Annotated in this window: 43 protein-coding genes and 3 tRNA genes; 26 read left to right on the top strand and 20 right to left on the bottom strand. The window is 55.6% G+C overall.

The genetic code is table 11. The annotated features are described in order from the left end of the window. Window positions 1–4,213, bottom strand: a 4,213-nt coding sequence (locus tag ACNKH6_RS11505; protein WP_417915701.1) for a beta strand repeat-containing protein, incomplete at its 3' end; no start/stop codon positions are given. 199 nt (window positions 4,214–4,412) lie between these two features. Here ACNKH6_RS11505 and ACNKH6_RS11500 point away from each other — a divergent pair. Then, window positions 4,413–5,675, top strand: a complete 1,263-nt coding sequence (locus tag ACNKH6_RS11500) for a (Fe-S)-binding protein (protein ID WP_417915700.1) — start codon at window positions 4,413–4,415, stop codon at window positions 5,673–5,675. Window positions 5,676–5,807: 132 nt separating this feature from the next. On the opposite strand, the gene ACNKH6_RS11495 is transcribed toward ACNKH6_RS11500, so the two are convergent. Continuing rightward, on the bottom strand, window positions 5,808–6,773 hold the full coding sequence (locus ACNKH6_RS11495; protein ID WP_417915699.1) for a sugar phosphate nucleotidyltransferase: 966 nt from the start codon (window positions 6,771–6,773) through the stop codon (window positions 5,808–5,810). 17 nt (window positions 6,774–6,790) lie between these two features. Between ACNKH6_RS11495 and ACNKH6_RS11490 the strand changes: the two genes are divergently transcribed. Beyond that, a complete protein-coding gene (locus ACNKH6_RS11490; protein WP_417915698.1) occupies window positions 6,791–7,546 on the top strand; it encodes a UPF0280 family protein in 756 nt (251 codons plus the stop codon). Window positions 7,547–7,548: 2 nt separating this feature from the next. On the opposite strand, the gene rfbD is transcribed toward ACNKH6_RS11490, so the two are convergent. Further along, window positions 7,549–8,415: a dTDP-4-dehydrorhamnose reductase gene (rfbD, locus tag ACNKH6_RS11485; RefSeq protein WP_417915697.1), complete on the bottom strand. Its 867-nt coding sequence runs from the start codon at window positions 8,413–8,415 to the stop codon at window positions 7,549–7,551. Further along, entirely contained in the window at window positions 8,412–9,296 is an 885-nt protein-coding gene (rfbA, locus tag ACNKH6_RS11480; RefSeq protein WP_417915696.1) for a glucose-1-phosphate thymidylyltransferase RfbA, read from the bottom strand. Before rfbA ends, rfbD begins: the two co-directional genes overlap by 4 nt. Window positions 9,297–9,335: 39 nt before the next feature. Between rfbA and ACNKH6_RS11475 the strand changes: the two genes are divergently transcribed. The 3 genes from ACNKH6_RS11475 (at window position 9,336) to ACNKH6_RS11465 (ending at window position 11,472) form a co-directional block, all read left to right on the top strand. After that, window positions 9,336–9,569, top strand: a complete 234-nt coding sequence (locus tag ACNKH6_RS11475) for a hypothetical protein (protein WP_417915695.1) — start codon at window positions 9,336–9,338, stop codon at window positions 9,567–9,569. A 769-nt stretch (window positions 9,570–10,338) separates the two neighbouring features. After that, entirely contained in the window at window positions 10,339–10,788 is a 450-nt protein-coding gene (locus tag ACNKH6_RS11470) for a hypothetical protein (protein ID WP_417915694.1), read from the top strand. A 183-nt stretch (window positions 10,789–10,971) separates the two neighbouring features. Continuing rightward, window positions 10,972–11,472 carry a hypothetical protein gene (locus ACNKH6_RS11465; protein WP_417915693.1) on the top strand — a complete coding sequence of 167 codons (501 nt, stop codon included), beginning with the start codon at window positions 10,972–10,974 and terminating at the stop codon, window positions 11,470–11,472. A gap of 68 nt (window positions 11,473–11,540) precedes the next feature. Here the strand turns inward: ACNKH6_RS11465 and ACNKH6_RS11460 are convergent, their stop codons facing one another. Beyond that, complete coding sequence (locus ACNKH6_RS11460) at window positions 11,541–13,145, bottom strand: SUMF1/EgtB/PvdO family nonheme iron enzyme (RefSeq protein WP_417915692.1); 1,605 nt, start codon at window positions 13,143–13,145, stop codon at window positions 11,541–11,543. Window positions 13,146–13,488: 343 nt separating this feature from the next. Between ACNKH6_RS11460 and ACNKH6_RS11455 the strand changes: the two genes are divergently transcribed. After that, window positions 13,489–13,959 carry a hypothetical protein gene (locus ACNKH6_RS11455; RefSeq protein ID WP_417915691.1) on the top strand — a complete coding sequence of 157 codons (471 nt, stop codon included), beginning with the start codon at window positions 13,489–13,491 and terminating at the stop codon, window positions 13,957–13,959. Between the two features lie 46 nt (window positions 13,960–14,005). Further along, a complete protein-coding gene (locus ACNKH6_RS11450; RefSeq protein WP_417915690.1) occupies window positions 14,006–14,341 on the top strand; it encodes a hypothetical protein in 336 nt (111 codons plus the stop codon). 56 nt (window positions 14,342–14,397) lie between these two features. On the opposite strand, the gene ACNKH6_RS11445 is transcribed toward ACNKH6_RS11450, so the two are convergent. Genes ACNKH6_RS11445 through ACNKH6_RS11430 form a run of 4 tightly spaced genes read right to left on the bottom strand, consistent with a single transcriptional unit; the run spans window position 14,398 to window position 18,106 of the window. Continuing rightward, window positions 14,398–15,105 carry an ABC transporter ATP-binding protein gene (locus ACNKH6_RS11445; protein ID WP_417915689.1) on the bottom strand — a complete coding sequence of 236 codons (708 nt, stop codon included), beginning with the start codon at window positions 15,103–15,105 and terminating at the stop codon, window positions 14,398–14,400. Beyond that, a complete protein-coding gene (locus ACNKH6_RS11440; RefSeq protein ID WP_417915688.1) occupies window positions 15,098–16,330 on the bottom strand; it encodes a lipoprotein-releasing ABC transporter permease subunit in 1,233 nt (410 codons plus the stop codon). The genes ACNKH6_RS11445 and ACNKH6_RS11440 overlap by 8 nt, the downstream gene beginning before the upstream one ends. A gap of 6 nt (window positions 16,331–16,336) precedes the next feature. Then, on the bottom strand, window positions 16,337–17,083 hold the full coding sequence (locus ACNKH6_RS11435) for an HAD family hydrolase (protein ID WP_417915687.1): 747 nt from the start codon (window positions 17,081–17,083) through the stop codon (window positions 16,337–16,339). Window positions 17,084–17,086: 3 nt separating this feature from the next. Continuing rightward, entirely contained in the window at window positions 17,087–18,106 is a 1,020-nt protein-coding gene (locus tag ACNKH6_RS11430) for an aminoglycoside phosphotransferase family protein (RefSeq protein WP_417915686.1), read from the bottom strand. Window positions 18,107–18,319: 213 nt separating this feature from the next. Between ACNKH6_RS11430 and cmoB the strand changes: the two genes are divergently transcribed. The 3 genes from cmoB (at window position 18,320) to ACNKH6_RS11415 (ending at window position 20,630) form a co-directional block, all read left to right on the top strand. Continuing rightward, window positions 18,320–19,366, top strand: coding sequence for a tRNA 5-methoxyuridine(34)/uridine 5-oxyacetic acid(34) synthase CmoB (gene cmoB / locus ACNKH6_RS11425; RefSeq protein WP_417915685.1), 1,047 nt, complete (start codon window positions 18,320–18,322; stop codon window positions 19,364–19,366). Between the two features lie 27 nt (window positions 19,367–19,393). Continuing rightward, window positions 19,394–19,945, top strand: coding sequence for a hypothetical protein (locus ACNKH6_RS11420; protein ID WP_417915684.1), 552 nt, complete (start codon window positions 19,394–19,396; stop codon window positions 19,943–19,945). 133 nt (window positions 19,946–20,078) lie between these two features. After that, on the top strand, window positions 20,079–20,630 hold the full coding sequence (locus tag ACNKH6_RS11415; protein ID WP_417915683.1) for a YqgE/AlgH family protein: 552 nt from the start codon (window positions 20,079–20,081) through the stop codon (window positions 20,628–20,630). 4 nt (window positions 20,631–20,634) lie between these two features. Here the strand turns inward: ACNKH6_RS11415 and mnmG are convergent, their stop codons facing one another. Continuing rightward, entirely contained in the window at window positions 20,635–22,530 is a 1,896-nt protein-coding gene (gene mnmG / locus ACNKH6_RS11410) for a tRNA uridine-5-carboxymethylaminomethyl(34) synthesis enzyme MnmG (protein WP_417915703.1), read from the bottom strand. 40 nt (window positions 22,531–22,570) lie between these two features. Then, complete coding sequence (locus tag ACNKH6_RS11405) at window positions 22,571–23,392, bottom strand: hypothetical protein (RefSeq protein ID WP_417915682.1); 822 nt, start codon at window positions 23,390–23,392, stop codon at window positions 22,571–22,573. A gap of 82 nt (window positions 23,393–23,474) precedes the next feature. On the opposite strand from ACNKH6_RS11405, the gene ACNKH6_RS11400 reads away from it, so the two are divergent. Then, window positions 23,475–25,097 (top strand): NAD+ synthase, encoded by a 1,623-nt coding sequence (locus ACNKH6_RS11400; RefSeq protein ID WP_417915681.1) that lies wholly within the window; start codon window positions 23,475–23,477, stop codon window positions 25,095–25,097. 9 nt (window positions 25,098–25,106) lie between these two features. Here the strand turns inward: ACNKH6_RS11400 and ACNKH6_RS11395 are convergent, their stop codons facing one another. Continuing rightward, window positions 25,107–25,547, bottom strand: a complete 441-nt coding sequence (locus ACNKH6_RS11395) for an MOSC domain-containing protein (protein ID WP_417915680.1) — start codon at window positions 25,545–25,547, stop codon at window positions 25,107–25,109. Between the two features lie 439 nt (window positions 25,548–25,986). On the opposite strand from ACNKH6_RS11395, the gene ACNKH6_RS11390 reads away from it, so the two are divergent. From ACNKH6_RS11390 to purM, 3 genes are all read left to right on the top strand, one after another. Beyond that, window positions 25,987–27,045 (top strand): type IV pilus twitching motility protein PilT, encoded by a 1,059-nt coding sequence (locus ACNKH6_RS11390; protein WP_417915679.1) that lies wholly within the window; start codon window positions 25,987–25,989, stop codon window positions 27,043–27,045. A gap of 2 nt (window positions 27,046–27,047) precedes the next feature. Next, the gene (locus ACNKH6_RS11385) at window positions 27,048–27,911 is read left to right on the top strand and encodes a DUF2279 domain-containing protein (protein WP_417915678.1); all 864 of its coding nucleotides are present in this window, start codon (window positions 27,048–27,050) and stop codon (window positions 27,909–27,911) included. A gap of 143 nt (window positions 27,912–28,054) precedes the next feature. Next, a complete protein-coding gene (gene purM, locus ACNKH6_RS11380; protein WP_417915677.1) occupies window positions 28,055–29,122 on the top strand; it encodes a phosphoribosylformylglycinamidine cyclo-ligase in 1,068 nt (355 codons plus the stop codon). Here purM and ACNKH6_RS11375 read toward each other — a convergent pair whose 3' ends face one another. Continuing rightward, on the bottom strand, window positions 29,123–29,275 hold the full coding sequence (locus tag ACNKH6_RS11375) for a hypothetical protein (protein WP_417915676.1): 153 nt from the start codon (window positions 29,273–29,275) through the stop codon (window positions 29,123–29,125). A gap of 65 nt (window positions 29,276–29,340) precedes the next feature. Between ACNKH6_RS11375 and ACNKH6_RS11370 the strand changes: the two genes are divergently transcribed. Together ACNKH6_RS11370 and ACNKH6_RS11365 are read left to right on the top strand one after the other, a co-directional pair. Then, complete coding sequence (locus ACNKH6_RS11370) at window positions 29,341–29,805, top strand: hypothetical protein (RefSeq protein WP_417915675.1); 465 nt, start codon at window positions 29,341–29,343, stop codon at window positions 29,803–29,805. A 2-nt stretch (window positions 29,806–29,807) separates the two neighbouring features. Beyond that, window positions 29,808–33,278 (top strand): tetratricopeptide repeat protein, encoded by a 3,471-nt coding sequence (locus ACNKH6_RS11365; protein WP_417915674.1) that lies wholly within the window; start codon window positions 29,808–29,810, stop codon window positions 33,276–33,278. A 297-nt stretch (window positions 33,279–33,575) separates the two neighbouring features. Here ACNKH6_RS11365 and mutS read toward each other — a convergent pair whose 3' ends face one another. From mutS to ACNKH6_RS11340, 5 genes are all read right to left on the bottom strand, one after another. Next, on the bottom strand, window positions 33,576–36,236 hold the full coding sequence (mutS, locus tag ACNKH6_RS11360) for a DNA mismatch repair protein MutS (RefSeq protein ID WP_417915702.1): 2,661 nt from the start codon (window positions 36,234–36,236) through the stop codon (window positions 33,576–33,578). 105 nt (window positions 36,237–36,341) lie between these two features. After that, a complete protein-coding gene (locus tag ACNKH6_RS11355; RefSeq protein ID WP_417915673.1) occupies window positions 36,342–36,545 on the bottom strand; it encodes a hypothetical protein in 204 nt (67 codons plus the stop codon). 44 nt (window positions 36,546–36,589) lie between these two features. Next, on the bottom strand, window positions 36,590–38,728 hold the full coding sequence (locus ACNKH6_RS11350; RefSeq protein WP_417915672.1) for a COR domain-containing protein: 2,139 nt from the start codon (window positions 38,726–38,728) through the stop codon (window positions 36,590–36,592). 229 nt (window positions 38,729–38,957) lie between these two features. Continuing rightward, window positions 38,958–40,430: an exodeoxyribonuclease III gene (locus ACNKH6_RS11345; protein ID WP_417915671.1), complete on the bottom strand. Its 1,473-nt coding sequence runs from the start codon at window positions 40,428–40,430 to the stop codon at window positions 38,958–38,960. A gap of 78 nt (window positions 40,431–40,508) precedes the next feature. Then, window positions 40,509–40,586, bottom strand: a tRNA-Pro gene (locus ACNKH6_RS11340). A 139-nt stretch (window positions 40,587–40,725) separates the two neighbouring features. Between ACNKH6_RS11340 and ACNKH6_RS11335 the strand changes: the two genes are divergently transcribed. From ACNKH6_RS11335 to ACNKH6_RS11295, 9 genes are all read left to right on the top strand, one after another. After that, a tRNA-Asn gene (locus ACNKH6_RS11335) sits at window positions 40,726–40,801 on the top strand. A gap of 133 nt (window positions 40,802–40,934) precedes the next feature. Next, window positions 40,935–41,642, top strand: a complete 708-nt coding sequence (locus ACNKH6_RS11330; RefSeq protein ID WP_417915670.1) for a tetratricopeptide repeat protein — start codon at window positions 40,935–40,937, stop codon at window positions 41,640–41,642. A 1-nt stretch (window position 41,643) separates the two neighbouring features. Continuing rightward, window positions 41,644–42,777 (top strand): DVU0298 family protein, encoded by a 1,134-nt coding sequence (locus tag ACNKH6_RS11325; protein ID WP_417915669.1) that lies wholly within the window; start codon window positions 41,644–41,646, stop codon window positions 42,775–42,777. Further along, a complete protein-coding gene (locus ACNKH6_RS11320; protein ID WP_417915668.1) occupies window positions 42,774–42,911 on the top strand; it encodes a hypothetical protein in 138 nt (45 codons plus the stop codon). The genes ACNKH6_RS11325 and ACNKH6_RS11320 overlap by 4 nt, the downstream gene beginning before the upstream one ends. Before the next feature lie 369 nt (window positions 42,912–43,280). Next, a complete protein-coding gene (locus ACNKH6_RS11315; RefSeq protein WP_417915667.1) occupies window positions 43,281–44,189 on the top strand; it encodes a hypothetical protein in 909 nt (302 codons plus the stop codon). Window positions 44,190–44,253: 64 nt separating this feature from the next. Continuing rightward, window positions 44,254–44,329: transfer RNA gene (locus ACNKH6_RS11310), tRNA-Phe, on the top strand. Between the two features lie 157 nt (window positions 44,330–44,486). Continuing rightward, window positions 44,487–45,608: a Fic family protein gene (locus tag ACNKH6_RS11305; RefSeq protein ID WP_417915666.1), complete on the top strand. Its 1,122-nt coding sequence runs from the start codon at window positions 44,487–44,489 to the stop codon at window positions 45,606–45,608. A 317-nt stretch (window positions 45,609–45,925) separates the two neighbouring features. Then, entirely contained in the window at window positions 45,926–46,210 is a 285-nt protein-coding gene (locus ACNKH6_RS11300) for a toxin (protein ID WP_417915665.1), read from the top strand. Beyond that, a complete protein-coding gene (locus ACNKH6_RS11295; RefSeq protein ID WP_417915664.1) occupies window positions 46,207–46,479 on the top strand; it encodes a hypothetical protein in 273 nt (90 codons plus the stop codon). Before ACNKH6_RS11300 ends, ACNKH6_RS11295 begins: the two co-directional genes overlap by 4 nt. 144 nt (window positions 46,480–46,623) lie before the next feature. Here the strand turns inward: ACNKH6_RS11295 and ACNKH6_RS11290 are convergent, their stop codons facing one another. Both ACNKH6_RS11290 and ACNKH6_RS11285 read right to left on the bottom strand, forming a co-directional pair. Further along, window positions 46,624–46,890, bottom strand: a complete 267-nt coding sequence (locus tag ACNKH6_RS11290; protein ID WP_417915663.1) for a nucleotidyltransferase domain-containing protein — start codon at window positions 46,888–46,890, stop codon at window positions 46,624–46,626. 39 nt (window positions 46,891–46,929) lie between these two features. Then, on the bottom strand, window positions 46,930–48,732 hold the full coding sequence (locus ACNKH6_RS11285; RefSeq protein WP_417915662.1) for a DUF4209 domain-containing protein: 1,803 nt from the start codon (window positions 48,730–48,732) through the stop codon (window positions 46,930–46,932). Between the two features lie 248 nt (window positions 48,733–48,980). On the opposite strand from ACNKH6_RS11285, the gene ACNKH6_RS11280 reads away from it, so the two are divergent. Continuing rightward, window positions 48,981–49,241, top strand: coding sequence for a hypothetical protein (locus ACNKH6_RS11280; protein ID WP_417915661.1), 261 nt, complete (start codon window positions 48,981–48,983; stop codon window positions 49,239–49,241). Window positions 49,242–49,364 lie beyond the last annotated feature (123 nt).

The raw sequence follows: 49,364 nt of genomic DNA, 5'->3' as shown, positions 1-49,364 counted from the left end.
TCGCGGGGTCAATGCTGCCGCCCACGTTCGTGTCGTTCGTGGTCACGGCCGTGGTCACCGGGGTGTTCGGCGGGGTCGCCGCCGTGTCATCCACCGCTGTGATTGTCGGCGGAACAGTCAGGGTGTCTGATCCGCTGTTGTTGCTTTCGACTATTTCAGCAACATTGTTATTTGGATCTACAACGGCGGTATTGGGCAGAGTACCTGCAGCGGTTGGTGTCACCACAAATGTCACGCTGAACGACGCATCCTTCGGAAATGTGACTGCTCCGCTGGCGAGGCATTGCAGCGTTGTTCCTGCGATTGAGCAGTTGATCGTGCCTGTGGGCGCAGTTGCGCCATTCGTCACGGTCAGTGCGCCTTGCGGATAATAGCCTGCTACACCGGGCAAAGCATCGCTCAGAATGGCTTGTCCATCAGCAAATGTTCCTGAACCCGTTGAAATATTGCTGACAGTGATTGTCCAGTTGAACGTTCCGTTTACGGGGACAGTTCCGCTCACATCATCGGTCTTTGCTACGGTGAAATCCGGGAGCCGAGGCACAGTCACGCTGTCCGTGTTGGAGCTGACACCGCTTGCAGAAGCAGTCGCGGTGTTGGTTACAGCACCAGCGGTCACATCGGCAGGCGTGACTATATATGTTGCGGTGCAGGTCAGTTGTTCGTTAGGATCAAGCCAGTCATCGCCATCGCCGACCGTACTTACAGCCGGACAAGTGACGGTTGTTTTATCATCGGCAACAGTCACAGGGCCGCGCAGAGAAGCATATCCTGTATTTTTGACAAGGTAATTATAAGAAAGTGTGTCTCCTGCTGCGGAGAATGAAGTCTGTGTCACGCTTTTGACAAGCGACAAGGCGGTGGTGGCATAGGTTGCTGTGGAGCTATCTGTATAACCTGTACCTCCATAGACACCACTGACGGTTGCCGTATTGTTATTGGTTCCTCCTGTTGCCCCAACCGGGCCGACAATGCAGTACGCGGAAGGATCCAAACCTGGCGCGGCAACTGGTAGCTGGATCGGTGCGGCAAGTGATGCTGTGCCAGTATAAAGATAATCGGGTGCGGAACCATATGTGTCATGCTTCCAAGTGCAGCCTGCCAGCAGCGGTCCGACGACTGTGCTGGGATCAGCAACCGTTGCCGGATTGAGCGGCACATCGCCGGTGTTTTCGATGTAGAACCGGTAGTAAACTGGGCCACTAATCGGCGTGGAAAGGTTGGAAGACCACGGCCCGGCGGGCGATGACGCAACCTGTTTCAGCAGTGCGATACTTGGGCTTGGTGCCTTCACCGTCAATGTGGCTGGGTCTGCTGCTTTGCCCGTTCCACCGTTTGCAGACGAAGCAGAACCGACATTGTTGACATAACTGCCAATACCTGACGCAGTCACCTTCACTGTGACTGTGCATGTGCCGCCACCAGCAATCGTTGCGCCTGTCAGCTTGATGCCAGCGTCTCCCTCTGCGAGCACACCGCCGCCATTATCTTGCAATGAGCCGCTGCCGCAGCCGGACAACGATGTTGCCAACGGGGAGGCGACAGTCATTCCTAACGGGAAGGCATCTATAAAAGTTACACCCGTCAGCGGGTCATTTTGATTGGGGTTGCTGATTGTGAGCAGCAGGTTGGACGTGCCGCCGGGGACTATCGAATCCGGTGAAAACAGCTTGTCAATGCTTGGCGGCGCAATGATGGTCAGCGAAGCCGATGCAGTTCCGGTTGCGCCGATGTTGGTGCCGCCATTGATTGACGAGATGAAGCCGCTGACGTTCTGATATGCTCTGGCGGCAGTGCCGGTGACATTGACGCTCACAGTGCATGAACCGTTGGCAGGAATAGTTGCCCCGGTCGGAGAGCCGAATGTCAAGGATGTATCATCTGCCGCAGGTGTCCAAGTAGGAGTGCCACCGCAGGTCGTTGTTGCAGTGGGTGTCGCCGCAACCTTCAGGCCATTTGGCAAAGCATCAGTAAAATTAACCCCATTCAATGCAACTGGATTTGAGTTCGACAGCGTGAACGTCAGGGTCGAAACACCGTTGACTGGAATGGGATTCGATAAAAAATTCTTCTCGATGGCAGGAGGAGTTGGAATAATGCAACCGGTGATTCTAATATCATCAAAATTTAATTTTGCACCAATAGAATTGGCTCCCATCGCGCTAATTCTAAAGTAAGTAGTCTCTCCTGTAACAGCGGCAGTATGAGGACTAGACCTTGCCCATGTTGATTTAATTACTGGCTCTGTTCCAGCTGATATAGGTGTCCACGTTGTTCCGTCTGTGCTGGACCAAATATACAAATAATTGTTAGTGACCCAATTGTTCGACGCGTAACTATCGACCTGAATAGTTACATTGCTGTAACTATTTGAAGTAACATTAAACTGAAGTGATGAATCTGTGTTCAGAACAGGGGGGGTATTTTTGGGATAACCCTCAGTTTCCCATGAGCCAGTACCACTGCTTACAGGAGGCCCGGCAAGATTACTTGGATTTGTAACAACCCTTGAACTTATTGCTCCGGTGGCACCAATAAATTGGGCAGCGGCAGAAGTGACATTTCCTCCCAGTACAGCCGTTGGATTGGGCGGAACTGTAGCTGCTGTCGTTCCCATATCCCAATACGCCATAGTCACACCACAAATGGGCGAAGCTGGTGTTGGACTTGTATTCACATCCAACGTTGCCGATGCTGTCTTTGTCGTATTGACGGAATCAATATACAGCGGAGCGGTCGTATTGTTGAATGTCCCTGTAGAGTCGGGTGTCACATTCACTTTTATGGTGCAGCTGCCGTTGGCGGCAACCGTTCCATTTGCGAACGAAATGGAAGTTGCGTCAGCAATTGGCGCAAACGTCGGCGTGCCGCAGCTTGTTGTTGATGCGTTTGGCGGATTCGCCACTTTCATTCCTGAAGGCAGCGGATCAGTAAAGTTGAAGCCGCTGATTGCGCCTGAATTAGAATTGGTCAGCGTGATTGTCAACGCGGAAATACCGTTGACATTGGTCGGGTTGGGGCTGAAACTTTTTGCAATGCCAACCTTTGACGAATCAACAATATTCGCATACCGCACCGCCGCGCTGAAATCTCCGTTGTAATGATAGCTGCTGCCGGAAAAGTCATAAATCAGCGAATGCAGCGGCACAGGATTAGCAATTCCGCCACTCGGCATTCCAAGAATTTTGACCTGATACGTGACTGTAACATCTCCGCCTGCTTTGCCCGTGCTTAAACAGGAACGGTAATTAGGGCTGTTTGGATCAGCTTCCCAAGTGCAGGCATTGCCGTACAGTTTATCGGATGGCGAGGTTACGCCGCCGGTAGCTGCGCTGTACGTTGTCTTCGCCGACAACACCTGAAAGACCGTATTCGGGATGTTCAGAAAGCTCTCAATTTGCTCATATCCCTGCGTGGCAGTTTTTCCCACCAATTGAATGTAATAAGTGTTGCCAACCATCAAGGTCATGGTTCCACCGGGGGCGACTGAGGCCAGCCCGGCCTCGGTCGTGGCAACCTTCACATCTGGAATGTAATTGCGGAACTGCGAGACAAGATGTTCTACATAAATAGTGCGAGGAGTAGGAGTGCTGATTGTAGCTGCATTGTCAGCCGATGCAGTGATATGATAATTTCTGGTTTTGTCATAAGCAGCGGGATCGCGTTTGACTTCTGCTTCATAATAAAAATCATAGCAATATGGCGGCAACGGTGCTGGTGGTGCTGGCGCAAGATTGATGCCATTGCTTGTATATGAGGAAAAAGTGCCGGGACGCAAGTTGATATAAACATCCCCTGCATATGGATCTGTACTGACAGAACCATTATCAAAAACAAACCCAGATTTTACATTATTTGCTGTTTCGGTTGTTGAGGTGTTGCAGACTCTTACGCCAACTGGAAAATCGTTCGGCCCGACAGTGACATTGTTGCTGTCCAAGCCAATTACACCCCATGTGATCGGCGTGACAGTCAAATTTGCTGCAGCCAGCGCGGACGAATACAGCGGCGCAAGCAGCGCAGCTAAGAGCACTGCCGCAGCACTGGCACTGCGGCTGAATGTGTTTTTCAGCAAGGTCTTCATGACGCTCTCCTTATATTTTCGGCGGAATTTCTTTGAGAAACGCGCCGGGCATGTCCCACATTGTTCTTTTTCGACATTTTTGTTATGATTGCTAAACGAATTCAATTTTTTATACTTAATAGATAACAACGATTCTCATATAAGATTATATATTCAGCACAAAGAAATCTCAAGGGAAACGTGACACCTTTTGTCACCCCCCCCCGTACATTTTATTATAGTGAAAACAATACCTTTCACAGATAATCGGCTGCAAGCGAACAAGAGCGTCGACAGAAGATTAAGAATAGTTCTCGACAGTGATGGGGCTTTTGGTTATTCAAATGGCATGGAAACAGGAAACAGCAAGGAGACAGGCTGCGCCAAATGCGGGGCCTGCGTGCCGGTCTGCCCGGTTTTTGCTGCGGAAGGAAAAGAATCGCTTGCTGCCAGAGGCCGACTTCACCTGCTTGCCGCAGGCTGCGTCAGTCACCCTTCAGATAGGCTGGCGGAGCTGTTCGCCTGCTGCCTGCTCTGCGGAGCCTGTGAACAGGTCTGTCCGCGTCGTCTGCCGATAACCCAGCTCGTTGCTGAGGCCCGCAGTCATTTTCCTCTGCTGCTCGGCCCGGCCTGCTTGCAAAAGACGGCGGCCTGCGCGGCACTTGCCCGCCCTGTCTTGCTGGAGATGTTGGTGAAGGCTGGACTCAGGCTGAAACATCTTCTGATGTTGCCCAAAAATTCCGGCCTGCGGCTGAAGCTGGCTTTGGCGGAGGAGCGACCACCAGTTCTGCCGCTGCCGGAAAACCTGCCGCAAGCAGACGGAAGGCTTGCGTATTTTGTCGGCTGTTTCGCCCGGCATGTGCAGCCGTCCATTGCGGCGGCCACAGAACGGCTGCTGCGCCGCTGCGGACTGACGGCCCTGCTGCCTGCGGAGCAATGCTGCTGCGGGCTGGCTGCTTGGAGCAGCGGCAAGCTGGAACTGGCCCGTGAGCTGGCGCAACGGAACATCACCGCTTTTACTGGAGATGGGCCAGTGCTCGCCTCCTGCGCGTCCTGCTCCAGCCATCTGCGCAGTTATCCGCGCTTATTTGCGGAAGACGACCCGTGGCACAAACGGGCGCGGGCATTTGCGGCCCGCGTCCAAGAATTTTGTTCTTTTTTCAAGGAACTGCTGCCGCCTGCGTCAAACTTCAACGGCCTGCGGCTTTTTTATCATGATCCGTGCCATCTCCGCTTTGAGCCGAACGGCTTGACTGCGCCGCGCATCCTGCTCAAGCAATGTGGCTTCAACATCATTCAGCCGGAGAATGGCCCAGCGTGCTGCGGCCAGGGCGGGCTGTTTCATATAGCCTGCCCGGAGACCTCGGCGAAAATTTTTTCTCGGTGTAGTCGTCAGGCACTTGCCGGACAACCTGCCTGCATCACGTCAACCTGCTCCGGCTGTCTGATGCAGTATCAGCTCGGCCTGGCGCAGCAGAACATGAAAATCAGGGTTGCGCATCTGGCGGTTTTGCTGGAGGAGGCTATCGGAGGGGGTGCTGCTTGTGAACCGCCGATGGAGCAATCCGCAACCCACAAAAAATATAGCAAAGTTTGTGCCACATTTTTCTGATTTGCAGAAAATCAACGTATTTCTCTTTTATGTCAATATGGTGAGGATGCAATTTTGGTGAAAATGATAATGATTGTTGTTACGATGTTGTTGGATATTTTTTATCCGTTTGCAAACGATAGCGAGTAAAAATTAATCAGGCTTTGCCGGGCAGATGATCTGCTCCTTCACGTGCAGCCCAGCAGGAATTGCCGCATTTTCCCATACAACACAACGCGATAGCTGCGCTCCAGCACCGATTTCAGCATGAGGGCCGACAGCTCCCCAATCTGCGAAGACCGCACCTGCGCCGATCCGTGCCTGGCTACTTATTGCCCAAGCAGGATGCTTGCCCTCAAGCAGGCGGCGGTGCAGCTCAAGGTAATCCGCCGGGGTGCCAATATCCTGCCAGAAACAGCCGTCCACGCGGACAAGGCCGATCTGTCCGGCCTGCGCCAGCTTTTCGTACAGGTCTATGATATGAAAAAAGCCCTGCGCCGGAATCTGGGCCAGCACGTCCCGCTCGACCACATGGATGCCAGTGAAGGCGAGGAGCTGCTCGCCCGGTTCCGCCGTGCCGAAACCACAGACTTTGCCGCCGCGCACTCGCACCGTGTTGAAGCGCAGCAGATCGTGCAATGCCAGCGTCACCGCGCAGCCGCCTGCTTTATGGGCCTCCAGCAGGCCGATTAAATCAAGATCATGATAAATATCGCCGTTCATCACTAACACCGGCCCGCTGCGAAAATGCGGCAGAGCCTTGCGCAGGCCGCCGCCCGTGCCGAGCACCTCCGCCTCATGTTGCAGAATGACTTCTGGCCGGTCCGCGACAGCAGCGGCAATCTGTTCGGCTAAATGATGGCTGTTGACCACAGTGTTCCGGCAGCCCAGCGCGGTCAATTTGTCTAACAAAATGTGCAGCAGCGGCACGTTGCAGACAGGAAAAAGCGGCTTGGGCCGAATCAATGTGTAGGGGCGCAGCCGGGTGCCGAACCCGGCTGCAAGGATCATCGCCTGCATGATGTTGCACCTGAAAGAAAAAATCAGCCGCTTTCTGCTTTCCTTGGCTGCGGAGATCGGATAAAAAACGGACAGCGGCAGATTGTGCCGGAATTTCATTTTTTCTGCAAGTGATCATGGCAGGAGCAAAAAAAACACCGCTTTCCTACCAAGAGCGGGCGTACCGCAGCATTCAGGACTCTGGCTTGATTGCCTCAGAAGTGAAAATGGCGGAAACGGATTTGCATATTCTGGCGGACGGGCCGGTCACGGAGCAGGCCTTGCTGGCCGTGGCCAAGGTGCGGGCCGAGATTGAAGGTTATATCCGCCAGCATCCGCTCTTCCTCAGCAGCCTTGTGCCGCTGCCGCTGGATACCGCCGCCCCGCCGCCAGTGCGCGAAATGCTGGCCGCCGGGCTGGCCGCCGGGGTTGGACCAATGGCGGCAGTGGCCGGGGTGATTGCGGAAGCGGTAGGGCGGGCGCTGCTCAAGCAAGGGCTGACAGAGGTGATTGTGGAGAACGGCGGCGATATTTTCGTCGCCCGCAGGCAGCCGAGCGTTGCTGCGATTTATGCCGGTGAATCACGCCTGAGCGGTAAATTCGGCATCCAGCTTCGGCCTGAGCAGATGCCCTGCGGAGTCTGCTGCTCCTCCGGCACCATCGGCCATTCCCTCAGCTTTGGGGTTGCTGATGCCGCCGCTGTGGTCGCCCCTTCTGCCGCCTTAGCGGATGCCGCCGCCACCTGCCTTGGCAACGCGGTCAAAAGCCGGGACAAAAAAAGCGTCAGCCAAGCGATTGAAGCGGTCAGAAGCATTGCAGGCATTATCGGCGTGATCGTTATTGCTGGCGAGCACCTCGGTGCTTGGGGAGACATTGAATTGGCCCGGCTGTAGCCTCATGCTCCAGCCAGCAGCTCCTCGCGGTGCAGGCGGACAAACTCATCCACGTCCTCCCGCCAGCCGCGCATGACATTCAGGCCGTGCTCCTTCAGACGGCGGTTTTCCAAAATGGAATTGGCGGGCCGCCGGGCCGGAGTTGGATAATCCGCCGTGGTGCAGGGCGTGATGTCGCAGTCAATCTGCATGGCCTCCAAGAAATATTTGGCCCCTTCAAACCAGGTGCAATGCCCTTCTGCTGTGGCATGGGCGATGCTGGTCAGGCCGCAGTCCAGCACCTGCTCGATTTGCTGCGCCAGCGTCATCGTCCACGTCAGCGAGCCATACTGATCATTCACCACCTTGAGCGGGCGTTTGGCCTGCGCCAGCCGGAGCATGGTCTTGAGGAAATTTTTGCCGCCGATGCCGTACAGCCAGGCCGTGCGCAGAATAAGATAATTTCCCAGCCGCTCGGCAATGGCCTGCTCACCGACCAGCTTGCTTCTGCCGTAGGCGGAGACTGGGCCGACTGGATCGCTTTCCAGATACGGTTCCGGCGCAGGCTTTGCGCCATCAAAAACGTAGTCGGTGGAGACGTGAATCAGGCGGCAACCGGACTCAGCGCAGGCAGCAGCGAGATGGGCTGGCCCGTGCGCGTTGACCGCCATGCAGTAGGCAGTTTCGCTCTCGCAGGCATCCACGGCGGTGTAGGCCGCGCAATTGATTAGCACATCAGGCCGGACACAGGCAACCGCCTGCCGCACCGCCTCTGCGTCGGCGATGTTGAGCTGCTTGGAGGTCAGGGCGCAGATTTCGTGCCGGTCGAGCAGCCGCCGCACGCAGTCTTGGCCGAGCTGCCCGCCCGCGCCGGTGATCAGCAGTTTCATAGCAGCGCACCCTCCTTGAGGATGGACATCAGGTACTGGCCGTACTGATTTTTCAGCATCGGCGCGGCGATGCGCTCCACCTGCCCAGCATCAATCCAGCCCAGCCGCCAAGCTATCTCTTCGACGCAGGCAATTTTCAATCCCTGCCTCTCCTGCACCGCCTGCACGTAGCTGGCCGCCTGCTGCAAGGACTCGTGCGTGCCGGTGTCCAACCAGCAGAAGCCGCGCCCCAACAGCTCGACCTTCAGCCGTTCCTGCTGCAAATACGCGCTGTTGACATCGGTGATCTCCAGCTCGCCCCGCGCTGAGGGCTTGATCGCCGAGGCGATTTCAACCACGCTGTTGTCATAAAAATAGAGGCCAGGCACGGCGTAGCGCGACTTCGGCTGGACGGGCTTCTCCTCAATGCCGATCACCCGCTGCTGCGCGTCAAACTCGACCACGCCGTAGCGCTCCGGGTCTTTGACCAAATAGCCGAAGATGATGCCGCCCTCGCCGTTCTTCAGGCGGCTGCACCGCTTGACGATTTCCTGAAAACCGGGGCCGAAGAAGATGTTGTCGCCCAGCACCAGCGCGACCGATGACCTGCCGATGAACTTTTTGCCGATCAAAAAAGCCTGCGCCAGCCCCTCCGGCTTGGGCTGTTCGGCGTAGGAGATGTTCAGGCCGAGCTGGCTGCCGTCGCCAAAAAGCTGCTGAAAGCGGGGCAGATCCTCCGGCGTGGAAATAAGCAGGATGTCCCGGATTCCGGCCAGCATCAGCACGGAAAGCGGATAATAAATCATCGGCTTGTCATAGACCGGGATGAGCTGCTTGCTGATCACCTTGGTCAGCGGATACAAACGGGTGCCGGAGCCGCCCGCGAGGATGATGCCTTTCATGAGCTGGATATTCCTTAATTACCTGTCAGCAGAAAGCCCATGCCGTCGCCGATCAGGAAGATGACATTGAAAATTTTTAATTCTCCTGCTTGGAAAAAAGCGCGGAACCGGGTATTTTTTCCGTCATCTTACCGCGAAGGAGGAAAAAATGCTACTGAAAGCCTTGCTGGCATTCTCCGCGATGCTGCAAAAACCAACTTAGCAAGAGCATTCATATCAAGGAGATTTTGTGTGATATCCTGCGCAGCGGTCTCCTGCTTTTTCCAGTTTTGACATTCATAAGCATGAATATATTTGCTGTAATCATACAGTTAGGAGAACTAACTATAGGTTCTTTTGACCATATTATCGAGGTGAATGTCTTTTGTTTGGTCTTGTTTGGGACAGCAGCAAGCAGCTTTTTATTCCTCAGCATCAATGAGATGCTGAGGAGTTTTCTGCTGCGCCTTTGTCTGCGCTGAGAAGGACAACTACCCCTGCGCCTTGTTCCTTGGCTGGATGCCATGCAGCAGCGCAAGGTTTTGCAAAGGTCTGGCGGCAGTTATCGTTTCCTGCACAAGCATCTACAAGAATATCTGGCGAAGCAGGAGGAAAAAAACCTGCGTATATAAGCGATTCAGTTTTTTAGATCGTTTGCAACGACAATATCTGATATAAAAATCAAAATGCGCCTTTATTTCCGTCCAACGTCAGTCAGCACTTGGAGAAAAATTGTTCAACTGTCTTGTGAAAGAATCATGAGCCGCGCAATTTTGTTCATCAAATTGAAAATGCTCGGCTTCCGTATAGCTGCAGACCTTTCGCGTTTCTATCAAAAAAATATTTAATAACATCCTGTTGCTTCAGATTTATTCATGCCGCTCTCTGGCTAGATTTTTGGCAACCGCGTAAGTTCTACGGCTGTTGAGAGGGTAATTTTGTCAACTCAGTCAGTTTTTCCGGTAAAAAATATTTGACAGAGAGAATAGCTCGAAGATATCATATACTAACTTTACAGAGGCACTTTCACTTTCATCCTTCAAAGGGGGCAAGAAAACACCAAATGAATATCAAAAAATCAGCTCTTTATCTCGTCGGCGGCCTGTATTTTCTCTTCTTCTCCGCAGCCTGTGTCTGCAATGGTCCCGGCACTGCCCAAGTTTCCCAGAAAGAGGAGCAGGCAGCTCCAGCTCCGGCGGCAGCTTCGGCCCCGGCTGGCGAAGACGTGCTCGTTGACGAAGGAACTGTAGTTGAGGGTGCTTCCGCTGGGGCGGTCTCCGCTGACGAGGGTGTTGTGGTTGAGGAATCCTCAAGCGAGGCAGTCTCCGGTGGTGATGAGGGGGTTGTAGTTGAGGAATCCTCAAGCGAGGCGGTCTCCGGTGATGCGGGTGTTGTAGTTGAGGAAGGTTCCACCGGAGCAGTTTCCGGCGACGAGGGCGTTGTGGTTGAAGAAAGCTCCGTTATTGAAGATGGTTCAGCTCCGGCTGACGGCACCCCTGTCCCGGCCAACTGAGAACAGTGCCTGCCGAGCCTTGTTATGGCTCACTTGCGCGGAAGGGTTTTCCTTCCGCGTTTTTTATTTTGCAACTGCTGCATCAAGGATGCAACGATAAGAAAAATAATTGACAGAGCAAGATGTTCTTGGAGTATAATGGCACCGTCTGTTCACTTCTTACTCCGAAGGGGGATGAGTCAAATGATTATGAAAAAAACAGCCGCTCTGATCAGCAGCCTGTTGTTGCTGTTTTTGGCGGCAGCCTGTGAGAAACCAAAAGAAGAAAAGAAACCTGAGCCTGCGGTGTCAGCTCCGGCGCAGCAGCCTGCTCCTCCCGCTGAACCTGCTGCCGATGCTGGCAAGAAGCCTGTTGAGCCTGCGACAAGTGTTGTGCAGCAGGAGCCGCAGCTGCCAGTTGAGCAGGAAGGGGTTGAGATGCCGACCGGAGAACCCTCAGAGGATGAGGCGGTGCTGGAAGAAGAGCCTTTAGACGAAGCGGGACCAGATGCCGTTGGCCCGACCGGCGGCACCGGCGCGGCTGCGGCTGAACCTTCAGCCCATGTGTACAATCCGGCTGAAAGCACAGTGCAGCAGAATCAGGAGCAAGCTGGCGAGCCGTCGGCTCCCCCCGCTGCTCAAGAGCAACAGCAGCAGCCTGTTCAGCAGCAAGAGGCACCTCCTGCCGAGCAGAAAAAGCCGTAACATTCTGTCTCCGCACCACACAGCGGCATGAGCCTCCAGCAGCTTTGCGGAGGCTCATGCCGCTGTTCTTATTCCTGCATCACCACCCGGAAGCCGATCATATTTTCCCGGTAATCCGGCTGATTTTTATAGCGGAAGGCCGCCCGGCAGTTATAGACCCGGCTGCCCGCTGAACCACCTCTGACCACGCGTTCTCCGCCGCCCGCCGGGCCGTGCGGATTGTTGCGCACCCCGCCGACAGAATAATAGGCTTGATCAAATCGGTCGCCGCACCATTCCCAGACATTGCCGCTCATGTCGTGCAAACCAAAGGCGTTGGCCTGCCTGCGGCCTGCCGGATGCGTTTGATTGCCGCTGTTTTCCTCATGCCATGCAAGCAAGTCTGGGTTGTCGCCGCCGCAGTATTTGCCGCTGCCACCTGCCCGGCAGGCGTATTCCCATTCCGCTTCAGAAGGCAGCCGATAGATTCTGCCGGAAGAACGCTGGGTCAGACGACGGAGAAATTCCTTCGCATCCTCCCACGACACATTCTCGACCGGATATTCTCCGCCCTTTCCGAAGCCGGACGGATTATCGCCCATGATTTTCTGCCACTGCGCTTGGGTGACTTCATATTTGCCCAGCCAGAAGCCGTTCACGCAGACCTCATGCACTGGCCCTTCCCAAAGAAAGCGGCCTTTTTCGCCGAGGGACGATCCCATTTTGAAACAGCCGCCCGGCACATAGACGAACTCCATGCCTGATGCCGCATTGACTAAAATATCCCCTTGCTGCGGCTGCCGGACTGCTGCGGGAGCGGGAGGAGCCGCTGGCATTTTTTTCTGCTGAGGCGGCGGCGCAGGAGCAGGCCGCTCTTTGGATGCAGCCGGAGCTGCCTCCCGATATTGAAGCTGTCTGGGCACAAAAAAGAAATCGCCCTGCGCCTGCTCTGCCTGCGTGATGTAGCCGTAGCGGGGCATGGACTGCGGGCGTTGCCGCCGCATCAGCTCAAAGAGTTTGCTGCCAGCGAGCAATTCATGGTTGTCGCGCAAGGCCAGCAGCAGGCTGCGGGCAAAGGAGGAATTCCGCGCCTCCGGCTCTTGCGCCGGTTTGTCGCCGCCAGAAGCAAGCACCGTGATGGAAGGTGTTTCCAGCAGCTTCTGGAACCGAGTCTCGCTGGGCAGGCGCAGGCTGACAGCATAGGCCGCATCTGTTGCCACCAGAATGTGCCGCACCCGCACCGTCTTGAGAATATTGCTGATCAGGTCGGTCGAAATCCAGCTTCCCTCATTGTTTTGCACTGCGTCAACGGGCTGCCAGTAGCCTGCGCCGCCTCTGCCGAGCTGGCTGTGCCCGGCGTAATAAATCAGCAGACTGTCCCGCCCGCGATCAGCCAGCCGCTTCGGCAGCTGAGAAAGCGTCCACAGCATCCGATCCCGGTCGGCATCCAGCAGCAGCTCGACTTTGAAACCATACAGCTCCTCCAGCAGCCGTCCTACATCCTGCGCGTCCGTCCGCACGGTCGGCAGCTCGTCAAGATTTTTGTAGCTCTGATTGCCAATCACCAAGGCGTACTGTCTGCCGAAATCCGGCAGAACAGGCTGCCCTGCCGCGACCGCGCTCCATGCCGGTCCCAAAAAAAGGAGCAGCAGGCCGATCATCCTCAGCCGCTTGCTCTTCTGCTGCCAAGCCATGATGTAATTCTCCTGTGATATCCGGGATGCGGAGCCGCCTCTGTCCGCAGAAGCGGCAAAAAGTAAAAAGATTGTACAAAAACAGCAGGAGGGACGCAACAGCAGAAAAGCGCGGCAGGCGATGATACCCGTATAAGGTGTTGGCAGCGATCAACCGGCTACGGCAAAATCGAATAGCGAAGCCACGTAAAAAAATGCTAACGATACGGTTGGGTATCGTTGAAAACGATATAAATTTTTTACAGCAAAATCAACATGTTTAACAAAAACACCTTGACAGGTGACACGCTGTGGTGATTCAATAACATTATACAGGAATGATTACTTAACAGGAGGAATGACCATGAATAATCTTGCCTTTTTGTCTGGAAAACGTTTTGGCTTTGTCGCGGCTTCTTTGTTTTCTATTGTTTTTCTGTCTGGATGCGTAGAGCCGCAAACAATAAGCAATTACGATCAAGAGACTGATATCAGCGTAACATCTCTACAAAAGATAACTGAAGCGCATCTTTTAAGTCTTGATACAGTTTCAGGGGATGCACAAAAATGCAAATATGAAAACGAGAACTATAAAAAGTTCTACGAAGAGATGAAAATAGATGTCAGTTCTATTTCTCTTCGTGCCGATGCCATCCCTAATGATAATACGCGAACAAAAAAGCAGATTGATCTGTTACGCAACAGCTTAGGGGATCTTGAAAAACTTCACAAGCTTTCCTGCTTGTCGCCAGAGCAGATTAAAATTGCCCGCAGCAACCTTGAAAGCAGTTTTAAGGCTGTTTTGAAACTTGAGCTTGCGAAAAAACGCGGGTAAAAACAGAATAATTCTTTCGTGAATCTATCACGAAACGGAGGATACTATGAATCTGAATCTGGATATAGCAACGCTGGCAAAGAACATGCTTGCATCCATGCAAGTTACACTCAAAAATAAATGGCCTGAAGTCAAGGAGTATGCCGAATCGGAGACCAAAAAATTGGCAGAAACTTTAATCCTGATCAAACGACTTGAGATAGAAGGCAAAGTTACTCCAGAGCAGCTCCGTCTGCATCTTGAGATGCAGAAAAATGCGACACGTGCTGTTTTGCTGACTATTGAAGGTCTCGGAATCCTTGCTGTTGAAGCCGCAATCAATGCAGCTTTGAATGTGGTTAAGGATGCCGTTAACACAGCTCTTGGTTTCACTTTGCTGTAATAAAAGCACTTGATCCGGTTCCCTAAGTTTTTTAGGGGCCGGATTTTTTTTCAAACTTACTCCAACTGACCATCCTTCAGCGTCAGACAGCGGTCCATCGCCGCCGCCAGCTCCAAGTTGTGCGTGACCATCACCACCGACATGGACTGGGTGCGGCACAGCTCAGTCAGCAGGCGGAAGATATGTTGGCCGCTGGTGGAATCGAGATTGCCGGTGGGTTCATCCGCCAGCAGCAGAGCGGGCTGCAGCAGCAGGGCGCGGGCTAAAGCTGCCCGCTGCTGCTCGCCGCCGGACAGCTCGCCGCTGCGGTGGGTGAGACGATGGCCTAATCCGACCTGCTCCAAGAGCTGGTGCGCCCGCTCCTTCAGCCGGTTTTCCCGCAGGCCAGCGATCAAACCGGGCATCATCACGTTTTCTAAGGCCGTGAATTCTGGCAGAAGATGATGGAATTGAAAGATGAAACCGATATTCCGGTTCCGGTGCGCTGCCAGTTTATTTTCTGGCAGGCGGCTCACATCCCGCCCGGCAAACCACAGATTGCCTTTGTCCGGCACATCTAAACAGCCGAGAATTTGCAGCAAAGTGGTTTTCCCTGAGCCGGATGCGCCGACCACAGCCACCATCTCCCCCCGCGCCACCTCCAGATTCACTTGGCGCAGCACTTTGACTGGACTGTTTTTGGGGCCGTAATCTTTGTGAATATTGACGGCCTGCAAGAGCATGGCCGCTTCTTCGGCAGGCTTGTTCAGAAGGATGTCATTCATACGTCAACGCCTCGGCGGGCCGGACCGTGGAGGCCTTCCACGAAGGATACAGGGTGGCAAGCAAGGTGATCAAAATCGCGGAAATAGCGATGACCGTCACATCCATCGGCACCACTTTGACCGGCATGGTGGACATCGGATACACATTGCTGGGCAGTTCAATAATTTTATACCGCTTGAGCAGCGTACAGAGACTGAGACCCAGCGTCACGCCCAGCGCAGTGCCGCTCAGGCCAATCACCGCGCCCTGATAAAAAAAGATGCGCATGATTGAGCTGGTTTTTGCGCCCATTGACTTGAGGATGGCGATATCCTTGTTTTTTTCCATCACCACCATGACTAAGGCACTGATGATGTTCAAGGCGGCGACGAGGATGATCAGGTCAAGGGCGATGAAAATGCCAATTTTTTCCAGCTTGAGGGCGGCGAAGAGATTTTTGTTGATCTGCATCCAGTCCCGCACCGAATAGGCCGGGCCAAGCCGCTGCTGAATAGCCGCGCTGGCGAGATGCGCCCGGTCTGCGTCTGCGGCCCGCACTTCCAAGCCATGCACGCTGCCGCCTTCCATTCCTGCCAGCCGCCGGGCGGTTTCCAAGCTGACAAAACCCAGTGTTGAATCATATTCATACATGCCGGTGGCGAAAATGCCGCTGACCACGCAGGTCTGCACTTTAGGCATCACACCCATTGGCGTGAGCGGGCCGTTGGGCGAAATCAGGCGGATTTTCCGACCAGTCTGCACTCGGAGCTGGGCCGCGACCTCTTTACCAAGGACTATGGCCGGCACACCAGCGTGATCGGCGGTCAGCGACTTCAGCGAACCGCTGGTCATTTTCGCGTCCAGACTGATCACCTTGCCCGCGCTGACCGGATCAATGCCCCGGATTGCAAGGCCTGACGACTGGCCGCTGCCGGAACTGATCAAGGCCTGCGCGTAGATATACGGCGTGGCCCCGGTCACACCGCTGACCTGCTCCACCTGTGTTTTCAGCAAGTTGGGATTGTCAATTTCTCCACCTGACTGCTGCACCAAAATATGCGCGTTAATGCCGATGATCTGATCGCGCAGTCCTTCTGTGAAGCCGGTGTAAACCGAGAGGACAACGATCAGGGCCATCACCCCGACCGCCACGCCCAGGACGGAAATCAGCGAAATCAGCGAGATGAACTTCTGTTTGCGCTTGGCGCGCAGGTAACGGAAGCTGACAAAGCGTTCAAAATTCATAGCCGGTCAAGGTTGGGCTTCAAAAAAATGGACTGCATTGAGCAGTTCAGGAAAGTTGTAAATAATATAATCCGGCTCAGTCCCAGCATATTCCTGTTGCCCTTGATTTGATTTGAAGAAGACGGTCTTAATGCCGAGCTGTTGGGCGCCGAACACATCACGGTGCATGTCATTGCCGATAAACAGCACGTTTTCCGCATTCATCTCCATCGCCGCCAAGGCTTGTTCAAACAACCGCCTGTCCGGCTTGCGATAGCCTGAATCACCAGAGACAATGACTGGGCTGAAATATTCCAGCAGGCTGACCGCATTCAGTTCCGGCACGGCATAGGCTGTCTGGCCATCAGACACAGCGGCTAACCGATAGTGCTGATGCAGCTGCCTGATGGTGTCTTTAACACCTCGAAAACGTTTCAGCCGAAACAGCGAACCAGCCCGGAAGACTTCTGCCAAGAGCAGGGGGAGCTGATCGAGCTTGCCCGCTGCCAGCTTCTGCGTGAAAGCCGTCCCGCAAAGCCGGATGATTTCCCGAAACACTGCTTCCGCATCAAACTCAGGGTGTTCTTCTCCGCCTGCGGTCCGCTGGGCCTTGAGCATGACGAAATACAACTCCCTCAGCTCGTCCGGGCCGAGAATGATGCCTTGGTAGAGCAGCAGATTGCTCAGGGTCCGCCAGAGGTCTTTGCTGCCTTCATCCGTGCTGATGTCGATCAGCGTGCCGTTGATGTCAAAAATCAGCCCCTTGATGATCATGCGTCAATACCCCCGCAGGCATTCTTTGGCTTCATTGATCAGGTAGCGGCGATAATCGCGGCTGACCCAAGTGTTACGGGCGATTCGCAGCAGCGTGATCCCCAGATAAAAAGGAATCCTGCCGGTGATGGAGCGGAACGCGCTTTCCCGGTTCGGGAAATGACAGGCATATTCCCACAAAAAATGTCCAATGAACGGTTCAGCGGCCTGCCGGTCGCCTGTTGCCCGCAGAAAAAAATGCTTCAGTTCGCCCGCCATCCGCCCCACATCAAAAACCCGGTCATTGCAGTGCGCGCGCTCCAGATCAAAGCCGGAGACATGCAGCCCGCTGCCGATGATGAAGTTGTCCGGCGTGGCATCGCCATGCACCAGCACCTGCTGATCTTCCCACATCCGCGTCTGCCGCCGCCACTGCTCGCGCAGCCAGCGCAGCTCGTCCGCCTCGTCATGGCCAATGCCGCCGATCCGCATGAGCTTGCTGATCAGCTGTTCCATGTAGGCGCAGTTGCGCTGAAAATCTATCCCGCCACTGGCTGCGGCGGTGCGGTTGTGGAACGTGGCCAGAAAATAGGCCAGCCCAGTCAGCTTGCGGAAAAGATGCGCCTGATCGCCGTTGGCAATTGTGGCCAGAATCACCTTGCTCAAGAGCTGGCCTTCGCAATTTTCTGTGACTAAAAGCGCGTTCAGGGCAGAGTTGCGCCCCAACGGCTGGGCCACGTGATGCGGAGAGCCGGTCAGGCCGCAGTCACGCAGTGCGCAGAGGCTGTCAAATTCCCGGTTGAGACGTGCGGTCGCTTTGGCGGCATTGTCAGTTCTGCCGCAGCGGAAAAATTTGCCGATAACTTTCGCGCCACTGTATTTCTCTTCATAAAGAAACACGTCATTGGAGGCATTCAAGCGAAAAACACGGTATTCTGCCCGCTGCTGGCCGGCTTCAGTCAGCAGCGGCTGAATTTCATGCCGCAAGTAGCTGTAAAGAGGATCATCCCGGCGCAGATAGCCGAGGTATTGTCGGTTGCTCATAGTGCTAATCGCGGACGGAGGGCTGGTCAGCATGTCGAAAACAGCTCAACTATACCTGAACCCTGCCCGTCCTGCCAGCCGTTTCCCGCCAGCGGGGAATTTTCAAAAATCCCCGGTGTGGATTGCGCTGCAGCTCCGTCGTATTCTGTTGCCTTGGCGTTATTTTTGCCGTTATAGTACGCTGATTCTGCCTCGCCGCGAGGCGGGCAGCTTGTGGGCATCACTTTTTCCGCCACCGTGTACTTCTTGATGAATATTTCCTCTCCCGCCTATCTCGATTTCCTCCCCACCGCCCTGAAAAACAGCATCAGCCGCCTGCACGAGGAAAAGCAGGCTTGGATCAGGCAGCCGAAAAAGGGCTTTCTCCGCTACCGCGAGCCGATGGAAGCTGCCGCGCATTTGCGGGCCTCCAGCCTTGATCTGAGCGGCGACGTGGTGCGCATCGGCAGCCGCGCGGATATCAGCGGGAGCGAGCACGAGCAGGTGCTGCATCTGCTGCGGACCTTCATGCCGTGGCGGAAGGGGCCGTTTTCCGTCTTCGGCGTTGATATTGACGCGGAATGGCAAAGCTGGCGCAAGTGGAACCGCCTCGTGCCCGCCATACCCGACCTGAAGGACAAGGTTATTGCCGATGTGGGCTGCAACAACGGCTATTACATGTTCCGCATGGCCGCTCACGCGCCGCGCATGGTCCTCGGCTTTGAGCCATACGCGCAGCATTATTTCACCTTCAACACCCTCAACCGCTTCGCCGGGCTGGATAATCTCTTCATTGACCTGCTCGGCATTGAGCATCTGCCGCTTTTCCCGGACTGCTTCGACGTGATTTTCTGCCTCGGCATCCTTTACCATCGGCCTTCGCCGATTGACGCGCTGCGCGAGCTGCACACCGCCCTCAAGCCGGGCGGCTGCCTGCTGCTGGAATCGCAGGCCATCAGCGGCGAGGAGCCGGTCGCCCTCTTCCCAGAGAAAACCTATGCCAAGGTGCCGGGAACGTGGTTTGTGCCCACGCCGTCCTGTCTGCATAACTGGCTGCTGCGGGCCGGTTTCACCGAGATTGAATGCTTCTGCCAGCATCCGATGAGCAGCGAGGAGCAGCGGCGGACCGACTGGATGCTTTTTGAATCCTATCAGGATTTTATTGACAAAACGAACCCGCTGCGTACAATAGAGGGGCATCCGGCCCCGTGGCGGGTGTTTTTCAAAGCCAGCAAGGCGGAACCGAAACAGCACGCCTGCCCCCTGCGGCGCAACCAATAACTTCCATTACTCATTCAAGGTGTTTGCATGAAAGCGGCAGAATGCACATTATATCACGGCGGCCTCAAGGGCGCGGAAACCATGTTCGGCGAGCTGGCCGAGCAATACGGCGCGGGCGAGGTCATTTTCACCTTTGAAGGGCATCGGCTCAACCGCGACCGCAACGCCATCGCCCTGAGCGAGGACGATCTGCAACGCGGCGACATCAGCATGGAAATCGCCTCGCGGATGATGAACCGCACCTACTATGAGACCGAAAAAATCCGCCGGGTGCTGCAAGCCATTTTCCACATGGTCAACCGGGGGCATCAGATATTTGTCATCGGCACGATACTGGAGGACAATTCGGTCAAAGGCGGCACCGGCTGGGCAGTTGAACTGGCCAAGCTCTTCAACCGGCCTTTGCATGTTTATGATCAGAGCCGCATGGGCTGGTTCACGTGGAAAGATGGAGCGTGGCAGCCGGAAGAGAAGCCGCGCATCTCTTTTGACACCTATGTCGGCTCCGGCACCCGCTACCTCAGCGACGAGGGCAAGGCGGCCATCGAGCAGCTTTACGCCGACAGCTTCGGGGACTGATTCCTGCTCCTGCTCCCGTCTGCTCAGGCGGGAGCCTGCGAGAGGCGGACTCATCTCCTCCCGCCGCGCAAGTTCCTCCTTGACGGTCATTCCGCAGCAATGCTAATATGAAGATATAAGGAGGCAGAACATCATGGAAAACCTGACAGGACATTTTCTTATCGCCACCCCGCAGATGCCTGATCCGCGTTTCAAGGAGCAGGTTATTTACATCTGTGCGCACAGCAAGGACGGCGCAATGGGCGTGGCCATCAACAATCCTAATCAGGAAATCAGCATGCTGGAAATCCTCCTCAGCACGAATATTCCTCTGCCTGAAGGGCCGCTGCCGCCTGTTTACACCGGCGGGCCGGTGGAAATGGAATCTGGCTTCATTTTATACAGTGCTGACCGGCAGATAGGCAGCGGTCTCGCGGTGACAGCAAACATCGCTTTATCCCGTGAGTCGAAGCTGCTGGAAGAAATTTCCAAAGGGAAGGGGCCGAAAGACTACCTCTTTCTGCTGGGTTACGCAGGCTGGGGGCCGGGGCAGCTCGAAAACGAGCTGATGGACAATTCGTGGCTGACCGTGCCCGGCGATTCCAGCATCCTTTTTCACACCCCAGACGAGCTGAAATGGAAAAAAGCGGCCCGCCGCTTCGGCATTGATATCTCCATGTTCAGCGGCATCGTCGGCAACGCCTGAGCGTTCAAAGCAGTCCTTTCTTTTTCAAATGCACTTGCAGGACAGAAACCGCAGCCGGAGTCACCCCGGAGATGCGCGAAGCCTGCCCCAGTGACAGCGGTTTGATTCGGTTCAGTTTTTCCACCACCTCGTTGGACAGTCCTGGCAACCCCTTGTATTCCATATTCTCCGGCAGGCGGACGCGCTCCAGCTTGCGGAAGCGGTCAACCTGCTCCTGCTGCCGCTTGATGTAGCCGGAATATTTGATTTGCAATTCTATTTCTTCCGCCGCGCTTGGATCATCGTCGTCCGTTGCAAAGGGCAGCTCCGCGCCGCTGGCGTGCAGCAGGCGGCGCAGCTCTGTCATGCCTAATTCAGGCCGACGCAGCAGTTCAACTAAAGTCATCGCCTGCGTCAGCGGAGTGCTGCTCAATTCAGCCAGACAGGCGTTCACCGCCGCTGAAGGCTTGATGCGAATTTCTTCCAGTGTGGCTAATCCTTCCGTAATTGCCTTTTTCCGGGCGAAAAACTCCGGCTTTTCCTGCTCATCTGCCAGCCCGATGTCAAAGCCGATCTCGCGCAGACGCAGGTCGGCGTTGTCCTCGCGCAGGAGCAAGCGGTATTCAGCCCGCGACGTGAAAAGACGGTACGGCTCTTTTGTGCCCAGCGTGACGAGGTCGTCAAGCAAAACACCGATGTAGGCCTGCGAGCGGTCAAGAATCAGCGGCTCGATGCTGCGGACAAAATGCACCGCGTTGATGCCCGCCATCAAGCCCTGCGCCGCCGCCTCCTCGTAGCCGGACGTGCCGTTGATCTGCCCGGCATGAAACAGCCCGCTGACGCGCTTGGTTTCCAGCGAAGGCTTCAGCTCCAGCGGATCCACGTAGTCGTATTCAATCGCATAACCGGGCCGGATGATCCGCACCTGCTCAAGGCCGGGAATGGAATGCACCAGCGCAATCTGGGCTTCAATCGGCAAGCTGGTCGGGATGCCATTTGGATAGACCTCCGCCGTTTCCACGCCTTCCGGCTCCAGAAAAATCTGATGCCGACCTTTTTCAGGGAAGCGCATCACCTTGTCTTCAATCGAAGGGCAGTAGCGTGCGCCGACTCCTTCAATAATTCCAGCGTACAGCGGCGACTGGCCGATGAAGCTGCGGATGATTGCGTGCGTCCGCTCGTTGGTGTAGGTGATGTGGCAGGGCAGCTGGGGCAGCTCCGGGATTTTGCGCCTGCGGTTGGCGAAGGAGAAAAGCGCGGGCGGATCGTCGCTGTGCTGCGGCTCCAAGCCGGAATAGTCAATGGTCTTGCTGTCCAAGCGCGGCACGGTGCCCGTTTTCATCCGGCCAACGTTGAAGCCTATATGCTTATACCACTGCGTCAGTTTGGTTGAGGGCGCGTCGCCCATCCGGCCTGCGGGGAAGTTTTTCAGGCCGATGTGAATCAGGCCGTTGAGGAAGGTTCCGGTGGCGACCACCACGGCCCGCACCGGGATGATTTCGTCTAACGAAGTGCGGATGCCGGTGACACGGTTGTCCTCAGTCAGGATTTCATCAATCACCGCCTGGCGGATGGCTAAATTCGGCTGCCGCTCCAGCACGGTTTTCATCCGCTGCTGATAAAGGCGGCGGTCGGCCTGCGCCCGCGACGAGCGCACCGCCGGCCCTTTGCTGGTGTTGAGGCGGCGGAACTGGATGCCGGTCGCGTCAATGTTTTTGGCCATTTCGCCGCCGAGCGCGTCAATCTCGCGGACTAAATGCCCCTTGGCCAGCCCGCCGACAGCCGGATTGCAGGACATGGCCCCGATGGTGTCGGCATTGATGATGCAGACCAGCGTCTTGCAGCCCATGCGGGCGGCGGCCAAGGCGGCCTCGCAGCCCGCGTGGCCCGCGCCGATCACGGCGATATCAAATTCAGTCATGGTGCGGTGTTGTGAAAGAACAAGGTGCGACAAATTGCCTTCAGGTGAAATTGCCGCCGTCAGAAGGCTGCGCATCTTGGCTCAGAATAAGAATCTGCTTGTAATCATATGGGATATTCCGAGCGGTGTTTTCAATGCAAAGCTTACACTGTGTCAGCAGTTCCTGGTCCAGTCCGGCAGCGACATGATCCCCCTGTTTATGTTTCTCCTTGTCTTGCAGTTCGTAGTAGAAAAATTTTCGAATTTCATTCTTGCTGTTCCTTTCACAGTGGCTGAAGGTGAAAAGGTCTTGAATGAGATGGCACATCATACCGACAGCTCTGCTTTTTATCTCAAGATAATTTTCGGTGTCAAAAAGTTGCCGGTATTCAATCTTCCGGCAACGGAAAAACAGGCTGCGGAGAGCCGCATTGTCTTGGTATATTCTCGCCTGCGGGTTGATTGCCAAACTGCCAACGGCAAGGATGTTGAAAAAATCAAACCAAGAACTTATCTCCTTCTGCGTGACATCAGGAGCCTCCTGATTTTTCTTCGCCATGGCATGAAGCGAGGCAAGGCTGCCAAAATGCGATTGAAAAATTGCCAGATTGCTGAAAAGAAATGGCATGGTGCCGAATGACTGATAAATATCGTCTTTGCTTTCATAGACAGTATTCGCAGTGATGACAGAAGACAGTATTTGTTGCGGCAGAATAAAGGGATAAGTTTCGTTGGTGATTTCGCACAAATCATTGACTGTGCAGCCGATTCGAATTTCTTCTTTCTGGTCTGCATTTATATCTACAGCATCCAACGCATTATTTGTCCAGCTTGTATGGTGTCCCAGCAGCATGTCTTTTGCCCTCCAGGCAAGTTCGGTCAATATTTTTTCGCTTCGTTCTTGAAAAAAAGCAAGATATCTTTTATATATCGGCTGGGCAGCAAATATTCAACCGGAAAATTTTATGAAAACCGCCCTGATCCAGACCAACCCGACCATCGGCGCGTTTGAGCGCAATCTGGCCCTGCTGCTTGACCGCCTCCGGCAGGCGGAGCAGGCTGGCTGCTGCTTGGCCATTTTCCCGGAGCTGGCCCTCTGCGGCTATCCGCCTCAAGATTTGCTCGAACGCCGCGATTTTCTTCAGGCCCACGACCAGGCCTTGGACAAGCTGATTGCCGCTGTCGGCGAAACCGGCGTGGTGCTTGGCGCGGTCGAGCGGCGCAGCGGGCCGGGCAAGCCGCTGCACAACTCCGCCCTGCTCATCCATCAAGGCAAGGTCGTGCAGCGGGTGCAGAAACAGCTCCTGCCGACCTACGATGTCTTTGATGAGAGCCGCTATTTTGAGCCGGGCGGCCCTGCCCTGCCGGTGAGCTTCGACGGCCTGCGCCTCGGCCTGACCGTCTGCGAAGACATCTGGCCCGGCCCCTATAGCTGCGATCCGGTCGCGGCCCTGTGCCGGGCAGGCAGTCCGCCGGATTTGCTCATCAACATCTCCGCCTCGCCCTATCATCACGGCAAGCTCGGCGAGCGCCGCCGCCTCTTCGCCAGCCTCTGCCAGCGGCACAAGCTGCCGCTGCTCTATGTCAATCAGGTCGGCGGGCAGGATTCGCTCATCTTTGACGGCCACTCAGCGGCGGTGAACGCGCAGGGCGAAATCTGCGCCGCAGCCGCTGGATTCCGTGAAGATATGCTCATCATTAACACGGACGAGCTGCGCAGCAAATCTTCCTGCGCCGCGCCGGAAGACTCCATCGCCCAAGTTGAAGCGGCCCTTGTGCTCGGCCTGCGCGATTATCTCCGCAAAACCGGCTTCCGCAAGGCGGTGCTTGGCCTGTCCGGCGGAATTGATTCAGCGGTGACAGCAGTTTTGGCGGCGCAGGCCATTGGCCCGGACAACCTGCTCGGCGTGGCTCTGCCCTCGCCCTACACCGCGCAGATGAGCATTGACGACGCGCAGGCGTTGAGCCGCAATCTCGGCTGCGCCTTTGAAATCATTCCGATAGCCGGGACGATGGAAGCCTATCATCAGGCTTTGGCTCCGCTCTTCGCCGGGCTGGCCGAGGACGTGACCGAGCAGAACATCCAAGCCCGCATCCGGGGCAATCTGCTCATGGCCTTGTCGAACAAATTCGGCGGGCTGCTGCTTTCCACCGGCAACAAGTCGGAAATGGCAGTCGGTTACTGCACCTTGTACGGCGACATGAGCGGCGGACTGGCTGTGCTGGCCGACGTGCCCAAGGTGATGGTCTATGAACTGGCCCGCTGGATGAACCGCAGCGGCGAAGTCATCCCGGAGCGGATCATCACCCGCCCGCCGACAGCGGAGCTGAAGCCGAATCAGTTGGATCAGGACGACCTGCCGCCCTACGAAGTGCTCGATCCGATCTTGGCCGCCTATATAGAGGAGCATTGCAGCGCGGAGGAAATCGCGGCGCGGGGCTTCAGCCTAGAAACCGTGCGCGGCATCATCCGCCGCATACTCCGCAACGAGCACAAGCGCAAGCAGGCGGCTTTGGGCCTGAAGGTGACGAGCAAGGCCTTCGGCAGCGGGCGGCGCTGGCCGATTGCCCAAGGCTTCAGCGGATGAAAAAATTGCCTATGCCGCCACGTTGATTGCGTCCCCAGCCTTGGCGGTGCCGCCCTGAATGACCTTGGCGAACAGCCCTTCTTTGGGCATGATGCAGTCGCCGGTGGCTTTTTTGATCGCGCAGCCGTCGTTGTGGCATTTTTTGCCGATCTGGGTGATTTCCAGCACAATTTCGTCGCCAAGGCGCAGGCGTTCGCCGACTTTGATCGCCGCCAGGTTCAAGCCGCGCGTGACAATGTTCTCGGCAAACGCGCCGTCTTTGAGCTGCGGCAGCTTCTCTTTCACGGCATCAATGCTCTCCCCGGCCAGCAGGGAAACCTGCCGGTGCCAGTCGCCGCCGTGCGCGTCCCCGGCTATGCCGAAGCCGACCTGAAATTCCGCCTGCGCCACCGGCTTTTTCGCTACGCCTTTCTTTGTGCTGATGCAGATTGCTGCAATGACTGCGCTCATGAATGTTCTCCTGTTGTTGGTTGCAAATTAAGCAGAATAAATTTGTATAATTATAATGAGCAGTTCATATAAGCGCAAGTCGCTGGGCGGATCGTTCAGCGTGATGCAGTGTTGAAGGTATTCCCGAACGATTGCGGCAAGTTCTTCATTCACCTCCAGCAGCGGCAGCTCGGCAACAAATTGCATCGTCCAAAGCCGCTTCGCCGTTGATTCTGGTTCATCATGTTAACGGGATGCTTGTTTCGAGACAAGGAAATATCCTTCCCTGCATCTCAAACGTCGTGGTTACGGCAATCATGCTGAAGACGACAAATTCACCGGCAGAAGTGCGGTTCGAGAATCGCCTGTACAGGATTTTGTTTTGTTTCTTCGGGCAAAAATGGTACAAAACACTATGCGCTCACGGCTACAGTCTGAACTCCTCTCCCGGTGACATCTCATGGCACAGATAGATTCGTATTTCAAGCAGATGAAAGAGCGCGGGGCCAGCGACCTGCACATGGTGGTCGGCTTTCCGCCCCTGCTGCGCCTGCGCGGCGAGCTGGTGCCGCTGGACGAGCCGGTGCTGACCGCAGAGAGCAACGAGCGCATCCTCTTTGAAATCCTCGACCCGGATCAGCAGGCCATCGTCAAGAAAAATCGCGATTTCGACAAGGCCTACGCGCTGGAGGGCGTGGGCCGCTTCCGCTGCAATTTCCTCTATCAGCACCGGGGCATCGGCGCGGTGTTCCGCATCATTCCGACCAAAATCCTCACCGTGGAGCAGCTTGGCCTGCCGGAGGTGGTGAAAAGCATTGCTGACTACGTGCGCGGCATGGTCTTAGTCACTGGCCCGACCGGCAGCGGCAAATCCACAACTATGGCCGCGATCATCAATCTGATCAACGACAAGCACCCGAAGCACATCATCACCATTGAGGATCCGCTCGAATTCGTCCACCCAAACAAGCAGTGCGTCTTTTCGCAGCGGGAAATCGGCAGCCACGCCAAGAGCTTCGCCAAGGCTCTCTCCGTGGCCAACCGCGAGAACCCGGACGTGATTCTTGTCGGCGAGATGCGCGATCTCGAAACCATCTCCGCTGCCCTGACCTGCGCCGAGCTGGGAATTCTCGTGTTTGGCACGCTGCACACCAACAGCGCGGCCAAGACCATAGACCGGATCATCAATGCCTTTCCGGCGGAAGAGCAGGCGCAGACGCGCACCATGCTGGCGGATTCGCTCAAGGCGGTCATCGCCCAGCAGCTTCTCAAAACCAAGGACGGCAAGGGCCGCTGCGCCGCGCTGGAAATTCTCATTGGCTCCAACGCCTTGGCCAGCATCATCCGCGACGGCAAGATCAACCAGATTGAGTCCATGATCCAGACAGGCACTGGACAAGGAATGCAAACTATGGATCAGTGCCTGCAACGAATGATTGAGGAGGACAAAATCACCGTAGCCGCAGCGCGGGAGAAGGCCATTAACAAAAGTCTCTTCCCGGTGCCGGATGAGGAATAGTCATGAATCATAAGAAGACACTCTTTTGCGTCAGCCTCAGCACCTTGCTGTTTACTGCTCCGGCATTCAGTCAAGTGCTGCCTCCTCCTCAATCTGCGGAGCAAACATCTGCCAGCGAAACTGGCTGGTGGAACAATCTGCCCAAGGAGAAGAAAGCTCTGTACGCCAATGCTGCCGCTGTCTCCTTTGTCACTCTTTACGGTTTTGCTGACTGGGATTATGGCTCCGCCGGTTTTTCCTTTGCCCATGAAGGCTGGTTTGAAAAGGATTCCAAATACGGCGGCGCGGACAAAGCCGGGCATTTTTGGGCCACCTTCGCACTTTCGGACGCATTCACCGGCCTGTACAAGCATTGGGGGTATGATTCGCATCCTGCCAGCAGCTACGGCGCGTTCTCCGCATGGGCCGTGCAGGCTCTGATGGAGCTTGAGGATGGCACCAGCAAAAGCCAAGGCTTTGACTGGGCGGACATGACGATGAACACGATTGGCGCACTGACCAGCGTGCTGCTGGAGCGGTACCCGGACTTGGACCGTAAAATAGATTTCCGCGTTGAATATGCCTTCAATACGAAAATCAACGGCATTTTTGACGACTATTCCAACATGTATTATGCTGTGGCCGTTAAGCTCGACGGCTTTGACGCGCTGGAGAACACCTGGCTGCAATGGTTTGAACTGCAAGGCGGCTACTATTCACGGGGATACGACACAACGGAGCTGGCCAAGGAGCGCGATCTGTATGTCGGTGTCAGCGTTAATTTTTCCAAGCTCTTCCGGCAGCATGACTATCAGAAAACCGGCAAGCTGCTGGAGTATCTGCAAGTTCCCTACACTGTGCCGAAATTGCACGACAAGCTCAATTGAGTTGCGCCCTGCGCAAAAGACGCAGCGGTTTGCAAAGATATTGACAAGCAGCGGCGGAAAAAAGTAATCTCGCCAGCAGTCAGCCGCGCAATTCCCTGTTCTGCGGCTTTTTCATGAATTTCATTCAGACATCGGCAGAAAAAATGACACAGACAGACGCTCCCGCGTCGCCGCGCTACAGCGAGGCCGGGGTTGACATTGACAAGGGCAACGCCTTTGTTTCCCGCATCAAGCAGCTTGTCCGCGAAACCCACGGCAAAGCGGTGATTGACGACATCGGCGGTTTTTCCGGCCTCTTCAGCATCGGCAATGCTGGCTTGAATGATCCGGTGCTGGTGGCTTCCACCGACGGCGTGGGCACGAAGCTGAAAATCGCCCAGCTCTGCGGCAAACACGACACCATCGGCATTGATCTGGTGGCGATGTGCGTCAACGACGTGATCGTCTGCGGGGCCAAGCCGCTTTTTTTCCTTGATTACTTCGCTTCCTCCGCGCTTGATCTGGACGTGGCGACGGACGTGATCAAGGGCATCGCCGACGGCTGCAAGCAGGCGGGCTGCTCGCTCATCGGCGGTGAGACGGCAGAAATGCCGGGCATGTATCAGCCGGGCGATTACGATTTGGCGGGCTTCACCGTCGGCATCTGCGACCGCGCCGCGATCATTGACAAAAGCAGCGTCAGGCCGGGCAACAAGATCATCGGCCTGGCCTCGTCCGGCCTGCACTCCAACGGTTATTCTTTAGTGCGGAAGATCGTTTTCGAGGAGCTGGGACTGAAGGTAGGCGATCAGGTGGAGGAGCTGGGCAGCACGCTGGGCGAAACGCTGCTCAGGCCGACCCGGATTTATGTGGCCAGCGTCCTCCGCGTCCTGCGCAATTATAAAATCAACGCCTTGGTGCACATCACCGGCGGCGGCTTCTTTGACAACATCCCCCGCGTGCTGCCGGAGAGCTGCAAGGCGGTGATTGAGAAGGGCAGCTGGCCGGTGCCGCCGATCTTCTCCTTCTTGCAGGAGAAAGGCCGGGTCACAGAGGCGGAAATGTACCGCGCCTTCAACATGGGCATCGGCATGATGGCGGCGGTCAGCGCGGCTGATGCCGAGGCGGTGATGCAGCAGTTCCAAGCGATGGGCGAGCAGGCCTTCCTCATCGGCGAAATCGCCGCCGCCAAGCCGGGCGAAGCACAGGTGCTGATCAACGGGCTGGCCTGATCAGCCAGCCATGCCGCCCTGAATTTTTTCGATCCCATCCGCCAGCGCGGGCAGATTCACGACTAGAGTTTGCCCGCGCAGCAGCTCCGCTGTTCCCCGAACACCTGCGTTCTTCTTGTTATTGCCTGCATACAGTTGACTCGCTGATTCCATAAGAAACTTGAATCCACGTCGCGGAGGTTGCATTCCCTCAGCCAACTTTGCCACAGGAGAACACCATGCCCAGCCCATTCACCCCCGATCAGCTTGCCAGCCTGTCCGCCCAGATTGACCAGCAGCTTGCCCTGCTAAGGGACGAGCCATCTAACGATATTCTTCGTGGTCACGTCATCAGCACTCAGGGAGACCCATCCCCTTCTATCAGCGGTAAGCCAGACAAGCAGGACATCCCCGACCGCCTGCCCGCGCAGTGGCAGATAATTGCCGCTGTGACCAAGGAGGAGCCGCGCAGCTTCTGGCAAAAGTTCAAGCAGGCTGCCCGCCGCGATCTCTGCGAGGAAGGCGGCGTGCTGTATGCTCAGTGGCAAAGACACCGCGACCTGAGCAGCAAGAGCGTGCTGGAGTCCTTCGGCGCAGTCCTTGTGGCAATGGGCTATTCCGGCAATGCCCTGCAAGTGCTGGCCGTGGCTGCGGGAGTGATAGTCCTGCATCTCGGCTGCACCGTCATCTGCGAGCAAGCCTGATCATGCCCTTGGAACTCCGCCTTGCCTTTTCCGGCTTCACTCATGTCGCTGTTTTCTTGCATGGCAAGACGGAGGAATATTCCCCATCTGCGGCCTTCACCAGTCCGCTGAATGAGAAGGAGATGGCCGAACTCCGCTGGTACGTGGAGGACTACGGCACCGGCTACCGGGCGGAGCCGGACGATGAACGGGCCGCCGCAGTCCGTGACAAGCTGCCTATCTGGGGAGCGGCGTTGTTCTCTGCTGTATTTGACAGCGCCCGCAAGGCAGCCGAGCTGTTCCGCAGCTTCTTGGATGCTGCGGAAGAAGGCCGCGTCCTCAGCATAGCTGCCGACCACCCGGCTGTGCTTTCTCTGCCGTGGGAGCTGCTGGCTGCGCCGGGCGGCTCCTTTCTTTTCAACGAAAAGCCGCGCATCTCCATCCGCCGGGGTCTGCCTGCCGCAAAACAGGAATGCGACCAGCAGCCTCGTGCGGCCAAGCCTGCGCTGCGGCTGCTCTTCATCATCAGCAGGCCGGACGGAGCCGGGTTCCTCAATCCCCGCAGCGATGCCCAAGCGGTGTTGAACGCCTTGGAGCAGCAGAAGCAGGTGCGGGTGGAGGTCGAGTTTCTTCGGCTGGCAACTTTGGCGGAACTGAAGAAGCGGTTAGATAACAAAGAAGCCCCGGTGGACATCGTCCACTTTGACGGCCACGGCGTATTAGCCAAGAAGCAGGGCTGGCTGCTCTTTGAAGGCGAGTGGGGCGGTGCAAAGAACGTTTCGGGCAAGGCATTTGGCGAGCTGCTCAACAGCAATCACACCGGCTTGGTGGTGCTCTCTGCCTGCCAGTCGGCGATGATGGACAGCGAAGACCCGATGAGCGGCGTGGCGGCCCAGCTCGTTCATGCGGGCATTCCTGCGGTCATCGCCATGAGTTACAGCGCCTTGGTCGCCACAACTGAGCAGCTCTTTGCCGAGTTCTACCGCAGCTTGTTCGAGGGCCGCAGCGTGGCACGTTCGCTGGACGAGGCCCGGCACGCTCTCCGTTCCAACCCTGAACGCGGCACCCGCCTGCGCGGGGCGCACAATGCGCAGGAAGTGAGGCTGGAGCTGCACGACTGGTTTCTGCCAGCCTTGTATCAGAGCGGGGCGGACATGACCCTGCTCAGTGCGGCTGCGGACGAGAGCCTGCTGCCCAACGCTGCGCCGCTGCACAATCTGCCGCCAGTGCAGGAGTCCGGATTCTTTGGCCGGAGCTGGGAGCTGTGGCAGATCGAACGCTTCTTCGCAGTCAATCACTGCCGCCGCATCTCCATCACCGGCTTTGGCGGGCAGGGCAAGACTGCGCTGGCTTGCGAGGCAGGCCGCTGGCTGCTGCGCACCAAGCTCTTCCAGCGGTCCTGTTTAGTCAGGTTTGACTCGTATCAAGGCTGCGACCCGGTGAGCATGGCGGTCAGCACGATGAGCGCGGTCTTTGAGGAGAGCCTGCTTGATGCGGCGGCGGCCCAAGCATCTCTGGAGAACACCGCCACCCTGCTGATTCTCGACAACCTTGAATCCTTGGCTGCTTGCGGCGCACTGGCCGAGCTGCTTGATGCCGCAGCCGCGTGGTCAGAGGCTGGGGAGAGCCGCGTCCTCCTCACTTCGCGCCAGCCAGACTTCCAGCATCCCGCCTATCCGCTGACTGGCAGCTACGATCATCGGCACATTGCCTTGCAGGGCTTGCGTGAAGACGATGCGGTGGCTTGGTTCGACGAAATGCACCGTCTGCCGCCAGAGGCAACGCAGCCGAGGCCGCAGCGTGATGTCCTGGTCACGCTCTTTGAGCAGGTGGGCTTTCATCCCCTGTCCATCAGCCTGCTGGCGCAGCAGCTCAAGGAGCGCGGCCCGGCGGATGTGGGGGAACGGCTGGAGGCGTTGCTGGCCTTGCAGCCGCTGAACCGGGAAGACCGCAGTTTGCTGGCCTCGCTGGAGCTGTCCATTGAGCGGCTGCCCACGCGCTGCCTGCCGCTGCTGAACAGGCTGGGTGTCTTTGCCGGGGGAGGATTGGAAGTGGTAGTGCAGGATGTGACTGGCATTGAGGAGGCTGACTGGCAGGAGCTGCACAGCCATCTGCTCCGGGCCGGGCTGATGCAGGAAGAGCGGCTGCCGGTGGTTGATAAGACATTCTTGCGCTTCCACCCGACCTTGGCCCCAGCCTTGTGGCAGAAGCTGGGCAAGGAGGAGAAAGACCAACTGACGAAACGCTATTGTCAAGCGTATTATCAGCTTTCCGAGAAGATGTATAAGCTGGACGACACGACCCCCCATGCCGCCCGCGCTGTTGCCAAGCACGAGCTGCCGAATATGCTCCGCGCTGTCCATGCCGCCTTGCAGACAGGCAGGAACGAAGAGAGCGTGGACTTTGCTGAAAGGGTCAATCTCTTTCTCCACGTCTTCGGTCGGCGGCAGGACTATCAAGAACTGACTGAGGCAGCGGCCAAGGCAAGTGGAGTTGTCGGCTCGCAGGCTTGGTTTCTTTCCCGCAGCAACCAAGGCGAGCAGCTTCGGCAGAGCGGCCAGCCTGCTGCAGCGGCGCAGGTTTTTAAGGACATCCTTGCCGGGCTGAAGGAGACTCTTAGCTATAATCGTTGCCAAACCCTTGGTAGATTGGGCCGTTGCTGCCGAATGCAAGGCTATTCTGCCCAAGCGGAGCAGCTTTACCGGCAGGAGATAGCCCAGCTTGCACAGATAGAGCAGAGCGACTGGGTGAGGCGGCTGACCGGATCGGCTTGGACGGATTTGGCAGATGTGCTCTGTGACCAGAAACGGTATAGGGAGGCCAAGACAGCCTATCAAGCCTCCTTGGAGATCAAGGGAGAGATAGATGATGTGCGGGGCCGGGCGATAGTTACAGGCCAGCTCGGCACCTTGGCACGGAGACAGGGCGAGCTGGCTGAGGCGGCAGAGCGATATCGGGAAGCCTTGACCCTCTTTCAGGGTATCAACGAACCTGTAAGTGAGGCTGTGTATTGGCACCAACTTGGCATGGTTTATCGTGACGCAGAGCACTGGGAGACAGCAGAGCAGGCGTATCGGCAGGCCGCTCGGTTGAAGGAGGAGCATGGCTTGCTTGGTGGCAGAAACGGGGCTGGCACATGCTGGCAGCATCTCGGCCAAGTCTGCATGTTTACAGGCCGCTTGGCAGAGGCGGAGCAGTGGTTCAATAAGGCATTGGCAGCCTTTCAAGGTGCGGAAGACCGGCCCCAAGCCGCCAGCGTCCTCAATAATCTTGCCAGCCTGCTGGCCAAATATCCAGTCCGTTTGGATGAGGCCCGCCGCCTGGCTGAGGAATCATTGGCCATCAAAGAGATCTTTGACCCGGCAGGAGCCGAGATATGGAATACCTATAGGCTGCTGGCCCATATCGCCGAGAAGCAGGGCGACAGCAGCCAGGCTGCTGCCTACCGCGCCAAGGCAGAGCAGGCCTTTGCGCCGTATGCCAGCAGGGAATGAGCGGGGTTGGCGTAAGGGCGGTTCGCGAACCGCCCTTACAGGTGGCGGAGAGACACTATGCTGTGAATCGTGCTTGCACTGTAGTGGAACCAGCCATTGCACTACAGTGCAAGCCTCTTTTCCACTATAGTGGAAACCTCAGTTCCACTATAGTGCAACCGCCAGTCACAGCCTGCTGGCCGCTTGGCTGCGAGGAGGCTGTCATCATCCGCGCCATATTGCAGGGCATAGGCGGAAGACTGTAGGGGCAAAAAATCTTTTGCCCCTACAGGAGAAAAGCAGCCAGGCTCCTTCCCTTCACCCCCTTTTCATCGCCTCTTCCACCAGCTCATAGATCAGCTCGTGCGCCTGCTTGGGAGACAGCTCGTCGGGGTCAACGTCCTTGAGCAGCTGGCGCAGGCAGTCCTCCTTGGGCGCGAAGAGCGAGAGCTGACAGGGATGCTGCTGCCCCTGCTTCCGTTCCTTTCGCGCAGACACGGCAATGGTCGGCTCGCCGGTCGGTGTGAACTCTCCCCGCTCGATGTTGGTCAGTATCTCCTGCGCCCGTTGCACCACCTGCTTGGGCACACCCGCAAGGGCCGCCACCTGAATGCCGTAGCTGCGGCTGGCCGCGCCCTTCACCAACTTGTGCAGGAAGATGATGCTGCCTTTATGCTCCCGCACCGCGATGGAGTAATTCCTGATGCGCGGGTGCGTTGTTGCTAAGTCGGTCAGCTCATGATAATGGGTGGCGAACATCGTCTTCACCCCGCGTCCGTTCTTGTCAGCCAGCTCTTCGGCCACCGCCCAAGCTATGGCCAAGCCGTCATAGGTGGAGGTGCCGCGCCCGATCTCATCTAATATGACCAAGCTCCTCTCGGTGGCGTTGTTGAGGATGTTGGCGGTCTCGTTCATCTCGACCATGAAGGTGGACTGGCCGCGCCGCAGATCGTCCATAGCCCCGACCCGCGTAAAGATGCGGTCAATCAGGCATATCTCCGCCTGCGCCGCTGGGACAAAGCTGCCGATGTGGGCCATCAGGACAATGAGGGCGATCTGCCGCAGCACCGTTGACTTGCCCGCCATATTCGGCCCGGTGATGATCAGCAGCTCCTGCGCCTCCTGATCGAGCAGCACGTCATTGGGGACAAACCTGCCCGCGTCCATGCTCCGCTCAATCACCGGATGGCGGCCCTCGACTATGCAGAGCGCGTCGCCCGTGCTGACCTGCGGCTTGGTGTAGTGATAGCGGGCGGCGGCCTCGGCCAGACTGACCAAGAAATCAGCGCGGGCCACGGCATGGGCGGTCTGCAGCAGCCGCTCGCTTTGCGCGGCAATCTGCTCCCTGATCTGAATGAACAGGTCGTATTCGAGCAGCAGCCGCTTCTCCTCGGCAGTGGCGATCTTCTCTTCCAGCTCCTTCAGCTCTGGGGTGATGAAGCGTTCGGCATTGGCCAGGGTCTGCTTGCGGATGAAGTAATCTGGCAACTCGCCTTTCTGCTGGGCGCGGCTGATCTCGAAATAGTAGCCGAAGACCCGGTTGTAGCCCACCTTGAGCTTGGCAATGCCGCTGCGCTGCCGTTCCTTGGCCTCCAGTTCAGCGACCAACTGCTTGCCGTCTCGGAGCAGGCGCAGCAGCTCGTCAAGTCCGGCATGAAAACCCTCGCGGATCAGGCCGCCCTCACGCAGCGTCACCGGCGCGTCATCCCGAATGGCACGGTGGATGAGATCATGCAGGTCAAAGAGCGGGTCCAGCTCCAGGCCGATCTCTTGCAGCAGGACGGGCGGCGCGTTGAGCAGCAGCTTCTTCAGCTCCGGCAGGCAGGCCAGCGAGCACTTGAGAGCCGCCATGTCGCGGGCGTTGCCATGCCCAAGGACGAGGCGGCTGCACAGGCGTTCCATGTCGTAAATGCCCTTGAGCTGCTCCTGCATCTCCTGCCGACGCAGGCTGTCGCTGACCAAGTTGTCCACCGCATTCAGCCGCTGCTCGATCCGCGCTTTGTCCTGCAAGGGGAAGAGGAGGCGTTGCCGGAGCAGGCGCGCGCCCATCGGCGTGCTGGTCAGATCAAGCACTGAGAGCAGCGAGCCGGCCCGCTTGCCGCCAATCAGGGTCTCGGTCAGCTCCAAATTGCGCCGCGAGGACTCATCTATAATCAGGAAGCCTGAGCGGGTGAGCAGGCGGAGCTGGCGGATGAAGGTCAGCTCGGTCTTCTGGGTTTCTTGAATGTACGCCAGCAGGCCGCCCGCCGCCCGGATGCCGCTGTCCAGCCCTTCGCAGCCAAAGCCTGCCAAGCTGCTGATGCGGAAATGCTCCAGCAGCGTGCTGCGGGCGGCGTGGCCCTCAAAGCTGCTGTCAGGGCGCAGGGTGAGACAGAGGCTGGGCAGGAGCGTCTTCAGGCTTTCGGTGAGCGCGGCCAGCGGCTCGGCCTCCTCTTCCGCCAGCAGGATTTCCGCAGGCTGCATCCGGGTGATTTCATCCTCAACCAAGTCAAAGCGGCCCTCGTTGATTGGCGCTTCGCTGATGAGGAAATTGCCGGTGGAGACATCAAGAAAACTGAGGCCGACGGCCAGCAGCTTCTGCCCTTTGCGGGCCGCTGCCAAGGCGCAGACAAAGGTGTTGCTCTTGGCATCCAAGAGCTGCTCGTCCGTGGTCACGCCCGGCGAAACCACCCGCACCACCTCGCGCCGCACTATGCCCTTGGCCTGCTTGGGATCCTCCACCTGCTCGCAGATGGCCACCCGGAAGCCCGCCTGCACCAGCTTGCTGAGATAACCGGAAACCGCGTGGTAGGGCACGCCGCACATCGGCACTTCGTTCTCATCGCCCTTGTTGCGCGAAGTGAGCGTGATGCCCAGCACCCGCGAGGCTTTCTCCGCGTCCTCAAAGAACATCTCGTAGAAGTCGCCCATGCGGTAGAACAGGATGGTGCCGGGATGTTGCTCCTTGATTTCGAGGTACTGCCGCAGCATGGGAGTCATCTTGAGAACGGCTGGGGAGGCGGAGGCGGTGTCAGTGGGCACGATGCTGGGTGATGGGGTGGAGGTTGATTGGGACATGGCGTAGGGGCGGTTCGCGAACCGCCCTTACATGGTTGCAATAATTGACAAGACTTCATCCTCCGAGACAAACTCGTTCTTCCTGCCCTCGGCTATGGCGTTGGCCAAGCCGACTTCCTCCAGAGCCTCCAGCAGGATGTCGCGGATCAAGTCGCGCTTGGTGCGGAGCAGCTCAATCATCACTTCAGTAAGAAGCTCCTTGGTCTTATCGTCACTGATTGAAAGTTCCATGCTGGTTATCTTGGTTGAATGTCACTGGTGTGTTGTCATAGAACTTACTGGTTCTTCTGCTCTATCTTCTTCCGCTTGGCGCGCTGCTGCTTCAGCCGCTTGAACAATTCGTCAAGCACGGCGTTGGCATTGATTCCTATGCCGAACAAGCTGGGTTTCAGTTCCAGCATATTATGCGCCCGTTCGATAAATGATTTTTCGTCCTCAAGCTGCCTATCCTCCATGCGCATAACGATGCTGAGTATCTTCTCCAGCACGTCAGCTTGTTCATTGAACTGCACCAAGCCCAGCAACTCCTTCACGCTGTACTCTTTCTCTGAATCATCGGGAAGATATTCATCCCTGCCCTTCTCCGCGAGCTTGAGCAAGGTGCTGTAGCGGGCCGTCACATCCGGGGCATCAGGCATGGGCACCAGCTCGTTGACATTGAGCTGCTCAAAGGTGGCGTTGATCTCGCGGAAGAAGAGCAGCAGCACGGCGAAGTAGTCCTTGCGCTGGCTGCCGTTGACAAAGATGCTGATCTGCCGCGTCTCGTTGTCCGCTCTGACCAAAGCCTCCGCGCCGAACTCCTCATTCACCAAGACTGCGCCGGTGCGCCAGCGCAGATCGCCCTTGATGTCCTTATGCACCTTGACCAAGAAGCGCGGGAAGACTGAAGGCGGCAGAAAGTGCGGATAATGGAGGATGAAACGCAGGCAGGCGGATTCGTCAAAGCTGAATTCCGGCTCCTTCACCGGCAGCAGTTGCGGGATGAGCACACGCTCGTTGTCGAGGTCGTAGCACAGCTCAAACTTCTGCATCAGCTTGAGCAGATACGGATGCTTCTCTCTGGGGTATTCGTAATCGTCCTTGCTGCGCTTCTCCAGCAGTTCACGCAGGTCATCTTTGTGGAGCACGCCGCCCTGCCGCGCTGTTTTCTCCGCCGTGATTAAGCGATACACACCGTTGGTCAGCCAGAGCGGATTGAGCACGTGGGTGGCATCCAGCTCCAGGTCTTTGAAATGCACGGCCACGCCGAGATCATGGAGGAACTCAACCAGCACCTCTTGGCTGGCGCGTTCGGGAATGCCCGCCTCTTGGCAATAGCTTTCGTACTCATCGCAGCTGATGTACGGCTGCGGCATCTGCTCCAGCCGCTCCTTGACCAGAAACCAGCTTTTCGGCCAGCGGATTTCCAGCATCTCCACCCGCGCCAGCTCCGTCAGCAGGGCGGCGCGGAACTCCATTATTCCCGCGTCCTTCTTGCAGGAGGTGGAATAGAAGCCTTTGATGGCTGGATACTTGCGTTTCAGGTGTACACTGTTGATGGCAAAGCCGCAGTTCTCATCCTGCTTGTTGAGGACGATCAGCACCGGCGAGCTGCCGCCAAAGGTGCTGACATGCCGCAGCCAGTATTCCGCCTGCTCGTCTTTGCGGCCATCCAGCACGATGACATACAGGCTGCGCTTGGACAGGAAGAACTGGTGCGTGGCGTGCATGATCTCCTGGCCGCCAAAGTCCCAGATATTGGCCTTGATCGGCGTGCTGGCTGCCTCCACGTTCCACGGCGTGATGCGGATGCCATGCGTCACAGGCTCCTGCGGGTCAAACTCGTTGCTGATCAGCCGCTTGGTCAGCGAGGTCTTGCCAGATGCGCCGTCACCGAGAAGGAGGATTTTTACTTGGTTGAGGGGATGGTCTTCTTGTTGGAGGGAGGCGAAATACTGACGGATGGCTTTGATGCCTTGCGTGGCTATCTCAAGAGGCGGGGAGATGAGGGGGTTGCCGTTAAGGAGAAGATATTCCAGCTTGGTGAGCTGGCCGATTTCTGGCGGCAGGGTGGTAAGTTGGTTGCCGCCGAGGTGAAGCTCCGTCAAGCTGGTAAACTGGAACAGCTCCATCGGCAGGTTGGTGAGTTTATTATTCCAGAGGTAAAGTTTTTGCAGATTCCTGAGTTGGCCGAGTTCCTGCGGCAGGGCAGTGAGTTTATTCTCCCAGAGGTGAATCTCTCGCAGACTCCTGAGCTGGCATATCTCCTTCGGCAGGGTGGTGAGATTGTTGGCACTGAGGTCAAGTGTCGTTAGGTTAGTAAGCTGAAACAGCTCCGGCGGCAGGGTAGTGAGTTTTTGTCTGCGCAGGTAAAGATAAGTCGCCCCGCTTGCCTTTGCCTCCTCTATCACCTTCAGCAGCTCTTCATTCGTCATCGCCTGCGCACCTGTGGTGGTTGTTGTGTAGGGGCAGGCCCCCGTGCCTGCCCTTTGCTGCATTCTGCCAAGAAAGGGCGGCCACAGGGGGCCGCCCCTACGGCAATCATCCTCAAGGGTACCCTGCCGCCAAACTGGAGGGTACCCATCAGACACGCTGATGGGTGCCCACTAACTTCTTCATCGCCTGCGCACAAAACATCAAAGGAAGGAGGATGCACGGAGTCGCTTACGCAAACTCCACGCTCACCGGGCAGTGGTCAGAGCCGTGGATGTCGTCGTGAATCTCCGCCGCCCGCACCCGGCCTTGGCTTTTCGCGTCCACGAGGAAATAGTCAATCCGCCAGCCGACATTGCGCTGCCGGGCCGCAGTGCGGTAGCTCCACCACGAGTACCGCTGCGGCTCCGGGTGGAAGAGGCGGAAGGTGTCGGCGTAGCCCGCTTGCAGGATTTCCTCGAAGCCTGCTCGCTCTTCCGGCGAAAAGCCGGGATTCTGGACATTGGCCTTCGGGTTGGCCAAGTCAATCTCTTTGTGCGCCACGTTGAGATCGCCGCAGAGCAGCACAGATTTTTCCGCCGCCAAATGGTTGAGGTGGGCAAGCATGGCTCGATTGAATTCGAGTTTGAAGGCCAGCCGCTTCAGGCCATCCTGGGTGTTGGGAAAATAGGCGGCGACCAAGTAAAAATCAGCAAATTCCAACGTCAGTGCCCGGCCTTCGCTGTCAAATTCCTCGCGGCCCAAGCCGTAGATCACCCGTAGCGGCTCCATGCGGCTGAAGACCGCCACACCGGAATATCCTTTCTTTTTCGCCGGATGCCACCAGGCTTGATAGCCGGGAATGCTCCGCGCCGCTTCCGGCAGCTGCTCCGGGAAGGCTTTGATTTCCTGCAAGGCGAATATGTCTGCGTCAAGACGGCGGACAGCATCGAGAAAGCCTTTGCCTGCAATTGCCCGCAGGCCGTTGACGTTCCATGAAACCAGCCGCAGGGCCGGTTTGTCCGCAGAGAGTTCCTTTTTCATAGGCAGCTTGCGCGGTGTGATGTCTATGCACGGGCAAATATCTGCCAGCGGGCAGCGGTCGCAATGCGGAAAACGCGGCTTGCACAGAGCTTGGCCAAAAGCGACGAGCAAGGAGTTGATTTCCAGCCAATATGGCGCAGGCAGCTTGGCGCGGAGGGCCATTTCCGTGGCCAAAGGCGTGTCCGTCTCGACGTAGCCCCAGAGATTCATGATCCGGTGAACGTGGGTGTCCACGCAGATGGCAGGCTTTTTGAAGGCCACAGCCACAACGAGGTTGGCAGTCTTGCGGCCAACGCCGGGCAGGCGGATCAGCTCCTCGACCGTCTCCGGCACCGTGCCGCCGAAGTCCCGTGCCAAGGCGGCGGGCAGCTCGGCCAAGTATCTCGCCTTGCTGTGAAAAAATCCGACCGGATAAATCAGCCGCTCCAGCTCGGCAACTGAGAGCTTGGCTAAATCTTCCAGATTCTCCGCCCGGGCAAAGAGCCGCCGGGCCGCCGCCGCTGTCACCTCGTCCTTGGTGCGGGCGGAAAGGATGGTCGCGGCCAGCACCTTGAAGGGATCTTCGGTCTGCGCGGCGATCAGGTCAACAATCGGCGCCTGCCAGCTTGCGGCTTCCTTGCGCAGTCGGGCGACGGCCTCATCAATGGGGAAGGTCATGTAGCGACCTAATCTAATGTCCAAGTCCTGTTCACAAGGAGTGCGCCAATGGATTGAGACAACAGAAGATACAACAAGAGGTGCTGCGGAAGGGCTTCATGATGGTCGGGGCGGAGTGATTCGAACACTCGACCTCCTGCTCCCAAGGCAGGCGCGCTAACCAGGCTGCGCTACGCCCCGACGGATGAAGATTGCTGCGTCCATTCATTGTACCGGCTTTTCGTGTCGAGCGCAACCTTTTTCGTTTTTTCCGCTTGACTCTTTTCCGCCGCTGTGCTAAATAATCTGCCAGCAACGCTGCCGCAAGGCGGTGCAGCAATCCTCGGTAGCTCAGTCGGTAGAGCAGGTGACTGTTAATCACCCTGTCGGCGGTTCGAGTCCGTCCCGGGGAGCCAAAGAATGTTCAAGCCCGCTGGAGAAATCCTGCGGGCTTTTTCGTTTCCGCCGTCCCGCAGCAGCGTCTCATCCGCCTGATTCTCTTGCGCAAAGGCGCAGTCTCTGCTATTATCGCTTGCCGCAGCGCAGTTCGTGCTTACCGTTCCGCAAACAATCCATTTCGCCGCGCAGCAGCGGCGTTCCGTTTATTTCAGCCGCAAGGAAAGCAAAATGACCGAAATCCAGAAGCCCCTTCAAGCCGTGATCGCCGAGCAGGAAAAAATCTGCAAGGAGCACCCAAACAACATCATCGCCCATCACACCCTTGGTTTGCTCTACCGCCAAGCAGGCCGCCCTGACGAGGCTGTCCGCGAGCTGGAGCGGGCCATCGAGCTGGACGACCACTCAGTGGAGAGCTACATCAATCTTGGCGCGATTTATTTTGACCGGGGCGACGTTGCCCGCGCCTTGGAGCTGAACGAGAAGGCTCTGGCCATCACGCCCAACATGGCTGAGGCGCACGTCAACATCGGCCTGATCCGTCAGCAGCAGGGCGACGCGGCAGCAGCGGTGGAGTGCTATGAAAAAGCAATTCAGATTGATCCGCGCCTGCTCACTGCCTGGCTGAATCTGACCTCGGCCTGCACCATGCTGGAGCAGGATGACAAGGCGGAAGAAGCAGCACGGCAGGCGGTGACATTGGAGCCGGACAGCGGCATGGCCCATAATAATCTGGCCGTTGCGCTTTACTTCAAGGGCAAGTTCAAGGAGGCCATGCAGCATCTGGAGCGGGCGAAAGAGCTGGGCTATTCCGTGGATCCCCGCTTCGTCCAAGGGCTGCAGGCCAAGCTGGAGCAGTAGCATGGCGGCGGGAAAACAGCAGCACAGCCGCCCGTGGTGCCCCTTCTGCGGCGTGGAGGTCGGGCGGCCTTCCGAGACTGTGCAAAGGACGATGAAGGAGTTTCCGGCTGGCCGCTGCCAGTGCGGCGCGGTTTATGTCAGCGACGCAACCGGGCACAGCATCGGCGCGGCGATGGTCGAATGCCTCGTCTTTGCCTGCGGCGATGAGTGGGATATGGCGTGGGAGCTGATCCCGGAGGATGACTATCTCACCGGCATCGTGGAAGATTATGATGATGTGACCCATCAAATCTGCCCCAAGCGCAATTTAGATGGCAGGGCGGTGCGCGGTATTTTGTATTTTGTCCGCCTGCACAAGGATATTGCCGAAGTCGCCGCCCGTTTCGCCAAAAAGAAAGAGCTGGAGGCGCAGACTGCTGCCGGAGCTGCTGCGCCGCCGGTGGAGCCTGCCCGCGATCCCAAGCGGCAGAAGCGGACAGCGGCAAAGCCTTTGGTCAAACAGCTTGCTGAAGCTGGCGATGTGAACGCGCTGGTTGATCTCAGCTTTGACGACAAGCGCACGCTGCGTTTCCTGCAAAAGCTGCTTTATGAGCCGCTGCCGGAGAAAAGATACCACGTCGCCTGGCTGATCGGACAGGTGGCGGCGCGGCTTTCCACCCGCGAGCCTGCGCCGGTTGCGGACATGCTGCACCGGCTCTTTGAAGCCTGCTCGGATTCCGCCTCCATGCCGTGGGGCATGGTTGAGGCCATCGGCGCGATCATCGCCGCCCGTACCGACATCTATGGAGCCTTCACCCGCCATCTGCTCAACTTCATGAGCGATGAGGGCACCCGCGAGGCCGCGCTGCACGGGCTGGGCGAAATCGCCGCTGTCCGCCCTGATCTTGTCCGCCGCACGCCGTTTTATTCGCTCTTCCCTTTGCTTGGTCACGAGAGCGCGGCAGTGCGCGGCCTGACCGTGCGCCTGCTGGGCCGCGTCAAGGCCAACGAGGTTATTTTTCAGATCATGGCGTTGCAGCAGGATATGAGTGAAGTCGTCATCTATCAGCGCGGTGAGGCGGTGAAAACCACGGTGGCTGCATTGGTGACAGAGGCTGTGGCGGAAATGCGCAAGCCGCAGTGCCAGCAGGCATGATTGTCACCTTGGACATCAACGTCCTGCTGGCGGCGTTGCTCAATCAGCGCGGCGCTCCCTTCGGCAGTGCTCAGGAACCACCCTTTTCGGCTTCGCTCAGGGAGCTTGTTGGAGCACAAATTTCCTTGTTTTGAGAGGAGAATTTTCTACTTTTCCGCTTTGCTCATGCACTCCTCATCAGGCTCTTGGCGCACAGGATTTCCGCAGGCAGAGCAATAAAATGCTGCGGAAATATTCAGGGTGAAAGATCAATAATTATATGTAATTGTATGATAAACGAAAAAATTGCAGGCGAAAATTGCTGTTGACAGGCAGCCTCCTCTATGAAATGATGGCAAATGAGGAGATGGCAGGAGCATTATAAAATGATCCCCGTCTGTCATTTCGACCGAAAGGAGGAAGCTCCAAATTCTCGCTTCGCTCAAAATGATACAAGGAAGGCAGCAGAATCATGCCGCCCCCTGCTATAGTTATATCTTAATTTTTCTTGCCGGAACAATATCATGCGTTGTCCTAAATGCGGCTACCTTTCGTTTGATAAAGAAGAAATCTGCGGAGGATGCAAAAAGAACATCAGCAAGTTTTCCCAAGAGCTGTCCGGGGTGGTGCTGCGCAGCAATGTTCCTGACTTCCTCTGGTTTCAGAAGCCGGAAGAGGAGCCGGAACCAGAGGAGGAGGCTGATAACGAGCAGGACGGCGGGGAAGATGCAGATGTTTCGGATGCCGCCGAGGCCGAAGCAGATGTGGACTTTGGCGCCGAAGAGGAGGAGGCCAAGGAAATAGAATTCAATCTTTCTATGGATGCTGGCGCGCCCGAGGCCGAAGAAGAAGTCAAGGAAGAAATTACCTTTGATTTGCCCAGCATGGAGGAGGAGACTGTGGCGCCGCCGCCTGAACCTGCTCCTGCCCCGAAAAAAGAAACGGGCGACCTGAAGCTGTCTTTGGAAAAATCTGATGATGCGGATGAGCAGGAGCAGGATGCCGCTGCGGCTCTTGACGGGCTGGATGACCTTGATTTTGATCTGGGTGATGCTGGGGCAGAGCCTGAGCCGCCTCCGAAAAAATCGGAAAAAGCTACGCCTGCGCCCAAATCAGAGAAATCTGGCAAGCAAAGCAAAAAGGAGCCTGAGCTTGACTTGAGCGGCCTTGATCTTTCCGGTTTGATGCCGTCCGCTTTAGAAGCAGAGCAAACCAGCGGCAAAGCGGATGGCGGGAAAAAAGGCAAAGCAAAATCAGCCGCAGATATGCTGCCGGATTTGTCTCTTGATCTGGATGCGCCCATGTCGCCGCCACCCTCCAGCGCGGCGGCTATGAAAAAAATGGCTGGGCCAACCGCGAAAACCGGCACCGCTTTAGATGATTTTGATATTGATCTCGGCGACCTGCTTGGCGGTGGCGGGAAAAAGAAATAAAAATTCTTGACAGCGGCAGCAGGATTGCGGTATATTTGTTCTGCTTTTGCATATGCAGTAAATTGCCGAGATAGCTCAGTAGGTAGAGCAACGGACTGAAAATCCGTGTGTCCCTGGTTCGATTCCTGGTCTCGGCACCAGAAATATCTAAGGTTTTTAGAGAGTTAAACAGAACCCTCTAAAAACCTTTTTTCTTGCCTTTCATTCCAGCCCCCATCCTGCCCCCACTTTTCCGCTCATGGGGGAAAAACAGTCCCCGGTTTCGCTCATCTCATTTTCTTCTAAAGAGGGCAGAAAATGATTCCTCCGGTTCAGTATCATTACGGCAAGTTCCCGCCGAAGAATATAGACTGGCTGCGCCTTATTCCGCTGATCGGGCCTGCCAATGCCGCCCTTGCCCGGTATGATGGCACCCTTGCCGCCATACCGAACCCTTCCATCCTCTTGGCTCCGCTGACTACGCAGGAGGCTGTCCTTTCCTCAAAGATCGAAGGAACGCAGGCGACAATGGGGGAAGTGCTTGAGTTTGAGGCTGAAGGCGGCTCAAACGACCTGCCGCAGCAGAAGAAGGCGGATATTAACGAGGTGCTGAACTACCGGAAGGCGATGCGCCACGCTGAGGGGCTGCTGAACACGCTGCCGCTTTGCCAGCGTGTGATTAAAGAGGCGCACCGGGTGCTGCTGGCCGACGTGCGAGGGCACAGCGCGGCACGCGGAGAATACCGGAAGGTGCCCAACTGGATAGGGCCGCCCGGCTGCTCTATTGAGGAGGCCCGCTTTGTTCCCATCTCAGCCGAGCACCTTCAGGAGGCAATGGGAAAATGGGAAAATTTCATTCACGCGCAAATGCCAGACCGTCTGGCGCAGCTTGCGGTTCTTCATGCCGAACTGGAAGCCCTGCACCCTTTTTTAGACGGCAACGGCAGATTGGGCCGGATGTTCATTCCGCTCTTCCTGCACACCGCAGGTCTCATCCGCGCCCCCATGTTTTACATCAGCGCGTATTTTGAGCGGGAGCGGGCGGAATATTATGCGCGGCTGGCCGCCGTTTCCTCTGATGAGGACTGGACGGGCTGGTGCGAGTTCTTTCTGAAAGCGGTCATAGATCAGGCGGAAGAAAACCAGCGCAAGGCGGCCAGCATCCTCAAGCTGTATGAGGATAAAAAACGCCAGCTTGTTGACTTGACGCATTCGCAGTATGCCATTCATGCCTTGGATTTCTTCTTTTCCCGCCCGGTGTTCAACGCGACGGAATTCACTTCAGCCAAAGACATTCCGGCGGCAACCGCAAAGCGGATTCTCGTTCTGCTGCGTGACAGCGGCATGTTGAAAACTATACGGGAGGCAAAAGGCCGCCGTCCGGCAGTGTATGCTTTCTTGGAGCTGATTGATGTTGCAGAGGGCCGGGTTTCGCGCTGATCTATTTTTGCGGCTCAAAAACAGCCTTTCGTGAGCCGCAAACTGCGTTGTGGTTAATGGGTGAGCCACAAACTGGATTGCCTCCTTGCCCCCTGCTGCATCTTGCGCACGGCTTCATTGAATCGCCGATTGAGCCGATGACCTTCATGCTGAGTGTGGCGCAGTCAGCGGCATGACTGCTGTTTTTATCGAAATCAACAAGGAATTTTATACTCCTGTGTCCAATTCACTGTATTTCCGCATAAATGTTATTGCTCCGGCAAGGCGGCAGCGAAAACCAGCTTGATTTGTACATGCAAGCAATGTACAAATAATCTATGAAATACGAATGGAATCCTGATAAAAACGCCGAATTGAAGAAAGAGCGGAACATCTCCTTTGAAGAGATTGTTTTTCATCTTTCCAGAGGCGACCTGTGGAAAACCGCTGATCATCCTGATCAAGAAAAATATCCGGGACAAAAGCTGTATTTCATTCTTGTGGACGAGTACATATATATCGTTCCGCATGTGGTCAGCAAGGAACATATTTTCTTGAAAACGATCATTCCGAGCAGAAAAGCAACCAAGCTGTACAAGACAGAAAAGGAGAAGCAGAAATGAAATACGATGACGAAGAAAAACTGATTCTTGATGCTTTGGAGAAAGACGGGATTCAACTTTCTGACCCGTCAAAGGATGAGGTGAAGGCTGTGAAAGCTGCTGCGAAGCGTACTTTCAAGAAAAATCAGCGGGTGACAATCCGCTTATATGATCATGATTTTGCAGGAATCCAGAAAAAGGCTCTGGAAATGGGCATTCCATATCAAACGCTGATTTCTGGAATTATCCATCGTTATGTTGAAGGAGATATTAAAATAAAGCCAGCATGATATGACTGTTAATGCAGTAGAACTTCACATGAAACACGCTGCGCAGCGGGAGAAATGACAATCTAAAAGCTGGCTCCCGGATTGTGCTTTTATTCAACAAGATAGAAAAATCAAAGCAATCCCCGGCACCTTAGCCCCGCCGCTTCACACCCGCAGCCCCGTCCGCAGTATCTCCCGCACCAGCGGATCATCCGGCGTGAAGTTGTCCGGGCTGAAGGGCAGCGGCTCTTCAAAGCGGTCTGAGCCAATCTGCGGGGAAATCACCGCAACGTCAATATCGCTCCATTCATCAGCTTTGCCGGTCAGATGCGAGCCGAACAGATACGCCCCGGCAATTTGCATTCCTGCCGATTTCAGGCGTTCGAGAAAGGCGGCAACATTCGCTATCACTGCATTGTCAATTTCAGCCATGCAAAGAAATCCTGAATTTTCTTCAGCTCCGTTGCGGTGTTATTCTCCTGAATCAGGACTGTCTTGCAATGCCTTAGCTTGAGATAAGCAAAGGAGAATATGTATTATTCTAACGGCGTAGAGCCAATCAAACCTTTCCTGTAGCAGGATTCCATGACATACATCATTTCGTATGTTAAACCCTCTTTGATCTGTCAATATAATTCTATAATAAGAAATTATATCTTCGTCGAAATATTTACTCACTCCATTATCAGACAGTAATCTTTCAAAAAATTTTAATTGCAATCCGCCGAACCTGTTTTCTTCATATATATCACCGCCGTTTAACTTAACTAAATTATGAATAACAGACTCAATCTGAGGGACTAATAAGTGGATTGCCACAAGAAAATCTTTCTCAATAAAAGCATGAATCCCTCTTTTAATTATTTCTCTTTTTTGATCTTCAAAATAAATAGATTTATAAAAAATATCTACTATTTTCTCTGCATCAGCATTATATTGTTCTATTGCCTTTAAGAGAATATCGTAGAGAGCGTGACTCTCTGATAGTATTATTTGACATGCTGAATTTATTGCAGGATTATTATTTTTACTTAATACAGATGGAATACCTTTGTCATTATAATGAGTTATTATGATTGCACCAATTTGAACAAGAAAATCATAGACGTTGTTGCCCGTATTTTCATCATGTAACTTTTTAGCTTCTTTTTCTCCTGTAATAAATTTCTTGGAAATTCTTCCAAAGACATCTTCAATTCCACCTTGCAAGTCAAAATTTTTATCTTCCGCCATGACTGCTGGAACAGGGTATTTTCCCATACTCTTAATTATTTCTTCTCTGATATTAGCACTTTTTCTTGTAATATCATTAAATTCATCGTTCATATTAAAATCGTTGTACAGCTTGCATAAGCCCTGATAGATGAGTGATTTAGTCATGGGATTCTGTTTTTCACAAGCAATGAAACCGCAATTTGCTATTACATTTAACACTCTCGCTATCTCTTCTTTTTTATTAATACTTCTATAGTACCCTGCAAGTAACCTCCCTTTTTCTTCGGTTCTCCAAGGGTCTCCGCAAACAGCGAGCTGTTCTACAGTCTTTTCTAAATTGAGAATAATTTTATTCCGTTGTTCTTCTGTAAGAAATTTTTCTTTTTCGCCAATAAACAAACTGAAACATCTTCCAATTTGGTCAAATCTTCGGTGTTTAATAATTCGGTCTTCAATATTGATAGCGGTCTCAATACAATTTTCTATCCATTCTTTTTTGTTAAATAATTTTGATACACGGTACGCTCTTTCTATTTTTTGCACCTCTTCTATAAAATTGCTGCAAACTCCATCATGGCATGCCTTGATTAACGAGATGACATATTCTCCTGCAATTTTATAATTTACTTTTTCTCCGGTCACGTGCTGCTGAAAATCATAGATCAATCCGTAATATCTCGCTTTCATTAAAGCATTCTTCGTCGTTTCTGCTCTTTCCTTCCAATAGTCAAGCATTTCTTTTGTAACTAAAGATAAACTTGGGGATTCAATATTTTCTTCAAAATCAACAAAATAAGGGCCAAAATATGTGCCCCAACTATTTACTGGGGCCTTATCGTTAAATAAAAAAGCCATTTGCTCGCTTTTTGCGATAAAATCTTCTTCTGGTTCGCATGTTGCCTTAGAAAGTAACTTGTAAATATCATGTTCACATCTCGGTGCATTTGAGCTGTCTAATTCTAACAATAAAGAATGTAAATTTTCCATAACTATTCTCTCTATTAACGATTGCAAGGCGATTTTTCCTGCATAAACTTCCCCCCCTTCATTTACCACCACTAACCTTCATTTTCAACCATTTTCACACCGTTGCGGTACCGCTTGCCCTACAAAGCATCCACAGGCCGAACGTCCCACAACGAACAATCTGATTTCACAGCTTATTTCTGAGCATCAAAAATATTCCTGCCGCTCCCGCGCCTTCTTGGTGCAACGCCCATGCTTCAAGGCATTCCTGCTTCCCCCGCTGCTGACCGCTGGCCGCCCGCCATTTGAAAGCGTCATGCGGGCCTCTGAGCAGCGGCAAAATGTCTGCCAATGTCAAGCTGCTGCTCTGCGGCTTCAACCCTGAAAAACGCCTCCAAAATATTGCGCTTGCGAAAGCCGCACCCCTGCGGCCTTCCGGCGCGGCAAGGAATCTGTGCGCTTCCACGCCCCCAAAAACCCGACAATCTGGAGGTGCAAGTACGCAGTCCGCTGGTACGAACTACGAGGCGCAACAGATGCCTCGCAGTTCACCTCGTAGCAAATTTTCATTTGCAAATCTTGTAAACATTCCAACATATTGACAGTATAGCTGTAGCATAATAAATTGACTACAGGTCAAGCTGCTGAAAGAGATCATCAACAGAACAGCCAAGTTTTCTTCTGCGGGCTTTTGCTTGTGCCCATTTATTTTCAATCGGATTGAG

It is taken from the genome of Candidatus Electronema sp. JM, assembly GCF_048287415.1.
Lineage (GTDB): Bacteria > Desulfobacterota > Desulfobulbia > Desulfobulbales > Desulfobulbaceae > Electronema.
The sequence above is the reverse complement of the archived record's forward strand: the minus strand, read 5'-3'. Positions and strand labels throughout refer to the sequence as shown.

Bases quoted from the DNA above. Each gene is read 5' to 3' on its own strand.
- ACNKH6_RS11500 (WP_417915700.1), top strand. From the start codon at position 4,413: ATGGAAACAGGAAACAGCAAGGAGACAGGCTGCGCCAAATGCGGGGCC.
- ACNKH6_RS11495 (WP_417915699.1), bottom strand. From the start codon at position 6,773: ATGAAATTCCGGCACAATCTGCCGCTGTCCGTTTTTTATCCGATCTCC.
- ACNKH6_RS11490 (WP_417915698.1), top strand. From the start codon at position 6,791: ATGGCAGGAGCAAAAAAAACACCGCTTTCCTACCAAGAGCGGGCGTAC.
- rfbD (WP_417915697.1), bottom strand. From the start codon at position 8,415: ATGAAACTGCTGATCACCGGCGCGGGCGGGCAGCTCGGCCAAGACTGC.
- rfbA (WP_417915696.1), bottom strand. From the start codon at position 9,296: ATGAAAGGCATCATCCTCGCGGGCGGCTCCGGCACCCGTTTGTATCCG.
- ACNKH6_RS11475 (WP_417915695.1), top strand. From the start codon at position 9,336: ATGCCGTCGCCGATCAGGAAGATGACATTGAAAATTTTTAATTCTCCT.
- ACNKH6_RS11470 (WP_417915694.1), top strand. From the start codon at position 10,339: ATGAATATCAAAAAATCAGCTCTTTATCTCGTCGGCGGCCTGTATTTT.
- ACNKH6_RS11465 (WP_417915693.1), top strand. From the start codon at position 10,972: ATGATTATGAAAAAAACAGCCGCTCTGATCAGCAGCCTGTTGTTGCTG.
- ACNKH6_RS11460 (WP_417915692.1), bottom strand. From the start codon at position 13,145: ATGGCTTGGCAGCAGAAGAGCAAGCGGCTGAGGATGATCGGCCTGCTG.
- ACNKH6_RS11455 (WP_417915691.1), top strand. From the start codon at position 13,489: ATGAATAATCTTGCCTTTTTGTCTGGAAAACGTTTTGGCTTTGTCGCG.
- ACNKH6_RS11450 (WP_417915690.1), top strand. From the start codon at position 14,006: ATGAATCTGAATCTGGATATAGCAACGCTGGCAAAGAACATGCTTGCA.
- ACNKH6_RS11445 (WP_417915689.1), bottom strand. From the start codon at position 15,105: ATGAATGACATCCTTCTGAACAAGCCTGCCGAAGAAGCGGCCATGCTC.
- ACNKH6_RS11440 (WP_417915688.1), bottom strand. From the start codon at position 16,330: ATGAATTTTGAACGCTTTGTCAGCTTCCGTTACCTGCGCGCCAAGCGC.
- ACNKH6_RS11435 (WP_417915687.1), bottom strand. From the start codon at position 17,083: ATGATCATCAAGGGGCTGATTTTTGACATCAACGGCACGCTGATCGAC.
- ACNKH6_RS11430 (WP_417915686.1), bottom strand. From the start codon at position 18,106: ATGAGCAACCGACAATACCTCGGCTATCTGCGCCGGGATGATCCTCTT.
- ACNKH6_RS11420 (WP_417915684.1), top strand. From the start codon at position 19,394: ATGAAAGCGGCAGAATGCACATTATATCACGGCGGCCTCAAGGGCGCG.
- ACNKH6_RS11415 (WP_417915683.1), top strand. From the start codon at position 20,079: ATGGAAAACCTGACAGGACATTTTCTTATCGCCACCCCGCAGATGCCT.
- mnmG (WP_417915703.1), bottom strand. From the start codon at position 22,530: ATGACTGAATTTGATATCGCCGTGATCGGCGCGGGCCACGCGGGCTGC.
- ACNKH6_RS11400 (WP_417915681.1), top strand. From the start codon at position 23,475: ATGAAAACCGCCCTGATCCAGACCAACCCGACCATCGGCGCGTTTGAG.
- ACNKH6_RS11395 (WP_417915680.1), bottom strand. From the start codon at position 25,547: ATGAGCGCAGTCATTGCAGCAATCTGCATCAGCACAAAGAAAGGCGTA.
- ACNKH6_RS11390 (WP_417915679.1), top strand. From the start codon at position 25,987: ATGGCACAGATAGATTCGTATTTCAAGCAGATGAAAGAGCGCGGGGCC.
- ACNKH6_RS11385 (WP_417915678.1), top strand. From the start codon at position 27,048: ATGAATCATAAGAAGACACTCTTTTGCGTCAGCCTCAGCACCTTGCTG.
- purM (WP_417915677.1), top strand. From the start codon at position 28,055: ATGACACAGACAGACGCTCCCGCGTCGCCGCGCTACAGCGAGGCCGGG.
- ACNKH6_RS11375 (WP_417915676.1), bottom strand. From the start codon at position 29,275: ATGGAATCAGCGAGTCAACTGTATGCAGGCAATAACAAGAAGAACGCA.
- ACNKH6_RS11370 (WP_417915675.1), top strand. From the start codon at position 29,341: ATGCCCAGCCCATTCACCCCCGATCAGCTTGCCAGCCTGTCCGCCCAG.
- ACNKH6_RS11365 (WP_417915674.1), top strand. From the start codon at position 29,808: ATGCCCTTGGAACTCCGCCTTGCCTTTTCCGGCTTCACTCATGTCGCT.
- mutS (WP_417915702.1), bottom strand. From the start codon at position 36,236: ATGACTCCCATGCTGCGGCAGTACCTCGAAATCAAGGAGCAACATCCC.
- ACNKH6_RS11355 (WP_417915673.1), bottom strand. From the start codon at position 36,545: ATGGAACTTTCAATCAGTGACGATAAGACCAAGGAGCTTCTTACTGAA.
- ACNKH6_RS11350 (WP_417915672.1), bottom strand. From the start codon at position 38,728: ATGACGAATGAAGAGCTGCTGAAGGTGATAGAGGAGGCAAAGGCAAGC.
- ACNKH6_RS11325 (WP_417915669.1), top strand. From the start codon at position 41,644: ATGGCGGCGGGAAAACAGCAGCACAGCCGCCCGTGGTGCCCCTTCTGC.
- ACNKH6_RS11320 (WP_417915668.1), top strand. From the start codon at position 42,774: ATGATTGTCACCTTGGACATCAACGTCCTGCTGGCGGCGTTGCTCAAT.
- ACNKH6_RS11315 (WP_417915667.1), top strand. From the start codon at position 43,281: ATGCGTTGTCCTAAATGCGGCTACCTTTCGTTTGATAAAGAAGAAATC.
- ACNKH6_RS11305 (WP_417915666.1), top strand. From the start codon at position 44,487: ATGATTCCTCCGGTTCAGTATCATTACGGCAAGTTCCCGCCGAAGAAT.
- ACNKH6_RS11300 (WP_417915665.1), top strand. From the start codon at position 45,926: ATGAAATACGAATGGAATCCTGATAAAAACGCCGAATTGAAGAAAGAG.
- ACNKH6_RS11295 (WP_417915664.1), top strand. From the start codon at position 46,207: ATGAAATACGATGACGAAGAAAAACTGATTCTTGATGCTTTGGAGAAA.
- ACNKH6_RS11290 (WP_417915663.1), bottom strand. From the start codon at position 46,890: ATGGCTGAAATTGACAATGCAGTGATAGCGAATGTTGCCGCCTTTCTC.
- ACNKH6_RS11280 (WP_417915661.1), top strand. From the start codon at position 48,981: ATGTCTGCCAATGTCAAGCTGCTGCTCTGCGGCTTCAACCCTGAAAAA.